The organism is Geodermatophilus sp. SYSU D00663, assembly GCF_054050655.1.
This window is the reverse complement of sequence record NZ_JBJGZT010000001.1, coordinates 225,508-279,727: the sequence shown is the minus strand read 5'-3', so window position 1 is coordinate 279,727 and position 54,220 is coordinate 225,508. Positions and strand designations below refer to the sequence as shown.

At 76.7% G+C, this 54,220-nt stretch carries 61 protein-coding genes and 1 riboswitch (2 of these 62 running past the window's edge); of the genes, 43 read left to right on the top strand and 18 right to left on the bottom strand.

What is annotated here, in order from left to right; translation table 11 throughout:
• From ACI79Z_RS01430 to ACI79Z_RS01395, 8 genes are all read left to right on the top strand, one after another.
• Window positions 1-1,121: the 3' portion of a hypothetical protein gene (locus ACI79Z_RS01430; RefSeq protein ID WP_456901450.1), read on the top strand. Its footprint begins 211 nt before the window's first position; only the last 1,121 of its 1,332 coding nucleotides appear in the window; its start codon lies beyond the left edge, outside the window; it ends in the stop codon at window positions 1,119-1,121.
• A 25-nt stretch (window positions 1,122-1,146) separates the two neighbouring features.
• A complete protein-coding gene (locus ACI79Z_RS01425) occupies window positions 1,147-1,602 on the top strand; it encodes a Fur family transcriptional regulator (RefSeq protein ID WP_387988355.1) in 456 nt (151 codons plus the stop codon).
• Window positions 1,599-2,708: a CAF17-like 4Fe-4S cluster assembly/insertion protein YgfZ gene (ygfZ, locus tag ACI79Z_RS01420; RefSeq protein ID WP_387988356.1), complete on the top strand. Its 1,110-nt coding sequence runs from the start codon at window positions 1,599-1,601 to the stop codon at window positions 2,706-2,708. The genes ACI79Z_RS01425 and ygfZ overlap by 4 nt, the downstream gene beginning before the upstream one ends.
• Window positions 2,705-3,274 (top strand): RsiG family protein, encoded by a 570-nt coding sequence (locus ACI79Z_RS01415; RefSeq protein WP_456901449.1) that lies wholly within the window; start codon window positions 2,705-2,707, stop codon window positions 3,272-3,274. Before ygfZ ends, ACI79Z_RS01415 begins: the two co-directional genes overlap by 4 nt.
• A gap of 98 nt (window positions 3,275-3,372) precedes the next feature.
• Window positions 3,373-4,311 carry an asparaginase gene (locus ACI79Z_RS01410; protein ID WP_456901448.1) on the top strand — a complete coding sequence of 313 codons (939 nt, stop codon included), beginning with the start codon at window positions 3,373-3,375 and terminating at the stop codon, window positions 4,309-4,311.
• Between the two features lie 88 nt (window positions 4,312-4,399).
• Complete coding sequence (locus tag ACI79Z_RS01405; protein ID WP_387988359.1) at window positions 4,400-4,924, top strand: helix-turn-helix domain-containing protein; 525 nt, start codon at window positions 4,400-4,402, stop codon at window positions 4,922-4,924.
• The gene (locus ACI79Z_RS01400; RefSeq protein WP_456901447.1) at window positions 4,921-5,661 is read left to right on the top strand and encodes a hypothetical protein; all 741 of its coding nucleotides are present in this window, start codon (window positions 4,921-4,923) and stop codon (window positions 5,659-5,661) included. Before ACI79Z_RS01405 ends, ACI79Z_RS01400 begins: the two co-directional genes overlap by 4 nt.
• Before the next feature lie 177 nt (window positions 5,662-5,838).
• Window positions 5,839-6,123: a DUF2516 family protein gene (locus ACI79Z_RS01395; protein ID WP_387988361.1), complete on the top strand. Its 285-nt coding sequence runs from the start codon at window positions 5,839-5,841 to the stop codon at window positions 6,121-6,123.
• 22 nt (window positions 6,124-6,145) lie between these two features.
• Here the strand turns inward: ACI79Z_RS01395 and ACI79Z_RS01390 are convergent, their stop codons facing one another.
• Genes ACI79Z_RS01390 through ACI79Z_RS01380 form a run of 3 tightly spaced genes read right to left on the bottom strand, consistent with a single transcriptional unit; the run spans window position 6,146 to window position 8,118 of the window.
• Complete coding sequence (locus ACI79Z_RS01390) at window positions 6,146-6,355, bottom strand: PspC domain-containing protein (protein ID WP_387988362.1); 210 nt, start codon at window positions 6,353-6,355, stop codon at window positions 6,146-6,148.
• 51 nt (window positions 6,356-6,406) lie between these two features.
• Window positions 6,407-7,264: a spermidine synthase gene (locus ACI79Z_RS01385; RefSeq protein WP_387988363.1), complete on the bottom strand. Its 858-nt coding sequence runs from the start codon at window positions 7,262-7,264 to the stop codon at window positions 6,407-6,409.
• Complete coding sequence (locus ACI79Z_RS01380) at window positions 7,261-8,118, bottom strand: class I SAM-dependent methyltransferase (protein ID WP_387988364.1); 858 nt, start codon at window positions 8,116-8,118, stop codon at window positions 7,261-7,263. Before ACI79Z_RS01380 ends, ACI79Z_RS01385 begins: the two co-directional genes overlap by 4 nt.
• Before the next feature lie 59 nt (window positions 8,119-8,177).
• Here ACI79Z_RS01380 and ACI79Z_RS01375 point away from each other — a divergent pair, with 59 nt between their 5' ends.
• On the top strand, window positions 8,178-9,179 hold the full coding sequence (locus ACI79Z_RS01375; RefSeq protein WP_456901446.1) for a UDP-N-acetylmuramate dehydrogenase: 1,002 nt from the start codon (window positions 8,178-8,180) through the stop codon (window positions 9,177-9,179).
• Between the two features lie 52 nt (window positions 9,180-9,231).
• Here the strand turns inward: ACI79Z_RS01375 and ACI79Z_RS01370 are convergent, their stop codons facing one another.
• Window positions 9,232-10,020 (bottom strand): SDR family oxidoreductase, encoded by a 789-nt coding sequence (locus tag ACI79Z_RS01370; RefSeq protein ID WP_387988366.1) that lies wholly within the window; start codon window positions 10,018-10,020, stop codon window positions 9,232-9,234.
• 84 nt (window positions 10,021-10,104) lie between these two features.
• On the opposite strand from ACI79Z_RS01370, the gene mshA reads away from it, so the two are divergent.
• From mshA to ACI79Z_RS01345, 5 genes are read left to right on the top strand one after another with little or no spacing between them, the layout of a single operon-like run.
• Window positions 10,105-11,433, top strand: a complete 1,329-nt coding sequence (gene mshA / locus ACI79Z_RS01365) for a D-inositol-3-phosphate glycosyltransferase (RefSeq protein WP_387988367.1) — start codon at window positions 10,105-10,107, stop codon at window positions 11,431-11,433.
• Window positions 11,434-11,446: 13 nt separating this feature from the next.
• Complete coding sequence (locus tag ACI79Z_RS01360; RefSeq protein WP_456901445.1) at window positions 11,447-12,031, top strand: YbjN domain-containing protein; 585 nt, start codon at window positions 11,447-11,449, stop codon at window positions 12,029-12,031.
• Window positions 12,028-13,620, top strand: a complete 1,593-nt coding sequence (locus ACI79Z_RS01355) for an MFS transporter (RefSeq protein ID WP_387988369.1) — start codon at window positions 12,028-12,030, stop codon at window positions 13,618-13,620. Before ACI79Z_RS01360 ends, ACI79Z_RS01355 begins: the two co-directional genes overlap by 4 nt.
• 18 nt (window positions 13,621-13,638) lie before the next feature.
• Window positions 13,639-13,941, top strand: a complete 303-nt coding sequence (locus tag ACI79Z_RS01350; protein WP_387988370.1) for a hypothetical protein — start codon at window positions 13,639-13,641, stop codon at window positions 13,939-13,941.
• A 5-nt stretch (window positions 13,942-13,946) separates the two neighbouring features.
• Window positions 13,947-14,717, top strand: coding sequence for a phosphoglyceromutase (locus ACI79Z_RS01345; protein ID WP_387988371.1), 771 nt, complete (start codon window positions 13,947-13,949; stop codon window positions 14,715-14,717).
• 179 nt (window positions 14,718-14,896) lie between these two features.
• Here the strand turns inward: ACI79Z_RS01345 and phoU are convergent, their stop codons facing one another.
• Window positions 14,897-15,550 (bottom strand): phosphate signaling complex protein PhoU, encoded by a 654-nt coding sequence (gene phoU, locus ACI79Z_RS01340; RefSeq protein WP_387988372.1) that lies wholly within the window; start codon window positions 15,548-15,550, stop codon window positions 14,897-14,899.
• Between the two features lie 219 nt (window positions 15,551-15,769).
• Between phoU and ACI79Z_RS01335 the strand changes: the two genes are divergently transcribed.
• Entirely contained in the window at window positions 15,770-16,996 is a 1,227-nt protein-coding gene (locus ACI79Z_RS01335; RefSeq protein ID WP_387988373.1) for a sensor histidine kinase, read from the top strand.
• Window positions 16,993-17,673 carry a winged helix-turn-helix domain-containing protein gene (locus tag ACI79Z_RS01330; protein ID WP_387988374.1) on the top strand — a complete coding sequence of 227 codons (681 nt, stop codon included), beginning with the start codon at window positions 16,993-16,995 and terminating at the stop codon, window positions 17,671-17,673. The genes ACI79Z_RS01335 and ACI79Z_RS01330 overlap by 4 nt, the downstream gene beginning before the upstream one ends.
• A 147-nt stretch (window positions 17,674-17,820) precedes the next feature.
• Here the strand turns inward: ACI79Z_RS01330 and ACI79Z_RS01325 are convergent, their stop codons facing one another.
• Window positions 17,821-18,042, bottom strand: coding sequence for a DUF3072 domain-containing protein (locus tag ACI79Z_RS01325; protein WP_387988375.1), 222 nt, complete (start codon window positions 18,040-18,042; stop codon window positions 17,821-17,823).
• Window positions 18,043-18,052: 10 nt separating this feature from the next.
• On the bottom strand, window positions 18,053-18,271 hold the full coding sequence (locus ACI79Z_RS01320; RefSeq protein WP_387988376.1) for a hypothetical protein: 219 nt from the start codon (window positions 18,269-18,271) through the stop codon (window positions 18,053-18,055).
• Between the two features lie 81 nt (window positions 18,272-18,352).
• On the opposite strand from ACI79Z_RS01320, the gene ACI79Z_RS01315 reads away from it, so the two are divergent.
• Window positions 18,353-19,366, top strand: a complete 1,014-nt coding sequence (locus ACI79Z_RS01315) for a helix-turn-helix domain-containing protein (protein WP_387988377.1) — start codon at window positions 18,353-18,355, stop codon at window positions 19,364-19,366.
• 174 nt (window positions 19,367-19,540) lie between these two features.
• Here ACI79Z_RS01315 and ACI79Z_RS01310 read toward each other — a convergent pair whose 3' ends face one another.
• From ACI79Z_RS01310 to ACI79Z_RS01300, 3 genes are all read right to left on the bottom strand, one after another.
• A complete protein-coding gene (locus ACI79Z_RS01310; RefSeq protein ID WP_456901444.1) occupies window positions 19,541-20,392 on the bottom strand; it encodes a class I SAM-dependent methyltransferase in 852 nt (283 codons plus the stop codon).
• Between the two features lie 5 nt (window positions 20,393-20,397).
• On the bottom strand, window positions 20,398-22,575 hold the full coding sequence (locus ACI79Z_RS01305; protein ID WP_387988379.1) for a bifunctional MFS transporter/dTMP kinase: 2,178 nt from the start codon (window positions 22,573-22,575) through the stop codon (window positions 20,398-20,400).
• Window positions 22,576-22,669: 94 nt separating this feature from the next.
• A complete protein-coding gene (locus ACI79Z_RS01300; RefSeq protein ID WP_456901443.1) occupies window positions 22,670-23,488 on the bottom strand; it encodes a hypothetical protein in 819 nt (272 codons plus the stop codon).
• 40 nt (window positions 23,489-23,528) lie between these two features.
• On the opposite strand from ACI79Z_RS01300, the gene ACI79Z_RS01295 reads away from it, so the two are divergent.
• Window positions 23,529-24,473: a Ppx/GppA phosphatase family protein gene (locus ACI79Z_RS01295; protein WP_456901442.1), complete on the top strand. Its 945-nt coding sequence runs from the start codon at window positions 23,529-23,531 to the stop codon at window positions 24,471-24,473.
• A complete protein-coding gene (locus tag ACI79Z_RS01290) occupies window positions 24,473-25,318 on the top strand; it encodes a hypothetical protein (RefSeq protein ID WP_456901441.1) in 846 nt (281 codons plus the stop codon). The genes ACI79Z_RS01295 and ACI79Z_RS01290 overlap by 1 nt, the downstream gene beginning before the upstream one ends.
• A 27-nt stretch (window positions 25,319-25,345) precedes the next feature.
• Here the strand turns inward: ACI79Z_RS01290 and ACI79Z_RS01285 are convergent, their stop codons facing one another.
• Window positions 25,346-25,915 carry a type 1 glutamine amidotransferase domain-containing protein gene (locus ACI79Z_RS01285; RefSeq protein WP_456901440.1) on the bottom strand — a complete coding sequence of 190 codons (570 nt, stop codon included), beginning with the start codon at window positions 25,913-25,915 and terminating at the stop codon, window positions 25,346-25,348.
• Window positions 25,916-26,020: 105 nt separating this feature from the next.
• On the opposite strand from ACI79Z_RS01285, the gene proC reads away from it, so the two are divergent.
• The 5 genes from proC (at window position 26,021) to ACI79Z_RS01260 (ending at window position 29,866) form a co-directional block, all read left to right on the top strand.
• The gene (gene proC, locus ACI79Z_RS01280; RefSeq protein ID WP_387988384.1) at window positions 26,021-26,839 is read left to right on the top strand and encodes a pyrroline-5-carboxylate reductase; all 819 of its coding nucleotides are present in this window, start codon (window positions 26,021-26,023) and stop codon (window positions 26,837-26,839) included.
• 252 nt (window positions 26,840-27,091) lie between these two features.
• Window positions 27,092-27,433 (top strand): helix-turn-helix domain-containing protein, encoded by a 342-nt coding sequence (locus ACI79Z_RS01275; protein ID WP_456901439.1) that lies wholly within the window; start codon window positions 27,092-27,094, stop codon window positions 27,431-27,433.
• 301 nt (window positions 27,434-27,734) lie between these two features.
• Window positions 27,735-27,833 carry a 30S ribosomal protein bS22 gene (locus ACI79Z_RS01270; protein WP_012854759.1) on the top strand — a complete coding sequence of 33 codons (99 nt, stop codon included), beginning with the start codon at window positions 27,735-27,737 and terminating at the stop codon, window positions 27,831-27,833.
• A 10-nt stretch (window positions 27,834-27,843) separates the two neighbouring features.
• The gene (locus tag ACI79Z_RS01265) at window positions 27,844-28,962 is read left to right on the top strand and encodes an NAD-dependent epimerase/dehydratase family protein (RefSeq protein WP_456901438.1); all 1,119 of its coding nucleotides are present in this window, start codon (window positions 27,844-27,846) and stop codon (window positions 28,960-28,962) included.
• Complete coding sequence (locus tag ACI79Z_RS01260) at window positions 28,955-29,866, top strand: lysophospholipid acyltransferase family protein (RefSeq protein ID WP_387988386.1); 912 nt, start codon at window positions 28,955-28,957, stop codon at window positions 29,864-29,866. The genes ACI79Z_RS01265 and ACI79Z_RS01260 overlap by 8 nt, the downstream gene beginning before the upstream one ends.
• Window positions 29,867-30,025: 159 nt before the next feature.
• Here the strand turns inward: ACI79Z_RS01260 and ACI79Z_RS01255 are convergent, their stop codons facing one another.
• The 3 genes from ACI79Z_RS01255 to ACI79Z_RS01245 form a co-directional block, all read right to left on the bottom strand.
• Window positions 30,026-30,931 carry an HAD family hydrolase gene (locus tag ACI79Z_RS01255; RefSeq protein WP_387988387.1) on the bottom strand — a complete coding sequence of 302 codons (906 nt, stop codon included), beginning with the start codon at window positions 30,929-30,931 and terminating at the stop codon, window positions 30,026-30,028.
• Window positions 30,932-31,025: 94 nt separating this feature from the next.
• Window positions 31,026-32,231 (bottom strand): DUF5667 domain-containing protein, encoded by a 1,206-nt coding sequence (locus tag ACI79Z_RS01250; protein WP_456901437.1) that lies wholly within the window; start codon window positions 32,229-32,231, stop codon window positions 31,026-31,028.
• A gap of 118 nt (window positions 32,232-32,349) precedes the next feature.
• On the bottom strand, window positions 32,350-33,081 hold the full coding sequence (locus ACI79Z_RS01245; RefSeq protein WP_456901436.1) for a sigma-70 family RNA polymerase sigma factor: 732 nt from the start codon (window positions 33,079-33,081) through the stop codon (window positions 32,350-32,352).
• 301 nt (window positions 33,082-33,382) lie between these two features.
• Between ACI79Z_RS01245 and ACI79Z_RS01240 the strand changes: the two genes are divergently transcribed.
• From ACI79Z_RS01240 to ACI79Z_RS01175, 14 genes are all read left to right on the top strand, one after another.
• Window positions 33,383-33,634 (top strand): glutaredoxin family protein, encoded by a 252-nt coding sequence (locus ACI79Z_RS01240; protein WP_387988390.1) that lies wholly within the window; start codon window positions 33,383-33,385, stop codon window positions 33,632-33,634.
• A 277-nt stretch (window positions 33,635-33,911) separates the two neighbouring features.
• Complete coding sequence (locus ACI79Z_RS01235) at window positions 33,912-34,598, top strand: redox-sensing transcriptional repressor Rex (protein ID WP_456901435.1); 687 nt, start codon at window positions 33,912-33,914, stop codon at window positions 34,596-34,598.
• Window positions 34,595-35,950 carry a glutamyl-tRNA reductase gene (locus ACI79Z_RS01230; protein WP_456901434.1) on the top strand — a complete coding sequence of 452 codons (1,356 nt, stop codon included), beginning with the start codon at window positions 34,595-34,597 and terminating at the stop codon, window positions 35,948-35,950. Before ACI79Z_RS01235 ends, ACI79Z_RS01230 begins: the two co-directional genes overlap by 4 nt.
• Window positions 35,947-36,897 (top strand): hydroxymethylbilane synthase, encoded by a 951-nt coding sequence (gene hemC, locus ACI79Z_RS01225; RefSeq protein ID WP_456901433.1) that lies wholly within the window; start codon window positions 35,947-35,949, stop codon window positions 36,895-36,897. The genes ACI79Z_RS01230 and hemC overlap by 4 nt, the downstream gene beginning before the upstream one ends.
• Window positions 36,898-37,000: 103 nt before the next feature.
• The gene (locus ACI79Z_RS01220) at window positions 37,001-38,530 is read left to right on the top strand and encodes a uroporphyrinogen-III synthase (protein WP_387988394.1); all 1,530 of its coding nucleotides are present in this window, start codon (window positions 37,001-37,003) and stop codon (window positions 38,528-38,530) included.
• On the top strand, window positions 38,527-39,525 hold the full coding sequence (hemB, locus tag ACI79Z_RS01215; RefSeq protein WP_387988395.1) for a porphobilinogen synthase: 999 nt from the start codon (window positions 38,527-38,529) through the stop codon (window positions 39,523-39,525). Before ACI79Z_RS01220 ends, hemB begins: the two co-directional genes overlap by 4 nt.
• Window positions 39,525-40,070 (top strand): hypothetical protein, encoded by a 546-nt coding sequence (locus ACI79Z_RS01210; protein WP_387988396.1) that lies wholly within the window; start codon window positions 39,525-39,527, stop codon window positions 40,068-40,070. The genes hemB and ACI79Z_RS01210 overlap by 1 nt, the downstream gene beginning before the upstream one ends.
• Complete coding sequence (gene hemL / locus ACI79Z_RS01205; RefSeq protein ID WP_456901432.1) at window positions 40,067-41,449, top strand: glutamate-1-semialdehyde 2,1-aminomutase; 1,383 nt, start codon at window positions 40,067-40,069, stop codon at window positions 41,447-41,449. The genes ACI79Z_RS01210 and hemL overlap by 4 nt, the downstream gene beginning before the upstream one ends.
• Window positions 41,449-42,081, top strand: a complete 633-nt coding sequence (locus ACI79Z_RS01200; RefSeq protein WP_387988398.1) for a histidine phosphatase family protein — start codon at window positions 41,449-41,451, stop codon at window positions 42,079-42,081. The genes hemL and ACI79Z_RS01200 overlap by 1 nt, the downstream gene beginning before the upstream one ends.
• Window positions 42,078-42,710, top strand: a complete 633-nt coding sequence (locus ACI79Z_RS01195) for a TlpA family protein disulfide reductase (protein ID WP_387988399.1) — start codon at window positions 42,078-42,080, stop codon at window positions 42,708-42,710. Before ACI79Z_RS01200 ends, ACI79Z_RS01195 begins: the two co-directional genes overlap by 4 nt.
• Window positions 42,711-43,529, top strand: a complete 819-nt coding sequence (locus ACI79Z_RS01190; protein ID WP_387988400.1) for a cytochrome c biogenesis CcdA family protein — start codon at window positions 42,711-42,713, stop codon at window positions 43,527-43,529.
• Entirely contained in the window at window positions 43,526-45,160 is a 1,635-nt protein-coding gene (gene resB, locus ACI79Z_RS01185; RefSeq protein WP_387988401.1) for a cytochrome c biogenesis protein ResB, read from the top strand. The genes ACI79Z_RS01190 and resB overlap by 4 nt, the downstream gene beginning before the upstream one ends.
• On the top strand, window positions 45,157-46,122 hold the full coding sequence (ccsB, locus tag ACI79Z_RS01180; RefSeq protein WP_387988402.1) for a c-type cytochrome biogenesis protein CcsB: 966 nt from the start codon (window positions 45,157-45,159) through the stop codon (window positions 46,120-46,122). The genes resB and ccsB overlap by 4 nt, the downstream gene beginning before the upstream one ends.
• Before the next feature lie 116 nt (window positions 46,123-46,238).
• Complete coding sequence (locus ACI79Z_RS01175; protein ID WP_387988403.1) at window positions 46,239-46,589, top strand: hypothetical protein; 351 nt, start codon at window positions 46,239-46,241, stop codon at window positions 46,587-46,589.
• A 56-nt stretch (window positions 46,590-46,645) separates the two neighbouring features.
• Here ACI79Z_RS01175 and ACI79Z_RS01170 read toward each other — a convergent pair whose 3' ends face one another.
• Window positions 46,646-46,855 (bottom strand): hypothetical protein, encoded by a 210-nt coding sequence (locus tag ACI79Z_RS01170; protein ID WP_456901431.1) that lies wholly within the window; start codon window positions 46,853-46,855, stop codon window positions 46,646-46,648.
• Between the two features lie 26 nt (window positions 46,856-46,881).
• Here ACI79Z_RS01170 and ACI79Z_RS01165 point away from each other — a divergent pair, with 26 nt between their 5' ends.
• Together ACI79Z_RS01165 and ACI79Z_RS01160 are read left to right on the top strand one after the other, a co-directional pair.
• Window positions 46,882-47,400, top strand: coding sequence for an Lrp/AsnC family transcriptional regulator (locus tag ACI79Z_RS01165; RefSeq protein ID WP_456901462.1), 519 nt, complete (start codon window positions 46,882-46,884; stop codon window positions 47,398-47,400).
• On the top strand, window positions 47,397-47,741 hold the full coding sequence (locus ACI79Z_RS01160; protein WP_456901430.1) for a DUF4229 domain-containing protein: 345 nt from the start codon (window positions 47,397-47,399) through the stop codon (window positions 47,739-47,741). Before ACI79Z_RS01165 ends, ACI79Z_RS01160 begins: the two co-directional genes overlap by 4 nt.
• A 7-nt stretch (window positions 47,742-47,748) precedes the next feature.
• On the opposite strand, the gene ACI79Z_RS01155 is transcribed toward ACI79Z_RS01160, so the two are convergent.
• Window positions 47,749-48,621, bottom strand: a complete 873-nt coding sequence (locus ACI79Z_RS01155; RefSeq protein WP_456901429.1) for a 1,4-dihydroxy-2-naphthoate polyprenyltransferase — start codon at window positions 48,619-48,621, stop codon at window positions 47,749-47,751.
• Window positions 48,621-49,760, bottom strand: a complete 1,140-nt coding sequence (menE, locus tag ACI79Z_RS01150; RefSeq protein ID WP_456901428.1) for an o-succinylbenzoate--CoA ligase — start codon at window positions 49,758-49,760, stop codon at window positions 48,621-48,623. Before menE ends, ACI79Z_RS01155 begins: the two co-directional genes overlap by 1 nt.
• 41 nt (window positions 49,761-49,801) lie before the next feature.
• On the opposite strand from menE, the gene ACI79Z_RS01145 reads away from it, so the two are divergent.
• The 3 genes from ACI79Z_RS01145 to ACI79Z_RS01135 all read left to right on the top strand — a co-directional run bounded on the left by ACI79Z_RS01145 (window position 49,802) and on the right by ACI79Z_RS01135 (window position 54,108).
• The gene (locus tag ACI79Z_RS01145; protein ID WP_456901427.1) at window positions 49,802-50,761 is read left to right on the top strand and encodes an o-succinylbenzoate synthase; all 960 of its coding nucleotides are present in this window, start codon (window positions 49,802-49,804) and stop codon (window positions 50,759-50,761) included.
• A complete protein-coding gene (menD, locus tag ACI79Z_RS01140; RefSeq protein WP_456901426.1) occupies window positions 50,758-52,437 on the top strand; it encodes a 2-succinyl-5-enolpyruvyl-6-hydroxy-3-cyclohexene-1-carboxylic-acid synthase in 1,680 nt (559 codons plus the stop codon). Before ACI79Z_RS01145 ends, menD begins: the two co-directional genes overlap by 4 nt.
• 342 nt (window positions 52,438-52,779) lie before the next feature.
• A riboswitch (cyclic di-AMP (ydaO/yuaA leader) is annotated at window positions 52,780-52,949 on the top strand.
• A 4-nt stretch (window positions 52,950-52,953) separates the two neighbouring features.
• Window positions 52,954-54,108: a transglycosylase family protein gene (locus ACI79Z_RS01135; RefSeq protein ID WP_456901425.1), complete on the top strand. Its 1,155-nt coding sequence runs from the start codon at window positions 52,954-52,956 to the stop codon at window positions 54,106-54,108.
• A gap of 96 nt (window positions 54,109-54,204) precedes the next feature.
• Here ACI79Z_RS01135 and ACI79Z_RS01130 read toward each other — a convergent pair whose 3' ends face one another.
• Window positions 54,205-54,220: the final stretch of an isochorismate synthase gene (locus tag ACI79Z_RS01130; protein WP_456901424.1), read on the bottom strand. It continues 1,259 nt past the right edge of the window; 16 of the gene's 1,275 nt are visible here — the last part of the coding sequence; its start codon lies off the right edge, out of view; its stop codon occupies window positions 54,205-54,207.

The following is a 54,220-nucleotide window of genomic DNA, read 5'->3' as shown; positions in this document are numbered from 1 at the left end:
ACAAGCTGGCCGCGCCCGGCCGGGTCACCGTGGAGCGGCCGGTCACCGCCGCGCAGCTCGCCGTCGCGCAGGCCGCCTACACCCACGGGCTCGGCGAGTTCGCCGCGGTCAACCACCTGCCGGTGCCGCACCGGGTCCGGTTCGACGCCGAGGTCCGCGAGCCCGGCCCCGTCCCGGCCGGCGGCGGGCGCGGCGCGCTGCTCCCGGTGGGCGGCGGAAAGGACTCCGCGCTGGCGATCGTCGTCATCCCCGACGGGACGGCGCTGGCGATCAACCCGACCCGCGCGCAGCGCGACGTCGCCCGCGCGGCCGGCGTCCCGCTGGTCGAGGTCCGCCGCAGGCTGGACCCGCTGCTGGCGGAGCGGACCGCGCAGGGCGGCCTCAACGGGCACGTGCCGGTGACCGCGATCAACTCCTCGATCGCCACGCTGGTCGCCGTCCTCGGCGGCCACGACCCGGTCGTGTTCGCCAACGAGCGCTCCGCCGACGAGGAGACGCTCACGATCGACGGCGCGAGCGTCAACCACCAGTACTCGAAGTCCTACGAGTTCGAGCGCCTGTTCGCCGCGGCCGCCGCCGAGGTCGGCGCCGGCTACTTCAGCCTCACCCGGCAGCTGTCGGAGCTGGCCACCGTGGCCGCCGTCGCCGCGCTGCCGCTGAAGGCCGACATCCTCAGCTGCAACCGCTCCTACACGCAGGAGCACCTGGGCGGGCGGGCCGAGCAGCGCTGGTGCCTGCACTGCGACAAGTGCCTGTTCACGTTCCTCTGCTTCGCCGTCTTCCTGACCCCCGACGAGGCGCAGGCGGTGTTCGGCGGGAACCCGCTGGCCGACGTCGCGCTCGCCGACGGGTTCCGGAGGCTGTGGGCCACCGAGAAGCCGTTCGACTGCGTGGGCGAGCGGGCCGAGAGCGCGGCGGCGATGGCGCACCTGGCGGCCAGCCGGTCGTGGGGCGACGCGCCGGTCGTGCGGGCGCTCGGCGCCGAGGCCGCGGCCGCTGCGGAGGTGACCGGGGCGACCGTCGCGCGGTTCCTCCCGCCGCGCGGCGAGCACGCCATCCCCGAGCGGTACCTGGAGTCCCTGCGGCGCGTGCTGGCCGACGCCCGCAGCGCCGTCGCGTAGCCCGCCCGGAACTACGCTCCTTGCCGTGACGACCGAGCACGGTCCCGCGCCGCTGGCCGAGCGGCTGCGGGCGCAGGGGCTGCGGCTGACCCCGCAGCGTCAGCAGGTGCTGGCCGCCGTCGCCGCGCTCGACCACGCCACCCCCGAGGCCATCGGTGCCCGGCTGCGCGAGGAGGCCGGGCCCGGCGGCGCGGCGCCGGACACCTCGACCGTCTACCGCACGCTGGAGCTGCTCGAGCGGCTCGGCCTCGTGTGGCACACCCACGTCGCCAAGGGCGCGCCGGTCTACCACGCGTCCGAGCACCCGCACCTGCACGTGGTCTGCGCCACCTGCGGGGAGATCTCCTCCGCCGACCCGGCGCTGCTGGAGCAGGCCGCGGAACGTCTGGCCGCCGACCTGGGTTTCACCCTGGACGTGGGGCACGTGGCGCTGTCGGGCACGTGCCGCCGATGCAGGGGAGCCGGGACGGAGAACGCATGACCACCACCTCACCGCTGGCCGCACGGGCCGGCGCCGTCGTCGCCGAGGGCGCGACCGTGGCCACCCACTACGGCGACCCGCTGCGCGAGCAGCGGCTGCTCGCCGAGGGCGCCGGGCTCGTCGACCGCAGCGACCGCGACGTGCTCACCGTCCCCGGCGCCGACCGGCTCACCTGGCTGCACAGCCTCACCAGCCAGCACCTCGAGCGGCTGGCCGACGGCACCGGCACCGAGGCGCTGGTCCTCTCGCCGCACGGCCACGTCGAGCACCACCTGGTCCTCGCCGAGCTCGGCGGCACCACCTGGGCCGACGTCGAGCCCGGCACCGGCGCGGCGCTGCAGACCTTCCTCGACCGGATGCGGTTCATGCTCCGCGTCGAGCCCGCGCTGGTGACCGCCGACCGGGCGCTGCTGTCGCTGGTCGGCCCCCGCTCGCCCGAGGTGCTCGCCGCCGCCGGGCTGCCCGCGCCGGAGGGCCCGTACGCCGTCGCCGCGTCGCCGGGCGGCGGCTGGGTGCGCCGGATGCCGCCCCTCGGAGACGGCGGCGCGACCGCGTTCGACCTGCTCGTGCCGCGTGCCGGGATCGCCGCCCGCGCCGACGCGCTGACCGCCGCCGGCGCCGGGCTCGCCGGGCTGGACGCCTACGAGGCGCTGCGGGTGGAGGCCCGCCGGCCGCGCCTGGGCGTCGACTCCGACCACCGCACCATCCCCAACGAGCTGGAGTGGCTGACCACCGCCGTCCACCTCGAGAAGGGCTGCTACCGGGGGCAGGAGACGGTCGCGCGGGTGCACAACCTCGGCCGTCCGCCGCGGCGGCTGGTCCTGCTCCACCTCGACGGCGTCAGCGAGGACCTGCCCGTCCCGGGGACGCCGGTGACCTCCGGCGCCCGCGAGGTCGGCCGCACCGGCACGGTCGTGCGGCACCACGAGCTCGGCGTCGTCGCGCTGGCCCTGGTCAAGCAGTCGGTGGCCCCCGGGGCCGAGCTCGCCGTCGGCGGGTCGCGCGCCGCCGTGGACCCCGACGACGCGCCCGCCGCCCTCGACGACACCCGGGCCGCGGCCCGCGACCGGGTGCGCGCGGTGCGGTCTGCCACCATCGGGCGGTGACCTCCGCAAGCTCTGGCCCGACCGCCGCCGGCGGTGCGGCCGTCGACGCGCTGCTCGACCCCCGATTCCTCGCCGACGTGGAGTCCCGCCCCATGGCCGAGGTGCGCGGGCTGCGCCGCCGCGCCGAGCAGGAGGAGGTCAACCTCTCCTACACGCGGCGGCTGCTGCAGGGGCGGCTCGACATCGTCCGACGCGAGCTGCAGCGCCGCGCCGAGCACGACGGGCGCTCGCTGGTCGACCTGCTGCCCGAGATCCTCGCCGAGAAGGGCCGCGGCCCCGCGCACGGCCTCGGCCGGCACCAGACGGTGCAGCCGGCGGCGCCGGAGGAGTACGAGTCCTGGGTCAACGCACTGACCCCCGACGTCGACCTCTCCGCCGTCCCCGACCTCGCCGACGCCGACCTCGAGCGGGCCGCCCGCGCGCTGGCCGCCGCCGAGGGCTCGCTGTCCGAGCGTCGGCGGGGCGTGCAGCAGGTGATGGACGCCCTCGCCGGGGAGCTGGCCCGCCGGTACCGCAACGGCGAGGCCGACGTGGCCGCGCTGCTCGCGGCCGAGGGGCGCCATTGATGGAGGACCCCCTCGCCCCCCACCCCTCGCAGGCTCCCGGCGGGACCCTGCACGGGGACCGTTCCGGTACGTCACCGTGGCCGGACGCGCCGGTCCTCGTGGAGGTCTGGCGCTCGGGGTTCCTGGAGTCCGTCCACCGCGGCGCGGTCGTCGTCGTCGGTCCCGACGGCGGGGTGCGCTGGTCGGCCGGTGACGTCGCCCGCCCGGTCCTGCCCCGCTCGTCGAACAAGCCGGTGCAGGCCACGGCCTACCTCGCGGCCGGCTGGCAGCCGCGCTCGGGTGAGGAGCTGGCCGTCTCGGCCGGCTCGCACGCCGGTGAGGACGGCCACCGCGACCTCGCCGCCGCCGTGCTCGCCGCCGCCGGCCTCGGTCCGGACGCGCTGGGCTGCCCGGCGGCCCTCCCCGGGCACGAGCCGACCCGCGCCGCCTGGCTGGTCGCCGGCCGCGAGCCGGAGCGGCTGGCGTTCAACTGCTCGGGCAAGCACGCCGCGATGCTCGCCTCCTGCGTCGCCGCCGGCTGGCCGACCGAGGGCTACCTCGATCCCGGCCACCCGCTGCAGCAGGCGATCGAGGCCCGCCTGTCCGACGCGGCCGGCGAGCAGGTGGCCGCCGTCGTCGTCGACGGGTGCGGCGCGCCGCAGCACGGGCTGTCCCTGACCGGGCTGGCGCGCGGCGTCGGCTCCCTGGTGGAGGCGCCGTCGGGCAGCCCCGAGCGGGCGGTGGCCGACGCGATGCGGGCGCACCCCTGGTACGTCGCCGGCACCGGCCGGGACGACACCGACCTCATGACCGCCGTCCCCGGGCTGCTGGTCAAGGGCGGGGCCGACGGCGTGCACGTCGCCGCGCTGCCCGGCCGCGGTGCGGTCGCGTTCAAGCTCGACGACGGCGGCGACCGCGGGCGCGCGCCCGTCCTCGCCGCCGCGCTGCGCCGGCTCGGGGTGGACGCCGAGGCGCTGGCCCGCTGGTCGGTCACCCCCGTGACCGGCGGCGACGGCGTCGTCGGCGAGGTCCGGTCCTCGGCGGTGCTCGCCGGCTGACGACGACACGCCGGGTGTGAGGCGACTCACGCCCCGGTGCTTGCTCCTCCGCTTGCAGTTGCTAGCACCCGTGGTTAGCGTCGGAGACGTGCAGACCCCCGGCGAGTTCGTGAGCGGTCAGGTGAGGTCGGTCCGCGAGAAGGTGGACCAGCTCGCCGGCAGCGTCGCGGAGACCGTCGCGGCCGAGGCCCAGCAGGTCTCGGCGGTGCGCTCGCAGGTCGGGGAGTACATCCGGGAGCAGCGCAGCGCCGCCCGGGTGTCCCTGCGCGAGCTCGCCCGCACCGCGGGGGTGAGCAACCCCTACCTGTCGCAGGTGGAACGGGGGCTGCGCAAGCCGTCGGCGGAGATCCTCGCCGCCATCGCCCGGGGTCTGAAGATCTCCGCCGAGTCGCTCTACGAGCAGGCGGGCATCCTCGACCGGCGGGCCGGCAACCCCGACACGGTCGCGGCCATCCGGTCCGACGACCAGCTCTCCGAGCGGCACAAGGCCGTGCTCGTCGAGCTGTACGAGACCTACGTCCGCGAGTACGCGGCCACCCGCACCACCGCACCGAGCACCGCCCCGGGCGTTCCGCCCGGATCCGACCCGACCCCCTCCAAGGAGTCCGCATGACCACCGCCACCACCCTGCTGGAGCAGGTCGCCGAGCGCGGCCGCCGTCAGTTCCTCGTCGCCGTCGGCGCCGGTGACCTCGCCGTCGAGCAGGCCCGCACCGTGCTCGCCTCGCTGCGCACCCTCCCCGGTGAGGCCCAGGTCCAGGTCGACCTGGCCACCAAGGAGGCCCGCACCCGCGCCGAGCAGGCCGCCGACCGCGCCCGCGAGGCCGTCACCCAGGCCCGCGCCAACGGCCGTCAGCTGGCCACCGCCGTCCGTCCGGACGTCGTCGTGAGCACCGTCTCGACCCTGGTCGAGCAGGCCCGCACCCAGGCCACCGCCACCGTCGAGCAGCTGGCCGAGCGCGGTGCCGACGTGCTGCAGGAGCTGCGCCGCCAGCCCGGCTTCCGCCGCTTCGTGGTCCGCGCCGAGCAGGCCGTCGACACCGTCGAGGACGCCGTCGAGGAGGTCATCGAGGAGGCCGCCGAGGCCGTGAACGAGGCCTCCGACGAGGTCACCTCGCTGGTCCAGAAGGCCGCCTCGAAGACCACCAAGGCCGCCGCCAAGGCCGAGCAGGCCGTCGACCAGGCCGCCGACCAGGCCAAGGCCGCCATCGAGGAGGGCGCCGAGGCCACCGACGAGGCGACCGCCAAGGCGGCCCGCAAGCCGGCCAAGCGCACCACCGCCGCCCGCGGCAAGGCCACCGGCACCTCGGCCCGCGTGAGCCGCACCCGCACCGCCAAGACCACCGACTGAGCAAGGACCCTCCTGCCCCCCGCCGCTCGCACGCTCGCGGCGGGCCCCTGCAGGAGGGCCACGCGAGACCAGGGCCCCGGAGCTGCCACCGCGCTCCGGGGCCCTGTCGCGTCCCCGGGAGTGGGACGTCCCCCGCGGGGGAGGCAGTGACGGCGTCCCGGCGGGTACCCTCCGGGCATGGGGTTCGACTGGGCCGTTCTCGAGGGCCTGCGGCTGGTGTTGCTGGCCGTCGCGGCCTGGGCGTTCGTCGACGCCGTCATCCGTCCGGCTGCCGGCTACGTCGCCGCCGGCAAGCTGAGCAAGCCGGCGTGGGCGGCGATCACCGCGCTGGCCGCGGTGGTCATCTACCTGCAGGGGCCGATGACCTTCCTCGGCCTGCCCGCGGTGATCGCCACCGTCGTCTACCTGGTCGACGTGCGGCCCGCGGTCCGCGGCGTGCAGCGGGGCAACAGCAGCTGGTGAGCCGGCCCGCCGGGTCGGCGGGTCACCAGCGGTCGTCCGCGGGCATCAGCACCCACAGGACGAGGTACGCGATGAACTGCGGCCCCGGCAGGATGCACGAGACCACGAACGCCAGCCGCAGGGCGCCGGTGGAGATGCCGTAGCGGCGGGCGATCCCGGCGCACACGCCGGCGATCATCTTGTTGCGGGTGTCGCGGGCGAGACGGCGCGGGGCCGGTGCGGGGTACGTCATGACCCGACACTAGGCGCGGCCGGCCGCCCCGGACATCGGGGAAGACCCTGGTCAGCGGCCGAAGACCCCTGGGGGAGGCTCCGGTGAGGGCACGGCGCCGTCGTCGTGCACCGGCTGCGCCCTGCCGGTGAACCGGCCGAGGTCGGGGCCGGCCACCACCCGCGCCGGCATCGGGTCCCCCGCGCAGCGCCGGGTCAGCCCGGCCACCGGCAGCTCCGCGTCGGAGGCCACCGCCACCAGGTTGCCGAACCGCCGTCCGCGCAGCGTGCCCGGCTCGGCCAGGACGGCGACGTGCCGGAAGACGGCGCACAGCGTGGCCACCTGGCCGCGGGCGAAGCGCAGCGGCGGGCCGTCGGCGACGTTGGCCGCCAGCACCCCGCCCGGCCGCAGCACCCGGTGCACCTCGGCGGCGTACTCGACCGTCGTCAGGTGGGCGGGGGTGCGGGCGCCGGCGAAGACGTCGCTGACGACGACGTCGGCGCTCGCCGTCGGCAGCGCGGCCAGGCCGGCGCGGGCGTCGGCGGCGCGCACCCGCACGCGGGCGCCGCGGGGCAGCGGCAGGTGGGCGCGGACCAGGTCGGTGAGCCGCTGGTCGAGCTCCACCACCCGCTGCCGCGAGCCGGGGCGGGTCACCGCCACGTAGCGGGCCAGCGTCAGCGCGCCGCCGCCGAGGTGGACGACGTCGAGCGGCTCGCCCTCCGGCGCGGCGAGGTCGAGCACGTGACCCATCCGGCGCACGTACTCGAACTCCAGGTGCGCGGGGTCGTCGAGGTCGACGTGCGACTGCGGCGTGCCGTCGACCACCAGCACCCAGGAGCCGTCGCGGTCGGCGTCGCCGAGCAGCTCGGCGGTGCCGCCGTCGACCTCGGTGGGGCCGGGCGGGAGCACCTCCGGCCGGGGACGCCTCACGCCGGCGCCACCGCCGACCAGCGGACGGTGAGCTCGCCGTGCCGCCAGCGGCGGCTGCTCCCGACCAGCGGCCAGCCGTCGTCGGCCAGCGCCTGCACCGCGGCGGTCCAGCGCTGCCGCGGTCCGAACGTCGACAGGCCCGCCGCCGAGGCCCACGCGGCGTCCAGGGCGCGCAGCAGGGTGTGCACCGGGCGGCCGGGGACGTTGTGGTGGATGAGCGCCTTGGGCAGCCGCTCGGCGAGGTCGGAGGGGCGCTCGAGGTCGGCGACCCGCGCGGCCAGCGTGAGGGTCAGCGGCCCGTCGGCGTCCAGGGCCACCCAGGTCGCCCGCCGTCCCCACTCGTCGCAGGTGCCCTCGACCAGCAGCCCCCCGGGGCCCAGGGCGGCGCACATCGTCTCCCACGCCCGCGCGGCCGACGCCTCGTCGTACTGGCGCAGCACGTTGAACGCCCGCACGAGGACCGGCTGCAGCCCGGCCAGCTCGAACCCGCCGACGCGGAAGTCGACCCGGGGCGGGTCGCGGTCCCCGGCGACGGCGGCGACGCGGTCCGGGTCGATCTCGAGGCCGACCACCTCGAGCCCCGGGACCTCCGGGCCCAGCCGCTCGGCCAGCTCCAGCGTGGTGACCGCCGAGGAGCCGTAGCCGAGGTCGACCACCAGCGGGCGGGCCGCGTCGCGCAGCCGCGGCACCTGGGTGGCGACCAGCCAGCGGTCGACCCGGCGCAGCCGGTTGGCGTTCGTGGTGCCCCGCGTGGGCAGGCCCAGCGCCCGCGCGCGGCCGGCGGCCAGCCGGGGGTGGGCCTTCCTCGGCGCCAGGTTCGCCCGGCGCTTGTGCTCGCTGCCCCCGTCGCTCACCGGCCCCGAGGGTAGTCGCCCTGCCCGGCGGGCTCGCGCGCCGCGGCTACCGTGGGCTGGTGCTCCTCCGCTCCGACGCCCGTCTCGCCGACCTCACCACCCTCGGCGTCGGCGGCCCCGTCGAGCGGCTGGTCGAGGTCACCGACGCCGCCGAGCTGGTCGCCGCCGTGCGGGAGGCCGACGAGGCCGGGCGGCCGCTGCTCGTCCTCGGCGGCGGGTCGAACCTGGTCGCGCCCGACGAGGGGTGGGCCGGTGACGTCGTCGCGGTGCGCAGCCGCGGGGTCGAGCGGCGCGGCGACGTCCTCGAGGTGCAGGCCGGCGAGGACTGGGACGACCTCGTCGCGCTCACCGTCGCGCAGGAGCTCGCCGGCATGGAGGCGCTGTCGGGCATCCCCGGCTCGACCGGCGCCACCCCGGTGCAGAACGTCGGCGCCTACGGCCAGGAGGTCGCGCAGACGATCACCGAGGTGCGGGTGTACGACCGCGCCGAGAAGCGCGAGCGCACGCTGACCAACGCCGAGTGCGCCTTCGGCTACCGCGACAGCCGGCTCAAGCGCGAGCCCGGCCGGTTCGTCGTCCTCACCGTGACCTTCGCGCTGGACGCCGGGCCGCTGTCCCGGCCGGTGGGCTACGCCGAGCTGGCCAAGCGGCTGGGCGTGGACCTCGGCGGGCGCGCGCCGCTGGCCGACGTCCGTGCGGCGGTGCTCGAGCTGCGCCGCGGCAAGGGGATGGTCGTCGACCCCGCCGACCCCGACACCCGCAGCGCCGGGTCGTTCTTCACCAACCCGGTCGTCCCGGCGGAGCAGGCGGTGCCCGGCTGCCCGAGCTGGCCGGCCGGGGACGGGCTGGTCAAGCTCAGCGCGGCGTGGCTGGTGCAGTCGGCCGGCTTCGGCCGCGGCACGCGCGAGGGCCGGGTCGGGACGTCGTCGCGGCACAGCCTCGCGCTGACCACCGAGCCCGGCGCGACGGCGGCCGAGCTCATGGCCTTCGCCGACCGCGTCGTCGCGGCGGTCCGCGAGCGCTTCGGCGTCACCCTGGTCCCGGAGCCCACCCGGCTGTAGGCCGCGACCCGCGCACCCCGGACCCCGACGCCGTCGCAGCCTGCCCGCGGGCTCAGTCGGACTCGCGGTGCACCTTGTGCTGGGCGGCCTGGGCGCGCGGGCGGACGACGAGCAGGTCGACGTTGACGTGGTGCGGGCGGGTGAGCGCCCAGGCGACGCAGTCGGCGACGTCCTCGGCCACCAGGGGCCGGCGCACGCCGCGGTAGACCGACTCCGCCCTCTCCCGGTCGCCGACCCGGTTGAGGGTGAACTCCTCGGTCTTGACCATCCCGGGCGCGATCTCCACGACCCGGACCGGCTGGTCGTACAGCTCCAGCCGCAGCGTCTCGGCCAGGGTGTGCACCGCGTGCTTGGCCGCCGTGTACGACGCCCCGCCCTCGTAGGAGACCAGCCCCGCGGTGGAGCCCATGAACAGCAGGTCGCCGGCGCCGGACGCGACGAGCTTGGGCAGCAGCGCCTTGGTCAGCCGGACGGTGCCGAGCACGTTCACCTCGTAGGTCCGCGCCCAGGAGTCGAGGTCGGCCTCGGCCACCGGCGCGGCGTCGAACGCCCCGCCGGCGTTGTTGACCAGCACGTCCACGCGGTCCAGGGCGGCGGCGAACGCCTCGACCGACGCCGGGTCGGTGAGGTCCAGCGGCAGCGCCCGGGCGCCGATCCGCTCGGCGAGCGCGGTCAGCCGGTCCAGCCGCCGGGCCCCCACGACGACGTCGAAGCCCTCGGCCGCCAGCCGGGCCGCGGTGGCCGCGCCGATGCCGCTCGAGGCGCCCGTGACGACGGCGGTGCGGCCGGTCCCCGGCAGCGGCCGCGGGCCGGAGGAGGAGATCTCGGCAACACCGGTCATGTGGTCATCCTGACCCTGTTGCAGGATGGGGAGTCGACAGGGGTGCCGCACCGGCACCCGGGGCGGCGAGGCGGGAGGTCGTGGGTGCCTGCTCGCCGCCTCCTCCCTCCGCGCGCGCCGCGGCGGGTGGCGACCATCTCGGTGCACACCAGCCCGCTCGACCAGCCCGGCGCCGGCGACGCCGGGGGCATGAACGTCTACATCGTCGAGGTCTCCCGCCGGCTGGCCGCCCGCGGCATCGCCGTCGACGTGTTCACCCGCGCCACCTCCAGCGAGCTGCCGCCGGTGGTCGAGATGAGCCCGGGCGTGACCGTGCGGCACGTCAGCGCCGGGCCGTTCGAGGGCCTGGGCAAGGAGGAGCTGCCCGGCCAGCTGTGCGCCTTCACCGCCGGCGTGCTGCGCGAGGAGGCCCAGCACGAGCCGGGCCACTACGACGTCGTCCACTCGCACTACTGGCTCTCGGGTCAGGTCGGCTGGCTGGCGCGCGACCGGTGGAACGTGCCGCTGATCCACACCGCGCACACCCTCGCCAAGGTGAAGAACGCCGCGCTGGCCGACGGCGACCGGCCCGAGCCGCGCGCCCGCGTGATCGGCGAGGAGCAGGTGGTCGCCGAGGCCGACCGGCTGGTGGCCAACACCGACGAGGAGGCCGACCAGCTCGTCGAGCACTACGGGGCCGACCCGCGCCGCACCCTCGTCGTCCCCCCGGGCGTGGACCTCGACCGGTTTGCCCCCGGCGACCGCACCGCCGCCCGCCGCGCGCTGCGCCTGCCCGCCGACGCCGTCGTGCTGACCTTCGTCGGCCGCATCCAGCCGCTCAAGGCGCCCGACCTGCTGCTGGCCACCGCCGCCCGGATGCTCGAGGACGACCCCGCGCTGCGCTCCCGGCTGCGGGTGCACGTCGTCGGGGCGCCGAGCGGGTCGGGCCTGGAGGCGCCGCGGCAGCTGGAGGAGCTCGCCGCGCACCTGGGCATCGCCGACCTGGTGCGCTTCCTCCCGCCGCAGCCGCCCGACCGGCTGGCCCTGCACTACCGCGCCGCCGACGTCGCCGTCGTCCCCAGCCACAACGAGTCCTTCGGCCTGGTCGCGCTCGAGGCGCAGGCCTGCGGGACGCCGGTGGTCGCCGCGTCGGTCGGCGGCCTGCGGACGGCGGTCCGCGACGGTGTGTCCGGCGTCCTGGTCGACGGGCGGGACCCGGGCGCCTACGCGGCGGCGGTCCGCGCGGTCCTCGAGCGCCGGCAGCTGATGGGCGCCGGTGCCCGCCGGCACGCCGCGGCCTTCTCCTGGGACCGCACCGCCGACGCGCTGGTGGCCGCCTACTCCTCGGCCGCCGCCGAGATGGCCGCGGCCGCCCGGCGCAGCCGCGCGCTGGGCTCGCTGCGGCCGGTGGCCGGGACGCAGGTGGCCTGGTGAACGAGGGGGCGCGGTGAGCGACGGGACCAGGGAGGCGCCCTCCACCCGCGCCGACGTCGTCGCCGCCCTGGACGCCGTCATCGGCCGCACGCTGCGCGAGGCCGACCTGGTGCACGAGCACCCGGCGCCCGGCCGCTGGCTGGTCGACCTCCCGGGCACCAAGAAGCTCAAGACGGTCTGCGGGCTCATCGTCGGCGAGCACGCGCTGCGGATCGAGGCGTTCGTCTGCCGCCAGCCCGACGAGAACCGCGAGCAGCTGTGGACCTACCTGCTGCAGCACAACGCGCGCATGTACGGCGTCGCCTACTCGGTCGACCGGGTCGGCGACGTCTACCTCACCGGCCGCGTCCCGCACGCCGCGGTGACCCCGGAGGAGCTCGACCGGCTGCTCGGCGCGGTCCTCAGCTACGCCGACGACCACTTCAACACGATGCTCGAGATCGGCTTCGGCACCTCGATCCGCCGGGAGTGGGAGTGGCGGGTCAAGCGCGGTGAGTCGCTGCGCAACCTGGAGGCCTTCGCCGCCTTCGCCCAGCGGGGCACGACCCGGCGACCGGCCGACGGCGGGGGAGCGTCCTCCGCGGACGACGGGGGATGACCACCACCGGGCGGCCGGCGGCGGCGCCGGCCGTCGAGGAGCGCCCCGGCTACGCCCGGCGGTGGTGGGTGCTGGCCACGATGACCGTCTGCCTGCTCGTGGTGATCACCGGCAACACGACGCTCAACGTCGCCATCCCGACGCTGCAGCGGGAGCTCGGCGCCACCCAGGGCGAGCTCCAGTGGGCCGTCGACGCCTACATCGTGGTCTTCGCCGGGCTGCTGTTCTCCTGGGGCGTCATCGGGGACCGCATCGGCCGCCGCCGGGTGCTGCTGATCGGTCTCGCGGTCTTCGCCGGCGGCTCGGTGCTGGCGGCCTCCTCCGACAGCCCGCTGGAGCTCATCGCGTGGCGGGCGGTCATGGGCGTCGGCGGGGCCGCGGTGCAGCCGACGACGCTCGCCGTCATCACCAACGTCTTCCCGCCGGCCGAGCGCGGCCGCGCCATCGGGATCTGGGCGGCCACCGCCGGGCTCGCCGTCGCCGGCGGCCCGCTGGCCAGCGGTCTCGTGCTGACGCACTTCTGGTGGGGCGCGATCTTCCTCATCGGCGTGCCGGTCGCCCTGGTCGGCGTCCTCGGCACGCTCGCGTTCGTGCCCGAGTCGCGGGACCCCGACCCCGGCCGGCTCGACGTCCCGGGCGTGCTGCTGTCGATCGCCGCGCTGGCCGGGCTGGTCTACGGGATCATCCACGGCGGCTCGGGCGTGGGCTGGGGGACGCCCGGGGTGCTCGTCCCGCTGGTCGGCGGCGCGCTGCTCGTGGTGCTGTTCGTCTGGCTGCAGCGGCGCTCGACGCACCCGGCGCTCGACGTCTCGCTGTTCCGCAACCCGGCGTTCTCCGCGGCCGCCGCCGCGCTGGGCCTGAACTTCTTCGCCCTGATGGGCGCGACCTTCTACCTCGTCTACTACCTGCAGGGCGCCCGCGGCTACGACCCGCTGCAGTCCGGCGCCGCGCTCATCCCGGTGGCGCTGGGCATGGCGGTGATGGCGCCGCGCAGCTCCCGGCTGGCCGAGCGGTTCGGCGCCAAGGCCGTCTGCGCGACCGGGTTCGGGCTCATCACGCTGTCGTTCCTGGGCTTCCAGCTGCTCGACCAGGCCGCGCCGCTGTGGCTGCTGCTCACCACGCTGACGGTGCAGGGGCTGGGCATGGGGGCGGTCATGGCCCCGGCCACCGAGTCGATCATGTCGGTCGTGCCGCGGGAGAAGGCCGGCGCGGGCGCGGCGGTGAACAACACCGTCCGCCAGGTGGGCGGGGCGCTCGGCGTCGCGATCCTCGGCTCGGTGCTGGCGACCGCGTACGCGGCCAACGTCCGCGGCGCCGTCGACGTGCTGCCGGCCGGGCTGCGCGACGAGGCGAGCACCTCCGTCGCGGCGACCCTCGAGCTGGCCGGGGCGACGGCGGACGAGGCGCGGGCCGCCGGCGACGCCGAGCTCGCCGCGGCCGCCGACGCGCTCGCCGACACCGCCCGCGACGCGTTCGTCGCGGCGATGCACCTGACCGCCGTCGGGACCGCGGCGGCCGCGGCGGTCGCTGCCGTCGTCGTCCTGGTGTGGCTGCCCGGGCGACGCGAGACGGGCGCACGGGCGACCTGACGGGCCTAGCGTGGGTGCGTGCAGGAGCCGCCCGCCGCGCAGGAACGGCTGGGCCGCGCGCTGATCGGCGTGGTCGCCGCGTCCGGCCTGGTCTACCCGCTGCTGCTGTGCGCGGTGCAGCTGGTGCTGGCGCAGCTGTTCGTCGTCGACGTCGCCGCCACCGCGCTGTGGCTGGCGGTCGCGCTGACCTGCAGCGTGGCGCTCGTCGCCGCCGTGCGCTGGGGTGCCGCCCGCCGGGTGGTCAGCCCGTGGCTGCTGCTCGGGCTGGTCCCGCCGGTGCTGTACGAGGCCTGGGTGCTCTGGCCGCTGCTGGCAGGATGACCGGTGTGACGACGCCTGTCGAGAACGCGCCCGGAACCCTCGTCCTGCTCCGCCACGGCGAGAGCGAGTGGAACAAGGCCAACCTGTTCACCGGCTGGGTGGACGTCGAGCTGTCGGAGAAGGGCCGGGCCGAGGCGGCCCGTGGCGGGCAGCTGCTGGCCGAGCACGGCCTGCTGCCCGACGTGCTGCACACCTCGCTGCTGCGGCGGGCGATCACCACCGCGGAGCTGGCGCTGGCGGCCGCCGACCGGCAGTGGATCCCGGTGCGCCGCTCGTGGCGGCTCAACGAGCGGCACTACGGCGCGCTGCAGGGCAAGGACAAGGCGGCCACCCTCGCCGAGTACGGCGAGGAGCAGTTCATGACCTGGCGGCGCTCCTACAGCACCCCGCCGCCGCCGATCGAGGCCGGCAGCGAGTTCTCGCAGGACGCCGACCCGCGCTACGCCTTCCTGCCGCCGGAGGTGCGCCCGGCCACCGAGTGCCTGGCCGACGTCGTCGTCCGGATGCTCCCGTACTGGTACGACGCGATCGTCCCGGACCTGCGCAGCGGCGCCACCGTGCTGGTGGCCGCGCACGGCAACAGCCTGCGGGCGCTGGTCAAGCACCTCGACGGCATGGGCGAGGACGAGGTGGTCGGGCTGAACATCCCCACCGGCGTCCCGCTGCGCTACGACCTCGACGCCGACCTGCGGCCGGTGAAGCCGGGCGGGGAGTACCTCGACCCCGAGGCCGCCGCGGCCGCGATCGAGGCGGTCAGGAACCAGGGCAAGAAGTAGCGAGCGACAGCGAGCTCGTGCTGACGAGAGGGGGCCGGAGGCCTCCGCGAGGGAGCACGGTCGGTGCTCCGCGCGACTAACACCGCGCGTGGTCGCGGTGGGAGCCCGGTGGGGCGACGATGTGCAGAGGGCCTCCCCACCGCCGGCGGTGGGGAGGCCCTCGTGCGGGTGGGGTGGGGTCAGACCGCCTGCATGTCCCGCTCGCCGGTGACGAGGAAGACCACCCGGCGGGCGACGCTCACGGCGTGGTCGGCGAAGCGCTCGTAGTAGCGGCCGAGCAGGGTGATGTCGATGGCCGACTCCATGCCGTGCGTCCAGCCGGGGCTGAGCAGCTCGGTGAACAGCTGGCGGTGCAGCTGGTCCATGAGGTCGTCGTCCTTCTCCAGCTGCGCGGCGCCCTCGACGTCGAGCTTGGCGATGACGGCGCCGACCTGCGTGACCAGGCTCTGCGCGACGTGGCCGGCCTCGAGGAAGATCGGCCGCACCTCGGCGGGGACGGCGGACTCCGGGAAGCGCATCCGGGCGAGCTTGGCCACGTGGACGGCGAGGTCGCCCATGCGCTCGAGGTCGCCGACGATCCGCATCGCCGTGGTGACCGTGCGCAGGTCGGTGGCGACCGGCTGCTGACGCGCGAGCAGGGTGAAGCAGCGCTCCTCGATGCTCTCGCGCACCGCGTCGATGTGCTCGTCGCCGGCGATGACCAGGTCGGCCAGGGCGACGTCGGCGTCGAGCAGCGCGGTCGTGGCCTTGTTCATCGCCGACCCGACGGAGTTGGCCATCTCCACCAGGCAGTGGTTGATGTCCTCGAGCTCTTCGCGGTAGTGCTCGCGCACGGGTCCTCCTCGTCGGCCGGCCGTCCACCGGGTACCGCCGTCCGGACACCGTCTGCTCGGTGCGCCGTCCTGACGGTTCGAGGGTAGGCGGTGAGGAGACACCGGACGGGCCCGATCGGTGAACGTGGGGGCACCCCAGCGTGAACAGTCGCCCTACCCGGTCGCGGCACCACTCACACGGGGGATGACCGGGTCCGGACGCGGCCTAGCATCGGCCCCGTGAGCACGCTGGTCGCCCTCGGGGCCGGCTTCGTCGTCGGCGCCGTCGTGGCGGCCGTCGTCGTGCTGCTCGTCCGCCGGCCCGCCGACGGGACCGAGCGCCCCGGCGACGACGACGCCCGGACCGCGCCCTCCGAGGCGCTGCTCGCCCGCCGGCTGCTCGACCTCATGGACCCCGCGGTCCTCCTGCTGGACAAGGACGACGCCGTCGTCGTGGCCAACCCGACCGCGCGCGGACTCGGGATCGTCCGCGAGCGCCGGCTCGTCGTCCCCGCGCTGCAGGACCTCGTGAAGGAGGTCCGTCGCCGCGGGCACCGGCGCTCGGACGTCAGCCTCCCCGGCGAGGTCGTCGGCGGCGGCACGCGGCTGGTCGGCGCGCACGGTGTCCGGCTGGACACCCCGCCCGGCGAGGTCGCGCCCTCGGCCGTCCCCGGCCCCGTGGCGCTTGTCCTCCAGGACGTGACCGAGGCCCGCCGGGTCGAGGCGGTCCGGCGCGACTTCGTCGCGAACGTCGGGCACGAGCTGAAGACGCCGGTCGGTGCGCTGGGCCTGCTCGCCGAGGCCATGCAGGGCGCCGCCGACGACCCGGACACCGTCCAGCGCTTCGCCGCGCGGATGGCGCACGAGGCCGACCGGCTGGCCCGGCTCGTGCGCGAGCTCATCGACCTGTCCCGCCTGCAGGGCGCCGAACCGCTGCCCGAGCTCGTGCCCGTCGACGTCGACACGGTGCTCGCCGAGGCCGTCGACCGCACCGGCCTGGCCGCGGCGGCCAAGGGCATCACGATCGCCGTCGGCGGCGCCCACGGGCTGGTCGTGCGGGGCGTGGAGGCCCAGCTGACGACGGCGGTGACCAACCTGCTGGCCAACGCGGTCGCCTACAGCCCCGAGAACACGAAGATCGCCGTCGGGGCGCGGGCGCGCGGCGGGTTCGCCGAGATCGCCGTCACCGACAGCGGCATCGGCATCCCGCGGGCCGACCGGGAGCGGGTCTTCGAGCGCTTCTACCGCGTGGACCAGTCGCGGGCGAGCAGCACCGGCGGCACCGGTCTGGGGCTGGCGATCGTCAAGCACGTGGCCAGCAACCACGGCGGTTCGGTCAGCGTGTGGAGCGAGGAGGGCCTCGGCTCCACCTTCACGCTGCGCATCCCCCTGGCGGTCGAGGACCGCCGCGAAGCTCCCGGCGCGGCCGCTGGTGCGGCGCCGGTCCTCCAGGAAGGACGGTCATGACCCGAGTGCTCGTGGTGGAGGACGAGGAGTCCTTCTCCGACGCGCTGTCCTACATGCTCGGGCGGGAGGGGTTCGAGGCGGTCGTCGCCGCGACCGGCCCCGACGCCCTGGCCGAGTTCGACCGCGCGGGCGCCGACGTCGTCCTGCTCGACCTCATGCTCCCCGGCCTGCCGGGCACCGAGGTGTGCCGGGCACTGCGTTCCCGCAGCAACGTCCCGATCATCATGCTCACGGCCAAGGACTCCGAGGTCGACAAGGTCGTGGGCCTGGAGCTCGGCGCCGACGACTACGTCACCAAGCCGTACTCGGCGCGCGAGCTGGTCGCCCGGATCCGGGCGGTGCTGCGCCGCCGCGGCGACGTCGACGCCCCCGCCGACGGCGCGCTGGAGGTCGGCCCGGTGCGGATGGACGTCGAGCGGCACGTGGTCGCCGTCGACGGCGAGACGGTGGCGCTGCCGCTCAAGGAGTTCGACCTGCTCGAGCTGCTGCTGCGCAACGCCGGGCGGGTGCTGACCCGCGGCCAGCTCATCGACCGCGTGTGGGGCTCGGACTACGTGGGCGACACCAAGACCCTCGACGTCCACGTCAAGCGGCTGCGCGCCAAGATCGAGCCCGACCCGGCCAACCCCAAGCACCTCGTGACGGTGCGGGGTCTGGGCTACAAGTTCGAGCAGTGACACGGTCGGCCCACCGGCCTCCACCGCGGCCAGGACGGGTGGCCGGCCGCCGCTGAGCCGCTTCCCGTCGCCGCGAGGGAGGACCCTGCGGGCCCTCCGCTCCCGGCGACCGCCTCCGGCGTCCGTCGAGGAAGGGGCCGGCCGGGGTCACTGACCCCGGCCGGTCTCCTCCTGGAGCTCGTCGATCTTCCGGGACGCGTCGGCCTTCGTGATGTCCTCCGGCACGTCCTCGCCGGCCTGGCGGGCCAGCGTGCCGAGGTAGCTCTTCTGCGCCCCGGTGGCGGGCTCGTCGCCGGTCACCCAGTCCGACGGGTCCTTCTCGGCGGTGGGGTCGCCGGCCTGGCCGGTGTTCGCGTTGGATTCGCTCATGTGTTCGATCCTAGGCGTGGGTGAGCTCCGCCGCAGGTCGAGCGGCCTGGCCGGCCGCGGCGGCCCGCGCGGCCTCCCAGCGCCGGCCGGTGCGGTAGACGTGCACGCTCCCGCAGGAGGGGCACTCGACCGCCAGCGCGATGTGGGTCGGGTGGTTGACGACCGACCGGATGCGCCGTTCGGCGACCAGCTCGTCGGTCCGGGTCACGGGGCAGGTGATCAGCAACATGGGAGGAGCGTGCTCCGCGTCCGCACCCGCGACGAGTGGCAGGGGTGACATGGATCGCGTCTTTCCTGCCATCATGTCCGCGTGACCGGATCCGACCGCCCGCTCGTCGTCAGCCTGCTCGCCGGGGACGGCGTCCTCGGCGCCTTCGGCCTGGGCGTCGCCGCCGAGGTCTTCGGCTACGACTACCGCCGCTTCGGCATGCCGCGCTTCGACTTCGCGATCGTCACCGACCGGCCGGGCGTCGTCCGCACCGACACCGGGCTGTCGCTGTACGTCGAGCACGGCCTCGAGCGGCTGGCCGTCTCCGACATCGTGCTGGTGACCGCGTGGGAGAAGCTGTCCGCGCCCGTCCCGCCGGCGGTCCTCGACGCGCTGCGCGCCGTGCACGCCCGCGGCGCCCAAATCGTCAGCCACTGCACCGGCGCCTTCGTCGTCGCGGCGGCCGGGCTGCTCGACGGCAAGCGCGCCACCACCCACTGGCGGTACGCCGGTGAGCTGGCCGCCCGGTACCCGTCGGTCGACGTCGACCCGCGGGTCCTCTACGTCGACGAGGGCCGGATCATCACCGGCGCCGGGACGGCGAGCGGCGTGGACGCCCTGCTGCACCTCGTCCGCCGGGAGTGGGGCGCCGCGGCGGCCAACGCCCTGGCGCGCGAGATGGTCGTGCCGCCGCACCGCGACGGCGGGCAGGCCCAGTACATCGACGAGCCGGTCGCCCGCTGCGAGGACGACCTGCTCGGCGTCGTCCTGGACTGGGCCCGGGCGCACCTGGCCGAGGACATCAGCGTCGAGGCGCTGGCCCGGCGCGCGCTGATGAGCCCGCGCAGCTTCGCCCGCCGGTTCAAGGCCACGACCGGCACGACGCCGCACGCCTGGCTGCTGTCCCAGCGGCTGGCAGCGGCCGAGGCGCTGCTCGAGGAGAGCGACGCCCCGGTGGAGGAGATCGCCCGGCTGGTCGGCTTCGGCACCGCCGCCGGGTTCCGCGAGCAGTTCAGCCGCCGCCGCGGCGTCTCACCGCGGGCGTACCGGCAGACCTTCCGCACCGGCGGCGCCCGGGTCGAGCTCGTCCCGGCGGGCGAGGACCCCGCCGCCTAGGACCCCGCCGCCCAGGACCCCGCCGCCCAGGACCCCGCCGCCCAGGACCCGCCGCCCAGGACCCGCCGCCCAGGACGGGTCCGGCCGCCGAGGTCGTGGGTCCCGAACTGCAGGACGGCACCGGCGAAGCGGTCCGCGGGCACCAGCCCGTCGAGACCCGCCCGCACGTGCGCGTCAGGCCAGGGGGACGGGGCGCGCGACGCCGACCAGGGAGTCCAGCCGGCCGGCGTTGCTCGGCGCGAGCGGGCTGCGGACCACCCGCGTCAGCGCGAACCCGGCGCGGGCCAGCAGCATCGCGTGCGTGCGCGGGGTGAAGTGCCAGATGTGCTCGGCCGGCTTCAGCGTCCACCAGCGGGTGCCGAGCAGCCGCGCCGGCAGCGACGAGACGTAGGGCGTGGAGAACAGGACGACGCCGTCGTCGGCCACGAGGGAGCGGGCGGTGCGCCAGAAGTCGAGCGGGTCGGGCACGTGCTCGACGGTGTCCCACGCGCAGACGACGTCGAAGCCCGGCTCCAGCGGCGCCTCGGCGAGCTGGCCGCAGAACACGTCCAGGCCGAGCACCTCGGTGGCGTGCTTCGCCCCGGTGCGGGACAGCTCCACCCCGCTGGTCCGCCAGCCGGCCCGGCGCGCGGCGTCGAGGAACAGGCCGTAGCCGGCGCCGACCTCGAGCAGCCGGCCGCCGGCGGCGCGGCCCCGGACCCGGTCGAGCAGCGCGAGCCGCCCGGCGGTCCAGGTGCGCTGCAGCAGCATCGCGGGGTCGAACCGGCGGGGCTCCTGCGCCGCCCCGTCGACGGCGCTGCCGTACACGCCGCCCTCGAAGTAGCCGACGTCGTCGTAGAGCCGCTGCAGCGCCTCCGGCCGCAGCCGGGGGCTGACGAACACCAGGCCGCAGGACGGGCAGCGGACGACGCCGAACGGGGAGAGGTCGTGCACGAGCCGGCCGGGGACGCCGCAGAGGCAGCACCCCACCGCCTCGGTGTCCTCGGGGGTCCATGTCACCGGGCCGGGGGTCACCGGGGCGCTCACGCCGGTCAGCCTACGGAGCCTCCGGTGATCCCCCCGGTACCGGTCCGCGCGGCGCCGACGGGCGGGTCGGCCGCGCCGGCGGCGCCGTCGGGACGCTCGCCGAGCTCGGGATAGCGCTGGGTGACCAGCGTGGTGATCTTCCGCCGCACCGCGCGCGACACCAGACCGTCGCCGTCCGGGCCCCCGTCGGCGCCGAGCAGCTCGCCCGGTACGACGACGTAGCGGTCGGGCGCGGCCTCGGCCTGGGCGAGGAACGCCGCGCGCACCGCGTCGGCGTCGGCGTCGACGGGACGGGCGGTGACGGCGGAGTCGACGACCACGGTGAGGTCGGGCAGCAGGCCGCGGGTGGCCCACAGCGAGGTGCGGAAGATGCGGTCGGCGTCCAGGCCCTGCCCGGCGCCGTGGAAGGCGATCGAGGTGTCCACGTAGTGGTTGCACACCACGACCTCGCGCCGCTGCAGCGCCGGCCGGATGACCGTGGCCACGTGCTCGGCGCGGTCGGCGGCCGCCAGCAGCGCCGCGGTGTAGGCGGCCACCGGGTGGCCCTCGCCGTCGGTCGCGCCGGGCACCTCCGGCGCCGGCGGGTAGAGCAGCGTGCGGACCTGCCGGCCCAGCGCCGTGTCGCTCGGCTCGTGCGTGGCCACCACCGGGCAGCCGCAGTCGCGCAGCACCTGGGCGAGCTCGGCGGTGTACCGGCGGGTGAGGTCGCGGTCGGCGCCCTCGACGACGACGAACAGGCCGGTGCCGCTGGCCGAGGCCGACAGGATGTCCGAGCTGCCCCACAGCAGCCGGAACACGTCGCGGGGTCGGGTGCCCGGCCGGCCGCGCGGGACGACCTGGCGGACGGCGTAGGCGCTCACCAGCAGCGCGAGGACGCCGCCGATCAGCAGCGTGAGGCCCGGCCCGGTGAGGCTGAGCATCAGCTCGCCCACGCGCAGGTCGTGGTTGCCGAGCAGGCCGGCCAGGCCCGGGCCGACGGCGACCGACAGCAGCAGGACGATGCGCACCGACGACACGACGAAGGCGAACACCCGGCCGCGCAGCCGGTCCTCGACCTCGTAGCCGATGAGCGTGTAGCCGATGATCCAGGAGATCCCGGCGAACAGGCCGACGAGGAACGCCGCCATGGTGGCGAGGACGAAGTCCTGCAGCAGGGACATCGCCAGCAGCGCGATCCCGGCCAGGCCAATGGAGCGGGCGAACAGGCTGCGCCGGGGGACCGTGGGCAGGATCCGCGGCCCGACCAGCATGCCGAGGGCCAGGCCGGTGAAGACGATGCCGAACACCACGCCGTAACCGGCGGCGCCGGCGTCCAGGGTGGCGATGTAGAGCTGCGCCACGCCGATGATCAGCCCGCCCGCCCCGAACGCGCCGATGACGCCGACGTACAGCGCGCGCATCAGCGGCTGCCCCCGCAGGAAGGAGACGCCCTCGACGACGAGGGAGAACACGTTCGACGACGACTGCCGGTCGACGGGCGTCCGCGGGATGAGCCGCCGGGACAGGAGCACCGTGGTGGCCGACAGGGCGAAGCTCGCCGAGTTGAACAGCAGGGCGACGACGATCGCCGTCCGCGCGTCGCCCGCCTCGCCGCTGCCGGGGAACACGCGCGCGACGGTGGACAGCAGGGCGAACAGCAGCGACGCCACGGGCACCGCGCCGTAGACGCTGAACAGCGACACCTGGTTGGCCACGGCCAGCCGCTCGCGCGGCACGATCGCCACCCAGATCGCCTGCTTGGCCGGGTTGGTGAACAGCCCCACCGCCTCGACGAGGAACTGGGCCACGTAGAGCCAGGTCAGCTCGTAGCTGAAGGCGATCGACAGGTACAGCGAGCAGGCCAGCAGGTCACCGACGACGACGGTGGTGCGGCGGTCGAGCCGGTCGGCCAGGGCGCCGGCGATCGGGCCGAGGAGCAGGTCGGGCAGCAGCCGGGTGAGGATGACGCCGGAGATCGCCGCGCCCTGGACGCCGAGCGACTCGTCGCGGGTGAGCTGCTGGGCCATCGCCGTGGTGGCCAGCAGGCCCAGCCAGTCGCCGAGGCTGGAGACGGTGATAGCCGCCCACATGCGGCGGAACACCGGGATGCGCAGGAGGACCAGCAGCGCGTTCTCCTGCGCCCGCCCGCTGGCCGACGACCCCGCCGGGCGCGCGCGGGGGCTCGCCGCCTGTCCGTCGCTCACAGTCCTCGCCGTCCGGTCGTCGCGGTCGTCCCCAGCAGGGTAGTGGCGGGCGGTGCCGATCCGGCCCCCGCCGCACCCGGGCGGGGGAGTGCCCTCAGGCGCCGGGCCGCAGCCGGGGCAGCGGGAGGGGCACCGGCGCCGGGCTGGCCGGGTGCGGGGCGACCAGGCCGAGGTCCAGCCGGGCCTCGGTGAGCCGGCGCAGCTCGGCGTAGGCGACCGGGCCGAGCAGGCTGGTGAGCTCGGCGGCGTAGGTGGCCACCAGCGGCTCGGGGGAGACGTGCGCGGCCGGCGAGCCGGTGCACCACCAGTGCAGGTCGGCGCCGCCCGGGCCCCAGCCGCGTCGGTCGAACTCGCCGATCGTGCTGACCAGGACCGTCGTCCCGTCGGGCCGCTCGACCTCCTCCTGCTCGCGGCGCACCGGCAGCTGCCAGCAGACGTCGGGCTTGGTGAGCAGCGGGTGCAGTTTCTCCCGCAGCGCCATCCGGTGCAGCGCGCAGCCGGTGCCGCCCGGGAAGCCGGGGCGGTTGAGGAAGACGCAGGCGCCGTCGACCAGGCGGGTGCGCAGGGAGCGGACGCCGCCCTCCTCGGGGGCCGCGTCGTCGGCGGAGTCCTCCTCGGTCCAGGCGCCGCGGCCGAGCGGCGCGAGCTGCCAGTCCTCGTCGGCGAGGTCGGCGACGGCGGCGGTCACCCGGGCGAGGTCGTCCTCGTCGCTGAAGAACGCGCCGTGGCTGCAGCAGCCGTCGTCGGCCCGGCCCTCGACGACACCGGCGCAGCCGCGGCCGAACACGCAGGTCCAGGCCGAGGACAGCCAGGTCAGGTCGGCGCGGACGACGTGCCGCGGGTCGGCCGGGTCCGGGAACTCGATCCACTCGCGGGCGAAGTCCGGGTCGACCTCCGGCGGTACGTCATGCACCGGTCCAGCCTAGGGACGGCCCGCCCGGCAGACTGACCGCATGCGGCTCGGGGTGCTGGACGTCGGCTCGAACACCGTCCACCTGCTCGTGGTGGACGCCCACCGCGGCGGCCACCCCACCCCGACCTACGACGACCGCGCGGTCCTGCGCCTGGCCGAGCACGTCGGCAAGGACGACGTCCTCTCCAAGACCGGGGAGAAGGCGCTGGTCGCCGCCGTGCGCAAGGCCTGCCGGCGGGCCGAGGAGCAGGGCTGTGACGAGGTCCTCGCGCTGGTCACCTCGGCCATCCGCGAGGCGGTCAACGGCATGGAGGTGCTCGACCGCGTCCGCGCGCAGACCGGCGTCGAGCTGCAGGTGACCAGCGGCGAGGAGGAGGCGCGGCTGACCTTCCTCGCCGTCCGCCGCTGGTACGGGTGGAGCGCGGGCCGGCTGCTGGTCCTCGACATCGGCGGCGGCTCGCTGGAGCTGGCCAGCGGCGTCGACGAGGACCCCGACGTCGCGCTGTCCGTGCCGCTGGGCGCCGGGCGGATGACCCGCCGCTTCCTGCAGGACGCCGCCGAGGGCGGCCGGCCCGACCTGGCCGCCCTCGGCGCGCTGCGCGAGCACGCGGCCGACGTGCTCAAGCCGGCGGCGAGGAAGCTGCGCGGCGCCGGCGCGCCGGACCTCGTGGCGGCGACGAGCAAGACCTTCCGCACGCTGGCCCGGCTGACCGGCGCGGCGCCCTACTCGGCCGGCCTGCGGGTGCCGCGCGAGCTCACCCTCGACGGCCTCGGCCAGCTGATCGGCTTCGTGTCCCGCATCGAGGCGCGCAGCCTCGCCGAGCTGCGCGGCGTGTCGCCCGACCGCGCCCACCAGGTGCCGGCCGGTGCCGTGGTGGCGCAGGCGGCCATGCAGGCGCTGGAACTACCCTCCGTCAAGATCTGTCCGTGGGCGCTGCGCGAGGGCGTCATCCTGCGGCGACTGGACTCCTTGGGAGGCGCGTGATGGCACAGCCCCGCAGGGACCCCGATCCCGGGCGCGGCCCGGAGACCGGCGGCCGGCCGCTGGCCGACATCCTGCGCGAGGCCGGCATCGAGGCACCGCGCAGCGTGCGCCGGCGCCGCGGCGACACCGGGGACATCCCGATCAAGCAGCGCCGCCGGGACCCCGACGCCGAGGACGGCCCCAACCCCGGCCGCCGCGCCGGCGACACCGGCCGGGTCCCCGGGGCCGGCCGGCCGTCCCCCGACACGGGGCCGGTCGCCGACACCGGCCGCCCCGCGCGGGACCGGGCGGCGGAGAAGGCGGCCGCCCGGGCCGAGAGGGCGGGCAGGGCCGAGAAGGCCGCCGAGAGGGCCGGCAGGACCCGGGACACCGGCCGCGTCGCGGGGGCGCCGGCCGGGGACGGGCGCGGACCCGCCGAGCCGTCGACCGCGGCCATCCCGGGCATCCGGCCCTCCCGCAAACCCGGCGTCCCCGGCGCCTCGGCGGAGCCCGCGCCCGCCACCGGCCCGATCCCGGTCGCCCGCGCCGGGGAGACCGAGGTCCTCGACGAGCCGCTCGGCGCCAAGGAGGGCGCACTGGCCTGGCTGCGCTTCGCCGGTGAGCTGGTCCTGGCGCTGGCCGCCGGCGTCGGCATCTACTTCCTGGCCACCGTCGTCTGGGAGCAGGTGCCGCAGGTCGCGGTGGTCCTCGCCCCGCTCGCGGTGACCGGCCTGGTCGCCGGCGTGGGCGCCTGGCGGCAGCGCACCGGCCGCGAGCCCACCGGGCTGCGGCTGGTCGCCGTCCTCGTGTTCGCCGGGACGCTGCTCACCATCGCCCCGGCCGCCGGGCTGCTCACCGGCACCTGAGGGGCCGCCGGGCAGCCCGGCGGCGCGTCACTCGTCCTCGTCGTCCCCGTCGGCGCCGGCCTGGCCGAACTGCTCGACGATCGCCGCGGTGAACGCGTCGAGGTCGTCGGGCTCGCGGCTGGTGACCAGGTTGCCGTCGACGACGACCTCCTCGTCGACCCACTTCGCGCCCGCGTTGCGCAGGTCGGTCTGCAGCGACGGCCACGACGTCATCCGCCGGCCCCGGACGACGTCGGCCTCCGCCAGCACCCACGGCGCGTGGCAGATCGCCGCGACCGGCTTGTCCGCGTCGAAGAACGCCTTCACGAAGGCGACGGCGTCGGCGTCGGCCCGGACGAAGTCGCCGTTGATGACGCCGCCGGGCAGGACCAGCGCCGCGTAGTCCTCGGGGTCGGCCGAGGCGACGGTCGTGTCCACCTTCCTCGTGTCGCCCTTGTCGATGTGCTGGTACATCGTGATGCTGCCGCTCTCCAGTGACACCAGCTCCGGCTCGGCCCCGGCGTCCTCCAGCGCCTGCCACGGCCGTTCCAGCTCGACCTGCTCGACGCCGTCGGTCGCGAGCACGGCCACTTTCATCCCGTCCAGTTCTCCTGCCATGCGGGCGCGGCTACCCGGCACCGGGAGGCGGCACACCCGCGCGCACTACCGTCCGACGCGGGGTCGATGCGGCGTCCGGCGCACACCGAGAGCTGGGAGAACGGGATGGCACAGCGGCAGGGCCTGGCGGTCTACGGCGGCGGCAAGATGGGCGAGGCGCTGCTGGCCGGGCTGGTGAAGAGGCAGGGCCCGGACGGTGTGGTCGTCTGCGAGCGGCACCCGGAGCGTGGCCGCGAGCTCGCCACCCGCTACGGGATCGACGTCGTCGGGATCGAGGAGGCGGCCGCCCGCGCGCGGGTGCTGCTCCTGGCGGTCAAGCCGCAGGACCTGCCGGCGCTGCTGGAGCGGCTGGCGCCGTCGGTGGACCCCGGGCACCTGGTGGTGAGCATCGCCGCCGGCATCGCCACCGCCACCATCGAGGCGGCGCTGCCGGCCGGCGTGCCGGTGGTGCGGGTCATGCCCAACACCCCGGCGCTGGTCGACGAGGGGATGAGCGTGCTGTCGGCCGGGGCGTCGGCGGGCGAGGCGGAGCTGGACGAGGCCGAGGCGCTGCTGTCCACCGTCGGCCGGGTGGCGCGGGTGCCCGAGTACCAGCAGGACGCGGTGACGGCGCTGTCCGGCAGCGGGCCCGCCTACTTCTTCTACCTCGTCGAGGCGATGGTCGACGCCGGCGTGCTGCTCGGCCTGCCGCGGGCGCTCACCACCGAGCTGGTGGTGCAGACGGCGCTGGGGTCAGCGGTGATGCTGCGCGAGTCGGGGGAGCACCCGGCCCAGCTGCGGGACGCGGTGAGCAGCCCCGGCGGCACCACCATCGCCGGCATCCGGGAGCTGGAGCGGCACTCGGTGCGCTCGGCGCTCATCGCGGCCATCGAGGCGGCCGCCCGGCGCTCGGTGGAGCTCGGCCGGACCGACGGGAGCCGGTGACGGTAACCCGCCCGTGACCGGAGTGGGGGGACGCTGCGTCACGGTGTCGACACGGCGACGTGGAGACGCGCCGATACGGCTGTGAAGCGAGTTGCATAGGTGTAGTTCTGCCAGGGACGGACCGTTCCCCGTGTCCGTTTCTTCCATCGCTTCCGTCACGCGGGTCCCCCTACTCTCTGTGTCAGCACGTGCGTGTCCCGTAGTCGGTGGGGAAGCCGACGCCCGACGCGTGCTAGGTCCGGAGAGCTGATCATGACCATGCCCCAGCGCACCAACGCCGCTTACGTCCGCCCGGCCGTCCCCGGCCCGCGGCCCATGGCCCGCCCGATGCCGGCCGCCGCCGTCGCGCGCCCCGTCGGCCCGGCCCACCCCGCCGCGATGCCCGTCGGCCGCCCGGCCGTCCCGCAGCCGCGCGCCGCGGTCACCTTCCTGACCGTCGCCGAGGTCGCCAGCATGATGCGCGTCTCCAAGATGACCGTGTACCGCCTCGTGCACGCCGGCGAGCTGTCCGCCGTCCGCGTCGGCCGCTCCTTCCGCGTCCCCGAGCGCGCCGTCCAGGACTACCTGCGCGACGCCTACACCGACATCGCCTGACGGAGGACCTCCCTGCCCCCACGCCTCGCTCCGTCCGGCGCGGGCCCCGGCAGGAAGGCCGTTCCAGCACCTCGCCAGGCCCCTGCGGAGGGGCCGTTCCACCCCCTCGCCAGGGGGAGATCCATCCGGCCCGGTTCCCGCGGCAGCGTCGCCGCGGGGGCGCCGGGTAGGCTCGGGCGCCGAGCGACACCCCGGCCCCGGCCGGAGCCGTCGCACACGAGCTGATCCACACTCGCGTGGCGTCCGGTTCCGAACCAGCGGTCCCCGGCGCGACACGCGGCAACGACGTCGGGAGCAGGACATGGGTTCGGTCATCAAGAAGCGCCGCAAGCGGATGGCGAAGAAGAAGCACCGCAAGCTCCTGAAGAAGACCCGCGTGCAGCGTCGCAACAAGAAGTGAGCTGACGCTCGTGCCGCCTGCCGTCGTCCTCGTCACCGGTGTCAGCCGGTGGCTCGGGGGTGCGCTGGCGGCCGAGCTCGCTCGCGACCCGTCCATCGACCGGGTCATCGGGGTCGACACCGTCCCCCCGTCCGCGGAGCTGCTCCGCCGCCTCGGCCGCACCGAGTTCGTGCGTGCCGACATCCGCAACCCGCTGATCGGCAAGGTCATCAGCACCGCGGCGGTCGACACCGTCGTGCACATGAACATCAGTTCCACGCCCGCCGGGTCCGGCGGGCGGGGGCCGATGAAGGAGCTCAACGTCATCGGGACGATGCAGCTCCTCGCCGCCTGCCAGCGCGCGCCCTCGGTGCGCCGGCTGGTGCTCAAGTCGACCAGCGCCGTCTACGGCGCCTCCCCGCGCGACCCCGCCGTCTTCACCGAGGCGATGCAGGCGCGCCGGGTGCCGTCGGGCGGGTTCGCCAAGGACAGCCTCGACATCGAGGGCTACGTGCGGTCCTTCGCGCGCCGCCGTCCCGACGTCGGGGTCGCCGCCCTGCGGTTCACCAACTTCATCGGCCCGCGCATCGACTCGGTGCTCACCGGGTTCCTGCGCATGCCCGTCGTCCCCACCGCCCTCGGCTACGACGCGCGCGTGCAGCTGCTGCACGAGGACGACGCCCTCGGCGTCCTCACCCGCGCCACGACCGGGGACTTCGCGGGGACGGTGAACGTCGGGGGAGGGGGCACGTTGCTGCTGTCCCAGGTCATCCGCCGGCTGGGCCGGCTGCAGCTGCCGGTGCCCTCGCCGGCGCTGGGCTCCCTCGGCCGGCTCACCCGCCGCTTCGGCTACGTCGACTACTCCCCGGAGCAGATGCGCTTCCTCAACTTCGGCCGGGTCGTGGACACGACCGTGCTGCGCACCGAGTTCGGCTACACCCCCCGCTACACGACCGCCGAGGCGCTGGCCGACTACGCGCGCACCGTCCCGCCGGTGGTCCCGCCGGCCCTGGTCGGCGAGGCGACCGACCGGGCCCGCGGGCTGGTCGCGCGGGCCGGGTCGGTCGCCTCCTCCGTGGGGACGACGGTGCAGGGCCGGCTGCGGCCGACGCCGGCCCCGCCGGGACTGCGGGCGGTGCGCGATGCCTGAGGCCCGCGTCATCCGGCTGCGCCCCGACGACGACGGCCGGCCGCACGTCCCGCCGCCGTCGGACCCGAGCTGGGACGAGCAGGTCGCCGGCGGCCTGGAGTTCCTCCGCCGCCGCCTGACCGGCGAGTACGAGACGGACGAGTTCGGCTTCGACACCGACCTCACCGACCACGTGCTCCTGCCGGTGCTGCGGCCGCTGTTCAACCGGTGGTTCCGCGTCGAGACCCACGGCATCGAGAACGTGCCCACCGACGGCGGGGCGCTGGTGGTCGCCAACCACTCCGGCACGCTGCCCGTCGACGCGCTCATGGCGACCGTGGCGCTGCACGACGACCACCCGGCGCAGCGGCGGTTCCGGCTGCTCGGCGCCGACCTGGTCTTCGACCTGCCCTTCGTCGGGTCGCTGGCCCGCAAGTTCGGCGCCACGCTGGCCTGCAGCGAGGACGCCGAGCGGCTGCTGTGCGCCGACGAGCTGGTGGGCGTCTTCCCCGAGGGGTTCAAGGGCATCGGCAAGCCGTTCCGCGACCGGTACACGCTGCAGCGGTTCGGCCGGGGCGGTTTCGTCACGGCGGCTCTGCGCACCGGCAAGCCGATCGTCCCCTGCGCCATCGTGGGCGCCGAGGAGATCTACCCGATGGTCGGCAACGCGAAGACCCTCGCGCGGCTGCTCGGGTTGCCGTACTTCCCGGTGACGCCGACCTTCCCCGCGCTCGGCCCGCTCGGGCTGGTGCCGCTGCCGTCGAAGTGGCTGATCGCCTTCGGCGAGCCGATCGAGACGGCGCACTACGGCCCGGCCGCCGCCGAGGACCCGATGCTGGTGTTCAACCTGACCGACCAGGTCCGGGAGACCATCCAGCACTCGATCTACCAGCTGCTCCTGCAGCGCAGGTCCGTCTTCAGCTGACACCGTCGGCCTCCGGCCGACACCGCGGCCACGTGCCGTCCTCCTGCCGCGTGGAGCCCTTCCTGCCGCTCGGTCGCGGGAGCCCTCGGCCCCCACGTCCTCGCAGCACCTCGCAGGGCGGCTCCCGGGCCCTCGCCGGGGACCCTCCGGGCCGCCTCCTCAGGCCCGTCGGCGGCGGAGGGCGACCGCGCCGCCGACGACGCCGCCGGTGACCGCCGCGGCCGCGACCGTGGGGACGCCGATGCGGGCGGCCTTCCGGCCGGTGCGGAAGTCGCGGACGGTCCAGTCGCGGGAGCGGGCGACCGCGCGCAGCTCGGTGTCGGGGTTCACCGCCACCGCCGTCCCGGTCAGGGTGAGCATCGGCAGGTCGTTGGCCGAGTCGCTGTAGGCGGTGCAGCGGGCGAGGTCCAGGCCCTCCCGCTCGGCCAGCGCCCGCACCGCCTCCGCCTTGGCCTCGCCGTGCATGAGCTCGCCGACCAGCCGGCCGGTGTAGCGGCCGTCGACCACCTCGGCGACCGTGCCCAGCGCGCCGGTGAGCCCCAGCCGGTGGGCGATGATCCGGGCCAGCTCCACCGGTGTCGCAGTGACCAGCCACACCCGCTGGCCGGCGTCGAGGTGCTGCTGGGCGAGGTTGCGGGTGCCCGACCAGATCCGGTCGGCCATGAGCTCGTCGTAGATCTCCTCGCCGGCGTCGACGATCTCGGCGACCTCGCGGCCGGCGACGAAGGCCAGCGCGGTCTCGCGGATGGTGTGCATGTCGCCGGCGCTCTCGTTGCCCGCGACCCGGAACTTGGCCTGCTGCCACGCGAAGCGGGCGATGTCGCGGGAGGTCAGGTACTTCCGCGAGGCCAGGCCGCGGGCGAACCAGAACAGCGAGGCGCCCATCATCATCGTGTTGTCGACGTCGAAGAACGCGGCGGCGGTGCGGTCGGCCACCACGGCCGGGACCGGCTCGACCTCCGCGGCGGCCGCGGACGCCGCGCCGGCGACGTGCGCGCGGATCTCCTCCTCGGACGGCGCCCCGCCGTCCTGCCTGCGGCGGCCGCGGAACGGCAGACCCGGCACGGGCTCCCTCCCCTGGGGTGGTCCCTCCGCCCTGGGGCGGTACCCGACCGACCCTATCGGCCGCCCGCGGGGGCCCCCGACCCGGACCGGGGCCTCAGCAGATGATCGGCCAGAGGCAGATCGGCAGCGGGGTGTCCAGGACCGGGGGCGGCGTGGTGGTCGACGGCGCGGACGGCTGACCGCCGCCCCCGGGCAGCGGGAGCGGCGGCAGGGGCAGGCCCCCGCCGGGCACGGGCGGGGCCGTCGTCGGCGCGGTGCCGCCGGTCGGGACGCTCCCGCCCCCGGAGCCGGTCGGCGCCGCCGGGCCGCTGCCGGTCGACGGCGCGGGCGGCGCGCTCGAGGGCGCCGTGGTCCCCGAGCCGACCGTCGGCGGGGCCGGGTGCGTCGACGGCGCGGCCGGCTGGTCGGGGGTCGGGGCACCGGGGCCGGCCGGTGCGGGCGCCGTGGTCCCCGAGCCGACCGTCGGCGGGGCCGTGGTGGCCCCGCAGGCGACGGGCAGCGGGCCGAACCGGTCGGCGCCGGAGACGGCGGGGCCGGCGGGGCAGTCGAGCGCGGTGCGCAGCTCCGCGGCGCGGGTGCCGACCTCCGAGACCACCTCGAGCGAGCGGGTGGCGGCGGTGCCGGCGTCCGCGGGCAGCGCGTCCTGCAGGCCGGCGAGGCCGGAGCCCTGGTCCTCGGCCCAGCCGGCGAGCACCGCCAGGGGAGCGGCATCGCGGCCGGCGACGGCCTGGGTGAGCACCAGGGCGGCGCCCTCGGTGGTCTGGGCGTCCATGGTGGCGAGGGTGTCGACGACCAGGTCGGCCGGCGGCGTGGCCGCGCCGTCCTCGACCAGGTCGCCGAGCTCCTGCAGCCGGGTGGTGGCGAACTCCAGCAGCGTCAGGCCGCGCTCGTCGCCGGCCAGCGCGAGCTGGGTCTGCTCGGTGCCCCGCTTCAGGGCGTAGAGCGCGTCGCCGGGTTCGGCGTCGGTGGACAGCGCGACCAGGGACCCGAGCGCGGTGACCGCCAGCGCCGCACCGGCGACCCCGGCGGTCAGCCGGGACCGCCACGCCGGGCGGCCGGGTGCCGGCCGGGCGACCCGCAGCCGGGACAGGCCCCGGCGTGGCCCCGGCTCCGGCGCCGGCTCCGGCGAGCGGACGGCGGCCATCGCCACCAGCCGGGCGCGGGTGGCCGCGCGGAAGTCGGGCGCGGGCTCGTCGTCGAGGTCCACGGCGAGCGCGCGGAGCCGGTCCTCGAGGGCCGCCTCCCGCTGCCGCGCGGACGCACGGCGGGATGCTCCCGCGGCGTCGTGCTCGGCGCTCACCTGGGTCCTCCGGTCTGTCGGTCGGGGCTCGGTCGACGGGAGCAACGACGCAGGTCAGGGGCCGTTACGGCGTACCCGCGGGTAACAACGCCGCGTCCCCCGCCCGGGGTCCCGCGGGTCACCGGAGCCCCTCCGGCAGCAGGCCGGCCAGCCGCCGCACCGCCCGGTGCTGCAGCGCCTTGACCGCGCCGTCCTTCTTGCCCATGACCGCCGCGGTCTCCGACACCGACAGCCCCTGGAGGAACCGCAGCGAGATGCACTCCTGCTGCTCGCTGCCCAGCTGGCGGATGCACGCCAGCAGCTGCTCGTTGGTCAGCCGCGAGACGACGGCGTCCTCGGGACCGTCGGTGGCCTGGTCGGCGTCGCGCATGTCCGCGGTGGTGACCTCCAGCCGGAACCGGCTGCTCTTCACGTGGTCGCGGATGATGTTGCGGGCGATCGTCACCAGCCAGGCGCCGACGTCGCGGCCCTGGAAGGACAGCGAGTCGATGCGCCGCAGCGCGCGGACGAACGTCTCACTGGTGAAGTCCTCGGCCTGGGCGCGGTCGCCCACGCGGTGCAGCACGTACCGGTGGACCAGCGTCACGTAGTGGTCGTAGAGCCGGCCGAACGCCTCGGCGTCGCCGGCCTGCGCCTGCCGGACGAGGTCCCAGACGTCGACCCGGTCGTCGGGCAGGTCCTCCTCGAGCGCCGCCAGCTCCTCGGCGAGCGCCTCCTCGTCCTCCTCGGGCGGCTCCACCACGGTCCCGGGGGCGGCCCCGTCGGGAGCGACGGCCTCCGGAGCGACGGCCTCCGGAGCGACGGCCTCGGCGTCGACGACGGCGTCCGGCTCCGCCGGTGCGACCTCCACGCTGGCGCGCGGGTACGGCGTCGGGCGGGGGCGGGGACCGGGCCGCCGCCCCGCCGGGACGGCGGACGACCGCTCGTCCACCGGGCGCGACTGCGGCATGCGGGACGTCGACCTCCTCGTCGGCCCGCCGAGCCGTGACGGCTCGCCCGACGGGGGTCCTCCCGGCTCGGCGGTGTCCCGCTGTCCTGCGGGTCCTCTCACATGGTGACAACATCACTGCGAACCGTCCACGTCGGCCGGCCGTGCGGTACGTCCCGGTACCCCGCCGGGGGGACCGCCGCCGCCCCGCAGGAGGTGTCCTGTGACCGAGACCCCCGTGCGGCTGGAGCTGCTGACCCGGGCCGGCTGCCACCTGTGCGTGACCGCGGCCGAGACGCTCGCGCGGATCGCCGGGGAGGCCGGGGTCACCACCCGCGAGGTCGACGTCGACGCCGACCCGGAGCTGCAGGCCGAGTACGGCGACCGGGTGCCGGTGGTGCTGCTCGACGGCCGGGAGCACTCCTACTTCACCGTCGACGTCCCCCGGCTGCGCCGCGACCTCGGCATCGCATGAGGACCCCGTCCTCCCCACCCCTCGCAGGCTCGGGGCGGGACCCGGGACGGGGCCGTCACGAGGGTCGGAAGACCCCCGGGCGGGTATGGTCTCGGACACAGCCGCGGGCATCCGCGCTGGCCCGGGGCCCGAGGGCGTCCCCGGGACTTTGTTCCTGCGTTCACAAGCGGTTACCGTGGCTGTCGCCGGGTGGGCGTACCGCCCGGATCCCCGATGTCGTCCGCCCACGCAGGCTCCCGCCGGCGCCCGGGCGCGACCGCTGTGGAGTAGGCCCGTGATGCAGTCGCGGCCCCGGATCCCGGAGGCCACCGTCGCCCGGCTGGCCGTGTACCTGCGGGTGCTCACCGGACTCGCCGACAGCGGCCGCGGCACCGTCTCCTCCGGCGAGCTGGCCTCGGCGGCCGGCGTCAACCCCGCCGGGCTGCGCAAGGACCTCTCCCACCTCGGCCCGTGCGGCGTGCGCGGGGTCGGTTACGACGTGGCCACCCTGCGCGACCGCATCGCGGCCGTGCTCGGGATGGAGACCGCGCACGCGTGCGTCCTCGTCGGGATCGGGAACCTGGGGTCGGCGCTGGCCGGCTACGGGGGCTTCGGCAACCGCGGCTTCGAGTTCGTCGGCCTGTTCGACGCCTCGCCGGCCCGGGTGGGGCAGCGGATCGGCGACCTGCGGGTCCGGCCGATGGAGGAGCTCGACGAGGTCGTCGCCGCCACGCGGGCGACGATCGGGGTCATCACGACACCGGCCGAGGTGGCGCAGCGGGTCTGCGACCGGCTGACCAGGGCCGGGGTGAGGAGCATCTTGAACTTCGCGCCGGTGGCGCTCACCGCACCCGCCGGGGTCGGCGTCCGCCAGGTCGACCTCTCCGTCGAGCTGCAGGTCCTCGCGTTCCTCGACAAGCAGCGGGGCGCCCTCCCGGGAACGGCGCTCGGCACCGGGCTCGCCCCCGCCGGGGGGATGGCATGAGCCTGCTCGCCGTCGGCATCAGCCACCAGACCGCGCCGGTCGCGCTGCTCGAGCAGGTCGCGATGAGCGCGGACGACAGGGTCAAGGCGCTGCACGAGCTGGTCGGGAGCGACCACGTCAGCGAGGCGCTGGTGCTGGCCACCTGCAACCGGGTCGAGGTCTTCGCCGAGGTCGACCGCTTCCACGGCGGCGTCGCCGAGGTCAGCCGGGTGCTGGCCCGCCAGGCCGGCGCCTCCGTCGAGGAGCTCTCGCCCTACGTCACCGTCCACTACGAGGACCAGGCCGTCGCCCACCTGTTCACCGTGGCCGCGGGCCTGGACTCCATGGTGGTCGGCGAGACCCAGGTCCTCGGCCAGCTGCGCGCCGCCTACGCCCTCGCCCAGGAGGAGGGGACGGTCGGCCGCTCGCTGCACCCGGTCGCCCAGCACGCCCTGCGGGTGGGCAAGCGGGTGCACTCCGAGACCGGCATCGACCGCGCGGGCGCCAACCTGGTCACCGTCTCCCTCGACCACGCCGAGCAGCGGGTCGGCCCGCTGGCCGGCCGCCCGACGCTGGTGGTCGGCGCCGGGTCGATGGGCGCGCTGGCCGCCACCACGCTGTCCCGCCGCGGCGCGCTGGTCACCGTCGCCAGCCGCTCGCCGGAGTCGGCCGCCCGCCTGGCCGCCGCGGTCGACGGCGGCACCGCCGAGCTCACCGACCTGCGCGCGGCGATCGCCGACGCCGACGTCGTGGTCACCTGCACCGGCGCCACCGGCCTGGTGGTGGGCACCGACGTCGTCGCCGGCGCCATGGCCGACCGGGACGGCCGTCCGCTGGCCGTCGTCGACCTGGCCCTGCCCCGCGACGTCGACCCGGGCGTGGCCGCGCTGCCCGGCGTGCACCTGGTCGACCTGGCGCTGCTGCAGGGCGAGCGCTCGGCCGCCGGGGGCACCGGCCCGGTCGCCGCCGACGACGTCTCCGCCGCGCACGCGCTCATCGAGGCCGAGACCGCGCTGCTGCGCGCCGAGCGGCAGGCCGCCGCCGTCGCCCCGACCGTGTCCGCGCTGCGCAGCCAGGCCGCCGAGGTCGTCGACGCCGAGCTGCTGCGCCTGTCCACCCGGCTGCCCGACCTCGACGCCCGCGCCCGCGGCGAGATCGCCCGCACCGTGCGGCGGGTGGTCGACAAGCTGCTGCACGAGCCGACCGTGCGGGTCAAGGAGCTGGCCGCCACCCCCGGCGGCGTCGACTACGCCGACGCGCTGCGGGCGCTGTTCGGCCTCGGCATCGACACGGAGGTGCCCGAGGACGGCACCCGGCTGGCCGAGGCGGTCACCGTCGACCCCGACGACCTGCGCCCCGGCGGTGTGGCGTGACCGCGCCGTCGACCGGCACCGCCACCCGCACGCTGCGCCTGGGCACCCGCGCCAGCCAGCTCGCCCGCACCCAGTCGCAGACCGTCGCCGACGCGATCACCGCGGCCAGCGGCGTGCCGGTGGAGCTGGTGCACATCAGCACCGAGGGCGACCGGTCGGCCGCGGCCATCGCCCAGCTCGGCGGCACCGGCGTCTTCGTCACCGCGATCCGCAGGGCGCTGCTCGAGGGCACCGTCGACGTCGCGGTGCACAGCTACAAGGACCTGCCCACCGCGCCCGAGCCCGGGCTGGTGCTGGCCGCCGTCCCGCCGCGGGAGGACCCCCGCGACGCGCTGGTCGCCCGCGACCGCCTGACCCTCGGCGAGCTGCCGGCCGGCGCCCGCGTCGGCACCGGCGCCCCGCGGCGGGTCGCCCAGCTGCGCGCGCTCGGCCTGGGCCTGGAGGTCGTGCCGATCCGCGGCAACGTCGACACCCGGATGGCCCGCGTCGTCCCGGGCGACCTCGACGCCGTCGTGCTCGCCCGCGCCGGGCTCGCCCGCCTGGGCCGGCTGGCCGCGGTCACCGAGACCCTCGACCCGCTGCAGGTGCTGCCCGCCCCGGCGCAGGGCGCCCTGGCCGTCGAGTGCCGGGCGGACGACGAGCGGACGCTGCAGCTGCTCGTTCCCCTCGACGACGCCGGCACCCGTGCCTGCGTGCTCGCCGAGCGCACCACGCTGGCCGCGCTCGAGGCCGGCTGCAGCGCCCCGGTGGCCGCCTACGCGGAGCTGGCCGAGGGCGAGGACGGCGCCGAGCTGTACCTGCGTGCCTCGGTCACCGCGATCGACGGCAGCGACGGCGTCCGCGGCTCGGTCACCGGGCCGGTCGGCGAGGCTCAGCGGCTGGGCCGCGACCTCGCCGCCGACCTGCTCGACCGCGGCGCCGCGGAGCTCGTGGCGGCCGCCCGGTGAGCCCCGGGCGCCGTCCCCCCGCCGGGCAGACCGCTCCGGCACCCCAGACCCCCACCCACGCCCTCCCCAGGGCCTCGACACCAACAAGGACCAGGAGCTCGTGATGACGCGCTTCCGCAAGACCCCCGGCCGCGTCGTCTTCGTCGGCGCCGGCCCCGGTGACCCCGGCATGCTCACCGCCCGGGCCACGGCCGCGATCGCCGAGGCCGCGGTGCTGCACGTCGACCCCGACGTGCCCGCCGCCCTCCTCGACGCCGTGCGCGCCGGCCGCCCCGGCGTCGAGCCGACCGTCGTGAGCGGCGAGCCGGCCGACGTCGCCAAGGCCGCCGTCGCGGCCGCGAAGACCGGCGACGTCGTCGTCCGGCTGGTCGCCGGCGACCCGTTCACCTCCGACGCCGTGGTCAAGGAGGTGCTCGCCGTCGGCCGCACCTCCGTGCCCTTCGACGTCGTCCCCGGCGTCGCCCCTGCCACCGCGGTCCCGGCCTTCGCCGGCGTCGCGCTCGGCGGCACCTCGCTGACCGCCGACCTGCGCCACAGCGACGTCGACCTGCCCGCGCTGGCCGGGGCCGCGCACGCCCTCGGCGCCCCGGTGGTGCTGCAGGGCGGCGCCGAGCAGCTGCCCGACGCCGCCGCGCGGCTGGTCGAGGGCGGCCTGTCCGGCAGCACGCCGGTCGTCGTCACCACCGGCGGCTCGGGCACCGGCCAGAAGAGCGTGACCGCCAAGCTGTCGGCCGTCGCCGAGAAGACCGCCGACCTCGGCGGCGTCAGCGGGCCGGTCGTGGCCACCGTCGGCGCCGCCGTCGACAAGCGCGGCAAGCTCTCCTGGTGGGAGAGCCGCCCGCTGTTCGGCTGGCGGGTGCTGGTGCCGCGCACCAAGGACCAGGCCGGCGAGATGAGCGACCGGCTGCGGGCCTACGGCGCGGTGCCGGTCGAGGTGCCGACCATCGCCGTCGAGCCGCCGCGCAGCCCCGCGCAGATGGACCGCGCCATCAAGGGCCTGGTCACCGGCCGCTACGGCTGGATCGTGTTCACCTCGGCCAACGCGGTGCGCGCGGTCCGGGAGAAGTTCGCCGAGCTGGGCCTCGACGCCCGCGCCTTCGCCGGCGTGAAGGTCGCCTGCGTCGGCGAGCAGACCGCCGAGGCGGTCCGCGCGTTCGGCATCGTGCCGGAGCTGGTGCCCACCGGGCAGCAGTCCAGCGAGGGCCTGCTGGCCGACTTCCCCGAGTACGACGACGTGCTGGACCCGATCAACCGGGTGCTGCTGCCCCGCGCCGACATCGCCACCGAGACCCTCGCCGCGGGCCTGCAGGAGCGCGGCTGGGAGATCGACGACGTGACCGCCTACCGCACCGTGCGCGCCGCCCCGCCGGCCGCCGCGGTCCGCGAGGCGATCAAGGGCGGCGGCTTCGACGCGGTGTGCTTCACCTCCTCGAGCACCGTGCGCAACCTGGTCGGCATCGCCGGCAAGCCGCACGCGAAGACCGTCGTCGCCGTCATCGGCCCCGCCACCGCGGCCACCGCGCAGGAGTTCGGCCTGCGGGTCGACGTCCAGCCCGAGACCGCCGCGGTGCTCCCGCTGGTCGACGCGCTGGCCGAGTACGCCGAGGCGCGGCGGGAGGGTGAGGGCGAGTGACCTCCCCGCAGGGCGGGTCGAACCCGGGCTTCGCGCGCGGGCGCCGGCTGCGGTCGACGCCCGCGCTGCGGCGGCTCACCGCGCAGACCCGGGTGGCCCCGGCCGACCTGGTGCTGCCGGTGTTCGTCAAGGAGGGCATCGACCGGCCGCAGCCGATCGGCGCGATGCCCGGCGTCGTGCAGCACACGCTGGACTCGCTGCGGAAGGCCGCGCACGAGGCGGCCGACGCCGGCATCGGCGGGCTGATCCTCTTCGGCATCCCCGCCGAGAAGGACGAGGCCGGCTCGCAGGCCGACGCCGCCGACGGGATCGTCAACGTGGCGCTGCGCCAGCTGCGCGCCGACCTCGGCGACGAGCTGGTGCTCGTGGCCGACCTGTGCCTGTGCGAGTACACCTCGCACGGGCACTGCGGCCTGGTCACCCCGGCCGGCGTCGTGGACAACGACCCGACGCTGGACCGGTACGCCGCCGTGGCGATCGCGCAGGCGCAGGCCGGCGCCCACGTCATCGCCCCCAGCGGGATGATGGACGGGCAGGTCGCGGCGATCCGCCGGGCCCTGGACGGCGCCGCGTTCACCGAGACGCCGATCCTCGCCTACGCCGCCAAGTACGCCTCGGGCTTCTACGGGCCGTTCCGCGAGGCGGCCGAGGGCGCGCCGCAGTTCGGCGACCGCTCGACCTACCAGATGGACCCGCCCAACGCCGACGAGGCGCTGCGCGAGGTGGCGCAGGACCTCGCCGAGGGCGCCGACGCCGTCATGGTCAAGCCGGCGCTGCCCTACCTGGACGTCGTGGCCCGGGTCGCCGACGCCGTCGACGTCCCGGTCAGCGCCTACCAGGTGTCCGGCGAGTACGCGATGGTCGAGGCGGCCGCGGCCAACGGCTGGATCGACCGCGAGCGGGCGATCCTCGAGACGATCACCGCCATCCGGCGGGCCGGCGCCGGCCAGGTGCTCACCTACTGGGCGGTCGAGGCCGCGCGCCTGCTCCGCTGATGGGCTACGTCGAGCCCGGGGGCTCCTGGCGGCCGTTCTGGCTGGTCGCCGGGGTCCTCGGGCTCCTCGCCGTCCTGGACCTGGCGCTGCCCGGCCCGGACGTGCCGCCGCTGCTGTGGGTGCTCGCCGTCGTCGCGGTGCTCGGCACCGTCGCCTTCGGCTGCACGGCGGCCCGGCGGGTGTGGACGGTGCGGGTCGACGGCGGCGGTCCCGACGGCGCGCTGTCGGTGGGCCGCGAGCGGGTGCCGCTGACCGACGTCGACGCCGCCCACCTGCGGGCCGTGCGCGAGGGGACGGCCGGCGTGGACGCCGGCGCCCCCGTCCTGGGCGGCGGGTGGTCGGTGCCGCGCGGGCGCACCGGGCTGCCGCTGCGGCTGACCGACGGGCGGACCGTGCTCGTGCCCACCCGCGACCCCGCGGCGCTCGCCGGCGCGCTGCTGGCCGCGGTCCCGGGCGGCGCCCCGCCGGGGAGCCCGACGTCACACGGCGCCGGCCCCGACACCCCCGACGGGCGTCCGGGGGGCGGGGGGACACTGGGGCCGTGACCTCGCTGGACACGACCCGGTACGACTACGACGCACCGGTCTCCGCCGACCTGTTCGCCCGCGGGCAGCGCGTGACCCCGGGCGGGGTGAACTCGCCGGTGCGCGCCTTCCGCGCCGTCGGCGGCACCCCGCGGTTCATCGCGCAGGCCCAGGGCCCCTGGCTGACCGACGCCGACGGCCGCCGCTACGTCGACCTCGTCGCGTCGTGGGGGCCGATGATCCTCGGCCACGCGCACCCGGCCGTCGTCGAGGCGGTGACCGCCGCCGCCCGCCGCGGGCTGTCCTTCGGCGCGCCCACCGAGGGCGAGCTCGAGCTCGCCGAGGAGATCATCGCCCGCGTGCGCCCGGTCGAGCGGGTGCGGCTGGTCAACTCCGGCACGGAGGCGGTGCTGTCCGCGCTGCGCCTGGCCCGCGGCGCCACCGGCCGGCCGCTGGTGGTCAAGTTCGCCGGCAACTACCACGGCCACGTCGACGCGCTGCTGGCCTCGGCCGGGTCCGGCGTCGCCACCCTCGGCCTGCCCGACACCCCCGGCGTCACCACCGGCGCGGCCGCCGACACGATCGTGCTGCCCTACAACGACGTCGCCGCCGTCGAGGCCGTCTTCGCCGAGCGCGGGTCCGACATCGCCGTCGTGGTCTCCGAGGCGGCGCCGGGCAACATGGGCGTCGTCCCGCCGCTGGACGGCTTCAACGCGCAGCTGCGCCGGATCACCGCCGAGCACGGCGCGCTGCTGCTGCTCGACGAGGTCATGACCGGCTTCCGGGTGTCCCGCTCGGGCTGGTACGGCCTCGACCCCGTCGACGCCGACCTGTTCACCTTCGGCAAGGTCATGGGCGGCGGGCTGCCGGCCGCGGCCTTCGGCGGGCGCGCCGACCTGATGGAGCAGCTGGCCCCGACCGGGCCGGTGTACCAGGCGGGCACGCTGTCGGGGAACCCGGTCGCCGTCGCCGCCGGGCTCACCACGCTGCGGCACTGCACCGACGACGTCTACGCCCGCTGCGACCGGGTCGCGGTCACCCTGCGCGGCGCGGCCAGCGCGGCCCTGTTCGCCGCCGGCGTCCCGCACCGGGTGCAGCAGGCCGGGTCGATGTTCTCGGTCTTCTTCGTCCCCGACGAGCGCCGGGTGCGCGACTACGACGACGCCCGCACCCAGGACACCGCCGCCCACCGCGCGTTCTTCCACGAGATGCTCGCCCGGGGCGTGTACCTGCCGCCGTCGGCGTTCGAGGCCTGGTTCGTCAGCGCCGCGCTCGACGACGAGGCCGTGGAGCGGGTGCTCGACGCGCTGCCCGCCGCCGCCCGCGCCGCCGCGGCCGCCGACCCCGCCGACGCCCCGTCCGACGAGGACGCGAAGGACGCCCAGGAGCTGCAGCCCTGATGGAGACGACCGTCGTCCACCTGCTCCGGCACGGGGAGGTCCACAACCCCGGGAAGGTGCTCTACGGCCGGCTGCCCGGCTACCGGCTGTCGGAGGCCGGCGAGGCGATGGCCCGCCGCGCCGCCGAGTGGCTCGTCGGTCGCGGCGTCACGCACCTGGTCTCCAGCCCGCTGGAGCGGGCGCGGCAGACCGCCGCGCCGGTCGCCGAGACGCTGGGCCTGCCGGTCGCCGTCGACGAGCGGCTCATCGAGGCCGGCAACGCCTTCGAGGGGATGCCGGTGGCCGGCGGTCAGGGGCTGGTGCGCCGGCCGCGGGACTGGTGGAAGCTGCGCAACCCGGTGCGGCCCTCGTGGGGCGAGCCCTACGTCGAGATCGCCGCGCGGATGCTGCTCGCCGTCGAGGCCGCCCGCGACGCCGCCCGGGGCGCCGCCGCCGTCTGCGTCAGCCACCAGCTGCCCATCTGGACGCTGCGGCTGCACCTGGAGGGGAAGCGGTACGTGCACGACCCGCGCCGGCGGCAGTGCGGGCTGGCCAGCGTCACGTCGGTGACCTACGAGGGCGACCGGGTCGTCGGCATCACCTACGCCGAGCCGGCCGGGGCCACCGACCCCGACGCGGTGCCCGGGGCATGACCGCTCCACGACAGCGCTCCGCCGGCGCCCCACGCTCCCGCGGGGTCCCCGGGAGGCGCGCCCTGACCGCCCTGCTGGCGTCGGCCGCCCTGCTGGCCGGCTGCTCCACGGGCTCCGACGCCGTCGACGTCAGCAACGGCGGCGAGTTCCGCTTCGTCGCGGCCACCCCGGCCGGCGAGGTGATCCCCGAGGGGGAGCGGGACTCCGCGCCCGCGTTCGGCGGCACCCTGGTCGGCGGTGGTGACTGGACCTCCGACGAGCTGGCCGGGCAGGTCGCCGTCCTCAACTTCTGGGGCTCCTGGTGCGCGCCCTGCCGGGTGGAGACGCCGGCGTTCCAGGAGGTCTACGCCGACGTCCGCGACCGGGGCGTGGCCTTCCTGGGCCTCAACGTCAAGGAGGCCGACGAGCAGTTCGCGCAGGCGTTCGTCGACAGCCAGGGCATCGAGTTCCCCTCGCTGTACGACCCCGCCGGCGAGGTCGCGCTGGCCTTCCGGGACTACCCGGCGAACGCGATCCCGTCCACGATCGTGCTGGACCGGGACGGCCGGGTCGCCGCCGTGTACACGGGCGAGGTGTCGCAGGAGGACCTGCGCGCCGTCCTCGACCGGCTGCTCGGGGAGGAGAGCTGAGTGGACGGCGTGCGTGAGCTCGTGACCGACGGCCCGCTGCTGGTGGCCGCCGTCGTCGCCGCGCTGGCCGGGCTGGTCAGCTTCGCCTCGCCCTGCGTGCTGCCGCTGGTGCCGGGCTACCTGTCCTACGTCACCGGGCTCGTCGGCACCGGCGCCCGCCCCGCGCCCGCGCCCGTCCCCGCCGGCCCGGGGGCCACCGCCACCGCCGTCCGCGCCGACGAGCGCACCCCGCGCGGGCGGATGGTGCTCGGCGCGCTGCTGTTCGTCCTCGGCTTCACCGTCGTGTTCGTCGCCGCCGGCGCGGCGTTCGGCGGGCTGGGCCGGCTGCTGGTCCAGTACGACGACGTCATCACCCGGGTGATGGGCGCGGTCGTCGTCGTGGTCGGCCTGGGCTTCCTCGGCTGGCTGCCGTTCCTGCAGCGCACCGCCCGGCTGTCGGTGCGCCCCGCGGCCGGGCTGGCCGGCGCCCCGCTGCTCGGCGTCGTCTTCGGGCTGGGCTGGACGCCGTGCCTGGGCCCGACGCTGTCGGCGGTCTACTCGCTGGCCTACACCGAGGCCACCGCCGGCCGCGGCGCGCTGCTGTCGGTCGCCTACTGCCTGGGCCTGGGCGTGCCGTTCGTGCTGGTCGCGCTCGGCGCCCGGTGGGCGGTCGGGGCGACGACGTTCCTGCGCCGGCACGCCCGCGGGGTCACCCGCTTCGGCGGCGCGGTGCTGGTGCTGGTCGGCCTGCTCCTGGTCACCGGCGCGTGGACCGAGATGATGGGCTGGCTGCGGTCCTGGCTGGCCGTCACCGGGCTGGGGGAGTCCGCGCCACTGTGACGACCACCGCCCCGCCCCGCCCGGCCGCCGCGCCCCCGCCGCCGGCCCCGCCCTCCGGGCTCCGCCGCGCCGGCGGGTTCCTGCTGCGCCAGTGGCGCCGGCTCACCGCCATGCGCACGGCGATCGTGCTGCTGTTCCTGCTGGCGCTGGCCGCCATCCCCGGCTCGCTGCTGCCGCAGCGGTCGCTGTCGCAGAGCAACGTCACGCAGTACTTCGCCGACCACCCGACGCTCGCGCCGCTGCTCGACCGGCTCTACCTGTTCGACGTGTTCGGCTCGCCGTGGTTCGCCGCGGTGTACCTGCTGCTGTTCGTCTCGCTCATCGGCTGCGTGCTGCCGCGCGCGCTCGAGCACGCCCGCGCGCTGCGCACCCCGCCGCCGCCCGCGCCCCGGCGGCTGACCCGGCTCCCCGACGCCGCCGCGCTGCCCACCGCGCTGCCGGCCGCCGGCGCCCTCGACGTCGTCGAGGAGGAGCTGCGGGTCCGCCGCTACCGCGTGGTGCGCCGCGAGCGGGACGGCGTGGCCGAGCTGTCGGCCGAGAAGGGCCTGCTCAAGGAGACCGGCAACCTGGTCTTCCACCTGGCGCTGGTCGGCCTGCTGCTGGCGCTGGCCGGCGGCAAGCTGTGGGGCTACGAGGGCAGCATCCTGGTCACCGAGGGCCAGCGGTTCTGCAACTCGTTCCAGCAGTACGACACCCACTCCTCCGGCGCGCTGGTGGAGGGCAGCGACCTGACGCCGATCTGCGTCGGGCTCGACGACTTCCGCGCCACCTACGAGCAGGACCTCACCGCCTCCTCGTTCACCGCCGACATCACCTACGGCGCCCCCGGCGAGGAGGGCCGGCCGACGACGATCGGCGTCAACGACCCCCTGCGGGTCGACGGCGACCGGGTCTACGTCACCGGCCACGGGTTCAGCCCGACGTTCACCGTGACCCGGCCCGACGGGTTCAGCATCGACGACGTCTCGGCGCCGTTCCTCCCCAGCGACCAGCGGATGATGGGCAGCCAGGGCGCGCTCAAGCTGCCCGACCTCGGCGCGGGCACCGAGGACCAGTTCGCGCTGGAGGGCTTCTTCGCGCCGACCGGCCTGACGCAGGGCGGGGTCCTCACCTCGATCGACCCGCGCCCGCTGGCGCCGCAGGTGGCGGTCGTGGCCTACGAGGGCTACCTCGGCCTGGACTCCGGCCTGCCGCAGTCGGTCTACTCGCTCGACGCCTCGCAGATCGAGCGCGGCCGGCTCACCGAGGTCGGCCGGGGCAACCTGTCGGTCGGGGAGTCGCTGACCCTGCCCGACGGGACGACGGTGACCTTCACCGGTTACAAGGAGTTCGCCGCCCTGCAGTTCTCGCACGACCCGGGTCAGGTGTGGGTGCTCGCCGCGGCGATCGCTGTGCTGGCCGGCCTGCTCGGGATGCTGCTGCTGCGCCGGGAGCGGGTCTTCGCCCGCGCCACCGGGCCCTCCGCCGACGGCGGTACCGTGCTCGAGGTCGGTGGACTGACTCGAGGCAGCGGCGACAGCGCACCGCGCTTCACGGCGTTGACCGACGACCTGCGGGCGGCCCTCGCCGCCCGCGCCGCGACCCGTGCCCCGTCCGGGGGCGCACCCGAGACCGGAGGCACACCCGCGTGACCGCCGACCAGCTGTCCGGACTGTCGGACACCCTGTTCTCCGTCAGCGTCGGCCTGTACTCGCTCGCCGTCGTCGCCTTCGCCGCCCAGCTGGCCTTCGGCCGCCGGCCCGCCCGCGCCCGCGCGCTGGTCGGCGCCGGCGCCCCGGTCGACGAGCCGGTGGCCCCCGAGGCGGCCCCGGCCGGCACGGACGACCCGCCGGCGGTGCGCCGCTGGGGCCTGGTGGCGATGCTGCTCACCGCCCTGGGGGCGCTCACCCACGCCGGCGTGCTCGTCGCCCGCGGCCTGGCCGTCGACCGGCTGCCCTGGGGCAACATGTACGAGTTCGCCGTCGCGGTCGTGCTGGTCGCCGTCGTGGCCTTCCTCGTCCTCGCCGTCCGCTCACCGGCCCTGCGGCACCTGGGCCTGTTCGTCCTCGCCCCGGTCGTGGTCAGCCTGGTCGCCATCGGGCTGTTCCTCTACGTCGAGAGCGCCCCGCTCGTGGCGGCGCTGCGGTCCAGCTGGCTGGCCGTGCACGTGACGACGGCGATCCTCGGCTTCGGCGTCTTCTTCGTCAGCGGCATCGCCAGCGTGCTCTACCTGGTCCGCGGCCGGTTCGAGGCCCGCGGCGGCGACCCGTCGTCGTCGCGGCTGGTGGCGCGCATCCCCTCGGCCGCCACGCTGGACCGGGTCGCGCACCGCACGGCGATCTTCGGCTTCCCGATCTGGACCTTCGCGGTCATCGCCGGCGCCATCTGGGCCGAGAGCGCCTGGGGCCGGTTCTGGGGCTGGGACCCCAAGGAGACGTGGGCCTTCATCGCCTGGGTGGTCTACGCCGCCTACCTGCACGCCCGGACGACGGCGGGCTGGCGGGGCCGCCCCGCGGCGTGGGTCAACGTGGTCGGCCTGGGCGTCATGGTCTTCAACCTGCTGTACGTGAACATGGTGTCGTCCGGGTTGCACAGCTACGGCGGTGTCGACTGACCTGCGTCCCGTCCGCCCCACCCGCCCCACCCCTCACTCCCGTGAGGGGGTCCGGGCGCGGGTTCCCGGCCCGGCGTGTTGCGATGGGCGCATGACTGCACGCGCGGGGGGACGCCGTGGGTAGACACGCAGCCGCCGACGGCGCCGGCACCGACCCGATCGTGGCGGCCGCGCTGGCCACCGGCACCCCGGCGACCCGGCACGCGCCCGGCGCCACCGCCCAGGGGACCGAGGGCGACCTGGGCTGGCCGGGGGACACCACCACCGGCGGCGGGCTCGGCTGGCCGGGCTCGCTGGACCGGGCCGACGACGCCGGCGCGGCGGCCGGGACCGACGCGACCGAGGGCCCCGAGGCCACCGCGCGCATCGACGTCGTCCCCGCCGTGCCCGGGACCGCGCCGGACGGGGACCCGGAGCCGCCGGGCCCGCGCGGCTGGCGCCGTCTGTTCGGCGGCCGCGCGGCCTGAAGGACCCCGCGGCAGGGCCGACGGCTGGCCGGGGCGGTCCTCGGCCTGCGGTCCGGCTAGGCGGGGGAGCCGTCGTCGCGGCGGACGCGGCGGCCGAGCTCGCGGAGGAACTCCGGGTCGTCGTCGGGGGCGACCGGGCGCGACGCGCGGGAGGGCCGCGGACGACGGGCAGGCCGCTCCCGGGGCAGCTCGCTCCCGGCGACCGCCGTCGCCCGGACCACGAGCACCACCACGAGCACCGCCACCAGCAGCAGCACGACCGGCACCCGGCCTCCCCTCTCCAGGAACGTCCCTGCCACCCAATGTACGAGCGCGGGGATACTCGGGGAGCGGGCCGCGACCGCGTCCGCACACGACCTGGACGGAGCCCCCCATCGACGCCGTCGACCGGCAGCTGATCGACCTGCTGCGCGCCAACGGCCGCGCCAGCATCGCCGAGCTGGCCCGGCAGGTCGGGCTCTCCGCGCCGGCCGTGCACGAGCGCGTGGGCAAGCTGGAGGCCTCCGGCGTGGTCCTCGGCTACCGCGCCGTCGTCGACCCGGCCGCCCTCGGGCTCGACGTCACCGCGCTGATCGGCGTCATCGAGAGCGACGCCGTCGACGACACCGGCGTGGAGGCGGCGCTGCGGGCGATGCCCGAGGTCGAGGACTGCTGGCGGGTCGCCGGCAGCGAGGGCTACGTGCTCAAGGTCCGGGTGACCGACATCCCGGCACTCGAGGCCGCCATCAACGCGTTGAACAGGATCGAGGGCGTCGCCCGCACCCGCACGACCGTCGTGCTCTCCACGAAGTGGGAGGGCCGGACGGGATGACGCCCGACAGCACGCAGGAGGACAGCAGCATGGCCGAGAGCACCACCCCGGGCGCGCCCACCGGCGGTCCCGCGACCCCGCCGCGGATCGCGCCGTGGCTGCTGCTCTACACGCTCGGCCGGCTGGTCATCGCCGCCGCGCTCGTCGCGCTCATCTGGCTGGTCGGTCTGCCCGGCTTCCCGGCGCTGCTGTTCGGCCTGCTGCTGTCGATGCCGGTGGCGCTGGTGCTGCTGCGCCCGGTCCGCGACAAGCTGACCGAGGGCCTGGCCGCCCGCAGCGTCGCCCGCCGCACCCGCAAGGAGCAGCTGCGCGCCCGGCTGTCGGGCGACGCCGCCGCCTGAGCCCGCCTCAGCCCGACAGGGCGAGCCCGGCGCCGAGCAGCACGCCGGTGGCCAGGGTGAGCAGGCCGGTGGCCTGCAGCGCGCCGATCAGGGCCGGCCCGCGGCCGCCGGAGAGCACCACCCGCGACGGCGGCACGGCCAGCGGCGCGGCGGCCAGCGCGAGCAGCGCCCACGGCCGGCCCACCCCGATCGCCACGACGACGGCGAACGCGACCGCGAGCAGGCCGACGTAGAACCGCCGGGTCGCGCGGTCGCCGAGCAGCACCGCGAGCGTGCGCTTGCCCACCCGCGCGTCGCCCTCGACGTCGCGCAGGTTGTTGACCACCAGCAGCGCCACCGACAGCAGCCCGATCGGCACCGCGGCGGCCAGCGCCAGCCCCTCGACCCGCCCGGTCTGCACGAACGTCGTCCCGGCGACGGCGACCAGGCCGAAGAACACGAAGACGAACACCTCGCCGAGCGCCCGGTAGCCGTAGGGCAGGGGGCCGCCGGTGTAGGTCCAGGCCGCGGCGATGCACACCGCGCCGACCGCGACCAGCCACCAGCTCGACAGCGCCGCCAGCACCAGCCCCGCGACCCCCGCGACGGCGAAGGACAGCAGCGCCGCCGTCAGCACCGCGCGGGGCGAGGCCGCGCCCGAGCCGACCAGCCGCATCGGCCCGACCCGGACGGCGTCGGTGCCGCGCCTGCCGTCGGAGTAGTCGTTGGCGTAGTTGACCGCCACCTGCAGCGCCAGGGCCACGAGCAGCGCCAGCAGCGCGGGCACGAGCCGGAAGCCGTCGAGCGCGGCCGCGGCGCCGGTGCCCACGAGCACCGGGGCGAGCGCGGCCGGCAGGGTGCGGGGCCGGGCGCCGGCCACCCACTGCGCGGGGGTCGCCATCAACGGACCCCTCCACCCAGGGCGGCCGCCACGCCGCGGCGGTCGGGCTTGCCGGTGTGCAGCGTCGGCACCGACCCGATCAGGTGCAGCTCGCGCGGCGCGGACGGGCCGCCCAGCCGCTCGGCCACCCACGGCCGCAGGGCCGCGAGGTCGGGTGCGGCGCCCGGCGCCGGGACGACGGCGGCCACCACCCGCTGCCCCCACTCGTCGTCGGGCCGGCCGAAGACCACGGCGTCGGCGACGGCGGGGTGCTCGCGCAGCGCCCCCTCGACCGCCTGCGGGGCCACGTTCACCCCGCCGGTGACGACGACGTCGTCGAGCCGCCCGGCCACCGTCAGCCGCCCGTCGGGGCCGACGCTGCCGGCGTCGCGGGTGCGGAACTCCCCGCCGGCGAACGCAGCCGCGGTGCTCTCCGGGTCGCGGCGGTAGCCGAGCGCCAGCACCGGTCCGGCGATCGCGATCCCCTCGTCGTCCGCGCGCACCCGGACGCCGTCGAGCGGGACGCCGTCGTAGACGCACCCGCCCGCGGTCTCGGTCGTGCCGTAGGTGGTCACCACCGCGACGCCGGCCTCGCGGGCGCGCGCCAGCAGCCCCGGGTCGGTGGCCGCGCCACCGACGAGCACCGCGTCGAACGCGCGCAGCGCCGCCGGCTCGCGCTCCAGGTACCGGCGCAGCTGGGTGGGCACCAGCGCGGTGTACCGCCGGCCGGCGGACATCCGCGCCACCGCCGCGGCCAGGTCCTCCCCGGGTGCGGGCACGGTGGGCGCCGTGCCGCCGAGCACCGACCGCACCAGCACCTGCAGCCCGGCGATCGCCGACACCGGCAGCGCGAGCAGCCAGGCGCCCGGGCCGCCGAGCCGGTCGAGGGTCGCCGTCGCCGAGGCCCGCAGCGCCGCGGCCGGCAGCAGCACGCCGCGCGGGCCGCCGGTCGACCCGGAGGTGACGACGACGAGGTCGGCGCCGTCCTCGAGCGGCTCGTCCGGCGCGAGGACCTCCCGCGCGGCCGCCGCGGGCGGCCCGGCCGGGAGGACGGCGAGCGGCGCGGCGCCCTCCAGGCAGGCGCGGACGGCGGGCAGCACGGTGCCGAGGACGGCGTCGGGGGAGTCCGGCGCGGGGAGGACGGTCAGCTGCCGGATCACGGGTCCCGAGGGTACGTCGCGCGCGACATAGGCTTGCGGGCGTGATCACCCCCGCCGGCCTCCCCGAGGGGATCGACCGGCTGGCGGTGTGGTCGGTGCCGATGCGCACCCGCTTCCGCGGCATCGACGTCCGCGACGGCGTGCTCGTGCACGGCCCGGCCGGCTGGGGCGAGTTCTCCCCGTTCTGGGACTACGGCGTGCGGGAGAGCCGCCGCTGGTGGTCGGCCGCCGCCGAGGCCGCGCTGCAGGGCTGGCCCGCGCCGGTGCGCGACGCGGTGCCGGTCAACGCGACCGTCCCCGCGGTGGGCCCCGAGCGGGCGCACGCGATCGTGACCGCGTCGGGCTGCCGGACGGCGAAGGTGAAGGTGGCCGAGCCGGGCCAGACCGCCGGCGACGACCTCGCCCGCGTGGAGGCCGTCCGCGACGCGCTCGGCCCGTCCGGTGCGCTGCGGGTCGACGCCAACGCCGCCTGGGACGTCGACACCGCCGTCGCCCGCATCCGGGAGCTGGACCGGGTGGGCCTGGAGTACGTCGAGCAGCCCTGCGCGACGCTGGCCGAGCTCGCCGCGCTGCGCCGCCGGGTCGACGTCCGGGTCGCCGTCGACGAGGGCGTGCGCCGCGCCGACGACCCGCTGGGCGTCGACCTGCGGGAGGCCGGCGACGTCGTCGTCCTCAAGGTGCAGCCGCTCGGCGGCGTGCGGGCCGCGCTGCGCGTGGCCGAGGCGCACGGGCTGCCGTGCGTGGTCTCCTCCGCGCTGGAGTCCTCGGTGGGCATCGCCGCGGGGGTCGCGCTGGCCGCCGCGCTGCCCGAGCTGCCCTTCGCCTGCGGCCTGGCCACGGTCGCCCTCCTGGACGGCGACGTCACCGACGCCCCGCTGCTGCCGGTGGACGGCGCACTGCCGATGACCCGGCCCGACCCCGGCCGGCTGGACGCCGTGACCGCGCCGGGCGACGTCACCGCCCGCTGGACGGAGCGGCTGGGCGCGGTGCTGGCCGCGTGAACCCCTCCACCGCGCTGGCCCGCGTGCTGGTCGACGAGCTGGTCCGCGGCGGCGTCCGCGACGCCGTCGTCGCGCCCGGCTCCCGCTCGGCGCCGGTCGCCCTGGCGCTGGCCGCCGCCGAGCGGGCCGGCGTCCTGCGGCTGCACGTGCGCATCGACGAGCGCACGGCGTCCTTCCTCGCCCTGGGCCTCGCCCGCGCGTCCGGCCGGCCGGTGCCGGTGCTCACCACCTCCGGGACGGCGACCGCGCACCTGCACGCCGCCGTCCTCGAGGCCGACGTCAGCGGGGTGCCGCTGCTGGCGCTCACCGCCGACCGGCCGCCGGAGCTGCGCGGCACCGGCGCCAACCAGACGATCGAGCAGCCGGGTCTCTACGGCGGCGCGGTGCGCTGGGCGGCCGACGTCGGCGTGCCCGAGGCCGGCCGCGAGGCCGCGCAGAACCGCTACTGGCGCTCGGTGGTGTCCCGGGCACTGCTCGCGGCCACCGGCGTCCTGTCCGGCGACCCCGGGCCGGTGCAGCTGGACCTGCCCTTCCGCGACCCGCTGCTGCCCGAGGAGGAGCCCGGCCCGCTGTCGGGCCCGTGGGCCGGCCGGGACGGTGGCGCGCCGTGGACCGCCGGCGCGTCCGCGCCCGCCGCGGCCGCACCGATCGCCGACGGCCCGCGCACGCTCGTCGTCGCCGGGGACGGGCCCGACGCCGCCGGCCGGGCGTGGGCGGCCGGCGCCGCCGCGGCCGGCTGGCCGGTGGTCGCCGAGCCGAGCGGCGGGGCGTGGACCGACGGCGCCGTGCGCGGCGGGGCGCTGCTGCTCGGCGTGCCCGGCTGGCTGGACGCGCACCGGCCCGACCGGGTGGTCGTCGTCGGCCGGCCGACGCTGTCCCGGCCGGTGTCCGCGCTGCTGGCCGACCCGCGGGTGCGCGTGGAGACCGTGGTCGCCGGGCCGCGCTGGCCCGACGCCGGCCGCTCCGCCGCGCTGGTCACCCGCGCCGCCCCGCCGGCCGGGCCGCCCTGCGACCCCGGCTGGGCCGCCGCCTGGCGCGCGGCCGCGGACCGGGTGGGCGCCGCCGTCGACGCCGCCCTGGACGCCGCGCGCGGGCTGACCGCCGCCCGGCTGGCCCGCGACGTCGTCGCCGCGCTGCCGCCGGGGGCGCTGCTGGTGCTCGGCTCCTCCACGCCGGTGCGCGACGTCGACCGGCTCGCCGTCCCGCGCGGCGACGTCGCCGTGCTCGCCAACCGCGGCGTCGCCGGCATCGACGGCACGGTGTCCACCGCCGTCGGCGCCGCGCTGGTCCACGGCGGGCCGGCGGTGGCGCTCATGGGCGACCTGACGTTCCTGCACGACCTGCAGGGGCTGCTCACCGGCGAGGGCGAGCCGCGCCCGGACCTCACCGTGGTGGTGCCCGACAACGACGGGGGCGGGATCTTCGCCCAGCTGGAGCCCGGGCGGCCGGCGTACGCCCACGACTACCGGCGGGTGTTCGGCACGCCGCACGGGCGGGACCTGGTCGCCGTCGCGGCGTCCCTGGGGTGGGAGGCGGTGGCGGTGACCACGCCGGAGGAGCTCGCCGCCGCGCTGGCGCGCGGCGGGCCGCGGGTGGTCGTCGCCCGCACCGACCAGCGCGCGGAGGCCGACCTCGCCGTCGCCCTGCGGGAGGCCGCGGGCCGCGCGCTGGCCTGACCGGTCCGAGGAGCGCCGGACGGGGCCCGGGCACGGCCCGGGAGCTCGTCCCAGGCCCTCGTGACGGGCCGGTCCGCCACCCGTTCCCGGTGGCCTTCGTCACGGGACCCGGCGCGGACGCGGCGGGGACGGCACGACCCCGGCAGGGCCCGATCGTGCGCGGCGAGCAGCGGGTTCCGTTACCCGCGCGGTGGTCACGCCGACGTCACGCCGTACCCCACACGCCCCGGCCGAACCGCCGTGTGACCGCCGTCACGACGACAGTCGACATGACGACACGTAACGTTTTGGCTGCGCTCAGCGAACACAGAGCGCGGCGCCGGTCCGCCAAACCCTGCCCACCGGTCGCCCACGTCAACTCCCAGGGCAGGGGTGGGGGACCCACTCTTCCGGCGCGCGACGGCCTACGGGGGCCTGTCGGAGCGCGCCTCGGGGTGAAGCCGCGGACCGCGGCCGGGCACCGATCGCCCGAACCCGACAGCTCACCTCGCCGGCGGTGATCGGGAGATCATCACCATGCCCAAGCACCGCGCACCCCGCTACGTCCGCACCAAGAAGGTCATCGCCAAGGCCCCTGTCGCCGCCGGCGCCGCCGCCGTCGGTCTGGGCGTCCTGAGCTCGCCGGCCTCCGCCTCCACCACCCACGACTGGACCGGCGTCGCCCAGTGCGAGTCCAGCGGCAACTGGAGCATCAACACCGGCAACGGCTACTACGGCGGGCTGCAGTTCAGCCAGTCCACCTGGGCCGCCTTCGGGGGCACCGACCTCGCCCCGCGCGCCGACCTCGCCACCCCGGCCGAGCAGGTCCAGATCGCCGAGGCCGTCCTGGCCGGCCAGGGCGTCGGCGCCTGGCCGACCTGCGGCAAGTACCTGACCGACGGCACCACCGCGGCCGCCGCCGAGGCGCCGGCCGCTCCCGCCGAGCAGGCCGCCCCGGCCGCCGAGGCCCCGGCCGCTCCGGCCGAGCAGCCGGCCGCCGAGCAGGCCGCCCCGGCCGAGCAGGCCGAGGTCACCACCGAGGAGTACACCGTCCGCTGGCGGGACACGGTGGCGAAGATCGCCGCCGCCCACGGCCAGAGCTGGCGGGAGCTCTACGAGCGCAACGTCGACGTCATCGGCGGCAACCCGAACCGGATCTATCCCGGTCAGGTGCTGGCGCTCAGCGGCTCGACCGCCGCCCCGGCCGAGGCCGCTCCGGCTCCCGCCGCCGAGGCCGCCCCGGCCCCGGTCGCCGCCGCCGGCGAGGCGGCGCCCGCCGCCACCCCGCCGATCGCCGAGGCCGCCCCGCAGGTCGCGCAGGCCTCGGTCGTCGCCGAGATCACGAACACCGCCGGCGCGATCCACGAGGCCGTGCAGGCGGCGGCGAACGCCGTCGTCAGCAACGTCCCGGGCGCCGCGGACATCACCCTCGGCGGCACGCGGGCCAGCGCGGTCGACCCGGACGGCCACCCCTCCGGCAAGGCGCTGGACTACATGGTCATGTCCGACGCCGCCCTCGGCGACGCGATCGCCCAGTACCACGTCGACCACTGGGACGAGCTCGGCGTCGAGTACGTCATCTGGCAGCAGCGCATCCTGACCTCGCCCGACGGCGCCTGGAAGGCGATGGAGGACCGCGGCGGCGCGACCGCCAACCACATGGACCACGTGCACGTGAACTACGTGGGCTGACCTCCGCCTCACCCGACGAGGGCCCCGACCGCGCGCCGCGGCCGGGGCCCTCGTCGTTCCCGGGGCAGGACGGCGGCCGGCCGGGAGCGGGCCGGCTCAGCCCTCGAGCGCG

Bases quoted from the DNA above. Each gene is read 5' to 3' on its own strand.
- ygfZ (WP_387988356.1), top strand. From the start codon at position 1,599: ATGACCACCACCTCACCGCTGGCCGCACGGGCCGGCGCCGTCGTCGCC.
- ACI79Z_RS01400 (WP_456901447.1), top strand. From the start codon at position 4,921: ATGACCACCGCCACCACCCTGCTGGAGCAGGTCGCCGAGCGCGGCCGC.
- ACI79Z_RS01395 (WP_387988361.1), top strand. From the start codon at position 5,839: ATGGGGTTCGACTGGGCCGTTCTCGAGGGCCTGCGGCTGGTGTTGCTG.
- ACI79Z_RS01390 (WP_387988362.1), bottom strand. From the start codon at position 6,355: ATGACGTACCCCGCACCGGCCCCGCGCCGTCTCGCCCGCGACACCCGC.
- ACI79Z_RS01370 (WP_387988366.1), bottom strand. From the start codon at position 10,020: ATGACCGGTGTTGCCGAGATCTCCTCCTCCGGCCCGCGGCCGCTGCCG.
- ACI79Z_RS01355 (WP_387988369.1), top strand. From the start codon at position 12,028: ATGACCACCACCGGGCGGCCGGCGGCGGCGCCGGCCGTCGAGGAGCGC.
- ACI79Z_RS01330 (WP_387988374.1), top strand. From the start codon at position 16,993: ATGACCCGAGTGCTCGTGGTGGAGGACGAGGAGTCCTTCTCCGACGCG.
- ACI79Z_RS01325 (WP_387988375.1), bottom strand. From the start codon at position 18,042: ATGAGCGAATCCAACGCGAACACCGGCCAGGCCGGCGACCCCACCGCC.
- ACI79Z_RS01320 (WP_387988376.1), bottom strand. From the start codon at position 18,271: ATGTTGCTGATCACCTGCCCCGTGACCCGGACCGACGAGCTGGTCGCC.
- ACI79Z_RS01295 (WP_456901442.1), top strand. From the start codon at position 23,529: ATGCGGCTCGGGGTGCTGGACGTCGGCTCGAACACCGTCCACCTGCTC.
- ACI79Z_RS01290 (WP_456901441.1), top strand. From the start codon at position 24,473: ATGGCACAGCCCCGCAGGGACCCCGATCCCGGGCGCGGCCCGGAGACC.
- ACI79Z_RS01285 (WP_456901440.1), bottom strand. From the start codon at position 25,915: ATGGCAGGAGAACTGGACGGGATGAAAGTGGCCGTGCTCGCGACCGAC.
- proC (WP_387988384.1), top strand. From the start codon at position 26,021: ATGGCACAGCGGCAGGGCCTGGCGGTCTACGGCGGCGGCAAGATGGGC.
- ACI79Z_RS01275 (WP_456901439.1), top strand. From the start codon at position 27,092: ATGACCATGCCCCAGCGCACCAACGCCGCTTACGTCCGCCCGGCCGTC.
- ACI79Z_RS01270 (WP_012854759.1), top strand. From the start codon at position 27,735: ATGGGTTCGGTCATCAAGAAGCGCCGCAAGCGGATGGCGAAGAAGAAG.
- ACI79Z_RS01260 (WP_387988386.1), top strand. From the start codon at position 28,955: ATGCCTGAGGCCCGCGTCATCCGGCTGCGCCCCGACGACGACGGCCGG.
- ACI79Z_RS01235 (WP_456901435.1), top strand. From the start codon at position 33,912: ATGCAGTCGCGGCCCCGGATCCCGGAGGCCACCGTCGCCCGGCTGGCC.
- ACI79Z_RS01230 (WP_456901434.1), top strand. From the start codon at position 34,595: ATGAGCCTGCTCGCCGTCGGCATCAGCCACCAGACCGCGCCGGTCGCG.
- ACI79Z_RS01220 (WP_387988394.1), top strand. From the start codon at position 37,001: ATGACGCGCTTCCGCAAGACCCCCGGCCGCGTCGTCTTCGTCGGCGCC.
- ACI79Z_RS01210 (WP_387988396.1), top strand. From the start codon at position 39,525: ATGGGCTACGTCGAGCCCGGGGGCTCCTGGCGGCCGTTCTGGCTGGTC.
- ACI79Z_RS01200 (WP_387988398.1), top strand. From the start codon at position 41,449: ATGGAGACGACCGTCGTCCACCTGCTCCGGCACGGGGAGGTCCACAAC.
- ACI79Z_RS01195 (WP_387988399.1), top strand. From the start codon at position 42,078: ATGACCGCTCCACGACAGCGCTCCGCCGGCGCCCCACGCTCCCGCGGG.
- ACI79Z_RS01160 (WP_456901430.1), top strand. From the start codon at position 47,397: ATGACGCCCGACAGCACGCAGGAGGACAGCAGCATGGCCGAGAGCACC.
- ACI79Z_RS01155 (WP_456901429.1), bottom strand. From the start codon at position 48,621: ATGGCGACCCCCGCGCAGTGGGTGGCCGGCGCCCGGCCCCGCACCCTG.
- ACI79Z_RS01135 (WP_456901425.1), top strand. From the start codon at position 52,954: ATGCCCAAGCACCGCGCACCCCGCTACGTCCGCACCAAGAAGGTCATC.